The following is a 57240-nucleotide window of genomic DNA, read 5'->3' on the forward strand; positions in this document are numbered from 1 at the left end:
GCAGCGATGGTCTGTCGCGTTATTTCAATGACGATCACGACCTTCTGCCACTGCCGGACGGCAGTGTTGGCGAGAAGGCGGTAGCGTTGACACGACAAGCGCTCGCTAACGGCGGGCATGACAACATCAGTGTCGCGGTGGTGGAACTCGAATCCCCCGGTTCGGTCCAGGTCGACGAACGCGCGCGCGAGCGCGCTGACCAGGGCTCGCCGAACGGGGAGAACGGGGCCGCCCCGCTGCTCGGTGTCGTCAGCGAGGCCGAGTACACCCAAATGCTTGGAGGGGGACGACCTTGACCTACCAGCCGACCTACGGCGGTGCCCCACAGCCGGGCGGGTACCAGTGCGCGTGCGGGGCGTTCCCGCAGGCACAGTTCTGCGAGCAGTGCGGGACCCCGAACCCGGCGTGGCAGCAAGGCCAGCCTCCGCAGTCCCCTGCCGCGTTCGGGCAGGGCTACCCGTCGAACGACCCGTACGGTCAGCCCGACCCTTACGGACAGCAGCAGCCGGGGGGCTACGGGCAGGACCCCTACGGGCAGCCGCAGCAGCAGGACCCTTACGGCCAGCAGCCTGGCGGCTACGGCCAGGACCCCTACGGGCAGCCGTCGCAGCCGCAGGGCGGCGGGTACGGCCAGCAGGACCCGTACGGGCAGCAGCAGCCCGGCGGCTACGGGCAGGACCCGTACGGCCAGCCGCAGCAGCAGGACCCGTATGGGCAGCAGCCCGGCGGGTACGGGCAGGACCCCTACGGGCAGCCGCAGCAGCAGGACCCTTACGGCCAGCAGCCCGGCGGCTACGGCCAGGACCCGTACGGTCAGCCGTCGCAGCAGGACCCGTACGGCCAGCCCGCGCAGGACCCGTACGGGCAGCAGCCCGGCGGGTACGGGCAGGACCCGTACGCGCAGCAGTCGTACGCGCCGACCTCGGCGCCTCCCGGGCCGCCTCCGGGCGTCCCGGCCGCGCCGTTCGGCGCCCCGACCTCCGCGCCGCCCTCGACGGGCACCGGCGGGTTCTCGATGCCGGACGCGCAGCCCGCGGACCTCGCGTCGAACTACGCGCCCGCCGGCCAGGCGGCCACCCGCTGGGGCGTCGCCGTCACCGCGGACCAGGGGTACTTCAACAAGGTCGCGGCCTCCGACGGGGCCTCGCAGCTCCAGTACCCGTCGTTCGCGAAGCCGCGCCGCTTCCCGCTCGACAAGAACGAGCTGGGCATCGGCCGCTACAGCGCCAAGCGGGGCATCACCCCGGACATCGACCTGTCGGGCGACGTCGCGGACCCGGGCGTGAGCGCCCAGCACGCGCGGCTGTACGCCAAGCCCGACGGCTCGTGGACGATCATGGACGTCGGCTCCTCGAACGGCACGTTCCTCAACGGCTCCGACGAGCCGCTGGCGCCGAACGTGGAGTTCCCGGTCGGGGACGGCACCTACATCAACATCGGTGCGTGGACGCGCCTGACGATCCACTACGAAGGCTAAGCGAGACAGCAGGAAAGGCCGGGTCCGTTCGGACCCGGCCTTCTGCTTCCCCACCCCTGCTTCTTAGCTCTGCTGCTTCAAGAACTGCGTGACGGCGCTGCTGACGGCCGGGCTCACCAGGATCTTGCGGTGGCCCAGGCCCTCGGTGGCGAGGAGCTCGGCGTTCGGCCAGGCGGCGGCGACGGCCTCGCCGTGGCGGAACGGGTTGGGCCGGTCGCGGCGGTCGTGGACGACGAGCGCCGGTGACTGGACTTCAAGGCCGCGCAGGGAGAAGTCGTCGAGCTTCACCCCGGCCTTGGCCTCCCCGAGGGGCGCGAGGCGGTCCATGATGCGCGGGCCCACGGGCACGATCGCGCCGATCGTGTCGCGGAAGCCCTCCTTGCCGCCGATGAACGGCGCGAGCATCGCCAGGCGGACGGCCGCGAGGTCCTCCCCGTTCGCGAGCATCCCGTGGACGGCGCTGAGGCAGCCCATGGAGTGGCCCACGACCGCGTACGGCGTGCCGAACTTCTCGTGGACCGCGCTCATCGCGTCGACCAGGTGCATGCCGTTGGCGTGCCGGTCGCCCCACGGGCCCGCCCCGGAGTTGCCGTGGCTGGGCGCGTCGAAGGCGACCACGCGGAAGCCGGAGGCGACGAGGTTCGCGGCGATGAACTTGAAGTCGCCGGTCGAGCCGCCCCAGCCGTGCACGAGGTAGACGAGGGGGCCCTCGCCCCAGTCGTAGCCCCAGACGGTCGTGCCGAGGCATTCGAGCTCGAAGACCGAGGACCCCGCGGGGGCCTCGCCGCGCAGGCGCTTGTCGGGTCCCGCGGGGAGGCGGAACCACATCTCGCACAGGAACTTCGCGGCCGGACCCGGCGCGACGCGCTCGGCGGCGGTGAAGGCGGAGCGGAGGTACCAAGGAGCACGAACGGTCGTGCTTTTATTTGACGAGCCGGAGCTCTGGGTGGTGGACGCCATGGGTGCGTGGCCTTCCTGGTCAAGAACGGTGACTGTCGATCAGCCGGTGGAACGCCGCCCAAGCGCGGTCGGCGGCGTCGGGATAGGACAGGATGCGGCTCATCCAGTTGTAGGACAGCAGGATGCCGAAGACCTCCTGCGCGACCTGGAAGACGTCGGTGTCTTCGTCGAGCTCGCCTTCGGCGACCGCCGTCGAGGCGATCCGGGCGAGCGAGTCGAGCATCAGGCGCTGCTCGGCCACCATGCGGTCGTGCACGGGGCCGGGCAGGTCGTCGAACTCGGCGGCGGCGGCCAGGAACAGGCAGCCGCCCGGGCGCGCGTACCAGGCCATCCAGTGCTCGACCACGGCCTGGAGCCGGGTCGTCCCGCGCGGCTTCTTCAGCGCGGGGCGCACGACCTCCTCGCTGAACTGCTCGCTGTTGCGCTCCATGCAGGCGAGCTGAAGGGCCTCTTTGGACTTGAAGTGGGCGTACACGCCGGACTTGGACATGTCGGCGGCGGCCGCGAGCGACCCGATGGTCAGCCCGGACAGCCCCGAGTACCTGGCCATCCGGACCGCGACGTCGAGGATGGCCTGCCTGGTGAGTTCGCCTTTCCGCACGTCCTCAAAATAGCACGGTCGTGCTTGAAAAAGCTAGGCCGGCGCGTACACCGCCGCCGTGAACTCCACCTTCATCCAGGCCGAGGAGTCCTCCGGCACCACCGATGTGACGTCGGCGACCACGATCTGGAGCTTGTCGGTGTACATGCACAGGCTCATGCCCTCGGTCAGCGGCGCCGAGCCCGGGTCCCACGGGTCGATCGTCCAGTACAGCTCCGGGTACGACCCGTCGATCTCCGCCCAGCAGTCCTCCGGGGTCACCGAGGCGTCGAAGAACGTCCCGGAGATCCCCGTGGGCGTGTACAGGTAGCTGGTCAGGCCCGTGTTCGTCGAGTAGTCGATGTCGCACGGGTTCAGGACCAGGTCCGTGTAGGACGCCGCCGCGTCGTCGGTGAGGTACTCGACGTAGATCGAGCCGGTCGTGGTGATGTCGTCGAAGTCGACCATCGCGTACTCGCAGGTCGAGTTCTCGTCGAACGTCGTCGTCAGCGTGATCGGGTAGTCGGAGTAGACCTCCGTCCACCCGCCCGAGGCGGCCGTGGTCTCCTCGTCGGGCTCGGTCGTCTCGGGGTCGTCGGGGTCCGAGGTCTCCAGGTCGTCAGGGTCGTTCTGCGAGATCGCCCCGGTCGGGTCGTCGTCGCCCCCCGGGTCGCCCCCGTCGCCGTTGAGGAACCACACCAGGCCCCCGATGAGCGCGATCGCGAGGATCGCCGCGATCACCGTGACGCCCACGGCCGTCGCGTTCGACTTCTGCGGCTGCCCGAACGGCGGCGGCGCCCCGTACGCCGGCGGCTGGCCCGGGTACTGCGGCGGCCCGAACTGCCCCGCCTGCTGCGGAGCGGTGTACTGCGGGGCCGTCTGCTGCGGCGCCGTGTACTGCATCGTCGGCTGCCCGGCCGGGTACTGGCCAGGCGAGACCTGCCCGGGCGCATAGCCCGGCGCCGGGGACTGCGGGGGCGCCGAGTAGGACCCCGGCTGCGCGTACGGCACCGAGGTCACCGGCGAGGCGGGCGGCGCGGACATCGGGAACGCCGTGCTCGGCGCCGGGGGCTCGCCGCCGGGCACCGCGCCCGGGTACGGCGAGTCGAACACCGACGTCGGCGCGTTCGGCGTCGGCGGCGGGCCCGTCGGGGCGGCGCTGTCGACGAGCGTCGAGGGCACGCCCGAGTCCCCCAGGAGGCTCGACAGCTCCCAGCGCTGGCGCTCCGCGAGTGCGTTCACCGCGTCCGGCCACGGGCGCGTAGAGGGCGCCACAGGGCCGATGAGCGACATCAGCTCCGCGGGGGTGGGGCGCGCGCCGGGGAGGCGGATGAGGCACCGCTCGGCGATCGCGCGCACGCGCGGCGACAGCGCCGACAGGTCCGGCTGCGACCGGACCACGTTGTTCAGCGTCTCCAGCGTCGAGGCGCCCGTGAACGGGCTCGTGCCGGTCGCGGCGAGCACCAGGACCGAGCCGAGCGAGAACACGTCCGACGCGGCCGAGACCGTCCCGGACTCGGCCTGCTCGGGCGACATGAACCCGGGCGTGCCGATGACGCCACCGGTCTTCGTCAGGTTCGTGTCGGTGATCCCGTCGGCGGCGCGCGCGATCCCGAAGTCGATCACCCGCGGTCCGTCCGCGGCCAGGATCACGTTGGCGGGCTTCAGGTCCCGGTGGACCATCCCGGCCTTGTGGATCGCGGCCAGCGCCGACGCGAGCCCAGCCGCGAGGCGCAGCACGGCCGCCTCCGGCAGCGGCCCGGACGACTCCACGACGTCCTTCAGGTTGGGGCCCAGCAGGAACTCGGAGGCGAGCCACGGGACCTGGTCGTCGGGCCCGGCGTCGAGCACCGAGGCCGTGTACGCGCCCGCGACCTGCTTCGAGGCGTCCACTTCGCGGCGGAACCTGGCCCGGAACTCCTCATCCTGGATGAGCGCGGCCGCGATGAGCTTGACGGCCACGGGGCGGCCGTCGGGGGCACTGGCGAGGAACACGCGGCCCATGGCGCCGCGGCCGAGTTCGGCGATGGTCCGGTAGGGACCGATCCGTTCGGGATCGCCGGGAGCCAAGGGCTGCATTGATGCCTCCGGGAAGCGAGGGGCGGGCGGTAACCACCATTCTATTGCCGTTGTGCCAGCGTGCGCTGGACGCGAACGCCTGGGCCTATGGGACACAAGCGGATCAGACCACGCGAAAGGGGCCGCTCCGCGGGTGCGGAACGACCCCTCTCACGTCAATCGATGCTTAGCTGCAACCGCTGGTCGCGCCGCAGCCCTCGCAGGCGTAGCAGGAGCCCGCGGGGCGCATCTTCGTGCCGCAGTTCATGCACAGCGGCGCGTCGGCGCTGCGGGCCTGGGCCGAGGTGAGGATGTCCAGGCGCGAGGGCTTGGACTCGATCTGGACGCGTTCGGCCACCGCTTCCTCGATGGGGGCCGAGGCGCGGAGCGCGTCGAGGTCGACCTCCGGCTGCGAGACCTTGGCGGGGTCCTCGCCGTTGAGCTCGGCGGTGCGCTCGGCCGTGGTGAGGATGCCGATGGCGGCGCGCTCCTCGTACGGCAGGTAGTCCAGGGCCAGGCGGCGGAAGATGTAGTCGACCACCGACGAGGCCATGCGGATGTCCGGGTCGTCGGTCATGCCGGCGGGCTCGAAGCGCATGTTGGTGAACTTCTCGACGTACTTCTCCAGCGGCACGCCGTACTGGAGGGCGATCGAGATGGACACCGACAGGGCGTCCATGACGCCAGCGAGGGTCGAGCCCTGCTTGGACATCTTGAGGAAGACCTCGCCGAGGCCGTCGTCGGGGTAGGACGAGGAGGTCATGTAGCCCTCCGCGCCGCCGACCGAGAACGAGATGGTCTGGCTCGGGCGCTTCTTGGGGAGCTTGCGGCGGACCGGGCCGTGCACGGCGATGGTCTCGACGGCCTGCTCCACGGCCTCCTCGACGGCCTTGTCGATCTCCTTCTTCTTCGCGGAGAGCGGCTGGCCGACCTTGCAGTTGTCGCGGTAGATCGCGAGGGCCTTGAGGCCGAGCTTCCAGCCCTGGAAGTAGACCTCCTCGATGTCCTCGACGGTGGCCGACTCGGGCAGGTTCACGGTCTTGGAGATCGCGCCCGACAGGAACGGCTGGACCGCGGCCATCATGAGCACGTGGCCCATCGGCGCGATGGCGCGCTCGCCCATGGCGCAGTCGAACACCGGGTAGTGCTCCTCGCGCAGGGCCGGGGCGCCGACGACGTGGCCGTGCTCGGCGACGTAGTCGACGATGGCCTGGCGGTCGTCCGCGTTGTAGCCGAGGCGGGTGAGCGCGCGCGGGATGGACTGGTTGACGATCTCCATGGAGCCGCCGCCGACGAGCTTCTTGTGCTTGACGAGGGCGAGGTCCGGCTCGATGCCGGTGGTGTCGGAGTCCATCATGAACGAGATGGTGCCGGTCGGCGCGAGCACCGAGGCCTGGGCGTTGCGCCAGCCGTTGACGGCGCCGATCTCGTTGCCCTTGGCCCACTCGGCCTTCGCGGCTTCGAGGACGGTGGCGTCGACGTCGCCGAACGTCTCGACCGCGTCGGCGGCCGCGGCGTGCTTGGCCATGACGCGCTGGTGCGGCTCGGCGTTGCGCTCGTACCCGGCGTAGGGGCCGACGGCCCCGGCGATCTCGGCGGAGCGGCGGTAGGACACGCCGGTCATGAGCGCGGTGATGGCGGCGGCCAGGGCGCGGCCCTCGTCGGAGTCGTACGCGTAGCCCGAGGTCATGAGCAGGGCGCCCAGGTTCGAGTAGCCGATGCCGAGCTGGCGGTAGTCGCGGGTGGTCTCGCCGATCTTCTCGGTCGGGAAGTCCGCGAAGGAGATCGAGATCTCCATGGCGGTGATGACGAACTCGACGGCCTTGGTGAAGCGGTCGACGTCGAACGAGCCGTCATCGCCGAGGAACTTCATGAGGTTGAGGCTGGCGAGGTTGCACGAGGAGTCGTCGAGGCTCATGTACTCCGAGCACGGGTTGGACGCGTAGATGCGGTCCGTGTTCGGGTTGGTGTGCCAGTCGTTGATGATGTCGTCGTACTGGATGCCCGGGTCGGCGCACTCCCACGCGGCCTGGGCCATGCGGCGGAACACGGCGCGGGCGTCGCGGCGCTCGATCTCGGCGCCGGTCTGGCGGGCGGTGAGGGCGTAGTCGGTGCCCTCCTCGACGGCCTTCATGAACACGTCGGAGACGCGCACGGAGTTGTTGGCGTTCTGGTACTGGACCGAGAACATGTCCTCGCCGCCGAGGTCGACGTCGAAGCCGGCGTCGCGCAGGGCCCGGATCTTGTCCTCTTCGCGGGCCTTGGTGTCGATGAACGCCTCGATGTCGGGGTGGTCGACGTCGAGGACGACCATCTTCGCGGCGCGGCGGGTGGCGCCGCCGGACTTGATGGTGCCCGCGGAGGCGTCGGCGCCGCGCATGAAGCTGATCGGGCCGGAGGCGTTGCCGCCGGAGGAGAGCAGCTCGGCGGAGGCGCGGATCTTGGAGAGGTTGACCCCGGCGCCGGAGCCGCCCTTGAAGATCATGCCCTCTTCCTTGTACCAGTCGAGGATCGACTCCATGGTGTCGTCCACGCTGAGGATGAAGCACGCGGAGACCTGCTGGGGCGCGGCGGTGCCGACGTTGAACCAGACCGGGGAGTTGAAGCTGAAGTACTGGTGGAGCAGGAGCCAGGTGAGCTCGTCGGCGAAGACCTGCGCGTCCTCCGCGGTCGCGAAGTAGCCGTGCTTCTCGCCCGCCACGTGGTAGGCGTGGACGACGCGGTCGATGACCTGCTTGAGGCCGGTCTCGCGCTGCGGGGTGCCGAGGGCGCCGCGGAAGTACTTCGAGGTGACGATCTGGGTGGCGTTCTGGCTCCAGAACTCCGGGAACTCGACGCCGCGCTGCTCGAAGTTGATCGAGCCGTCGCGCCAGTTCGTCATGACGACGTCGCGCTGCTCCCATTCGACCTCGTCGTACGGGTGGACGCCGGCGGTCGTGAAGACGCGCTCGACCGTGAGGCCCTTCTCCGCGGGCCCGGTGGTCTTCTTGGCGGTCCTGGTGGTCGTCGCTGCGGCCTTGGTGGTCTTCGGCATGTTCCTCGCCCCTGTCTGCTCATGCCTGGTCATGGGAATCGGATGTTCTGAGGGTGGTGCGCTAGCCGCCGTTGCGGGCGGCGTGCTCCTCGCGGAGCTGGGCTATGGCGGCCTCGAAGTCCTCCAGGGACTCGAAGTCCTGGTAGACGCTGGCGAAGCGCAGGTAGGCGACCTCGTCGAGCTGGCGGAGCGGCTTGAGGATCGCGAGGCCCACCTCGTGGGCGGGGACCTCGGCGGCGCCGGTCGAGCGGATCTCGTCCTCGACGGCCTGGGCCAGCTTCGCGACGTCGTCGGCGTCCACGGGACGGCCCTGGCAGGCCTTGAGGACGCCGCTGGCGACCTTCCCGCGGCTGAACGGCTCGGTGGCCCCTGAGCGCTTGACGACGGCGAGGATGGACTCCTCGACGGTGGTGAAGCGCTTCTCGCACTCCTGGCAGACCCGGCGGCGGCGGATGATCTTGCCGTCCTCCGCCTCGCGCGAATCGACCACGCGACTGTCGGGATGGCGACAGTAAGGGCATCGCATATCGCTAGTCTCCTTCTCACAACCATCGTCTCGCGGACCACCGACACCGTCGGGCGGCCCGGCCGTCGCGCCGGGAGGGACAGTCTGCCCCCTCGCCATCCCGGCGGGTGCGGGAACCCCAACACCTAGTGAGAGACGATACAACACACCACAAGATCTAGTGCCAAGAATAGCGCAGAACGGCGACTCGCGAGCACCGGAGACCGGACACCCCGGGACATGCAGTCAACCAGGCTGCCGCGTATTATCGTTCACCCGTTCGGGTGAATACGCCCCGAAACACATTCCTACCAGCGCGGCGACACGCCGACGTCGCACGAATGTTTGACTAGAACCTGCACGTGAGTTACATTGTCGGAATCAGACATACCGTCCCATTTGTCTTACAGGAGCCTCCTGTGGCTAGCGAGACCACGACATCCCGGCCGAAAACGCGCAAGTTGACGCGTCGGCAGCAGCAAGTCCTCGAATACATCGAGGAGTTCATCAACAACAAGGGCTACCCCCCGAGCGTCCGCGAGATCGGTGCGGAGGTCGGACTCGCCTCGGCGTCGTCCGTCGCGTACCAGATGAAGCAGCTCGAACGGAAGGGCTACCTCAACCGCCTGGCCGGACGGCCGCGCGCGGTGGGGGTGCGCCAGTCCACGCCGGGCGGCGTCCAGACCTGCTCCCAGCACCCGCGGCCCCGGTACGTCCCGATGGTCGGCGAGATCGCCGCGGGGCAGCCGATCCTGGCCGAGGAGCGCGACTACGACGTCATGCCCCTGCCCGCGGAGTTCGTGGGCGAGGGCGTCCACTTCCTCCTGCGCGTCAAGGGCGACTCGATGACCGAGGCCGCGATCACCGACGGCGACTGGGTCGTGGTGCGCCAGCAGCCCGACGCGCTCAACGGCGAGATCGTGGCCGCGATGATCGACGGCGAGGCCACCGTGAAGACCTGGAAGCGCAAGAACGGCAAGCCGTGGCTGCTCCCGGCGAACGCCCTGTACGACCCCATCGACGCCTCGGAGGCCGAGATCCTCGGCCGCGTGGTCGCGGTGCTCCGCAAGATCTAGCGCGACGGCGGAATCAGTACTCGAACGCCAACTACATTGTGCGCCTAGCGGTTTCGACCGTAAGTCGTGCCGCTTTCAGGCGGGCCCCAGTAGCCGTCATCGGCGTCAGGGGTCCGTTCGGCGTTTCCGGCGCCGTAGACCCCGCCCTGCGGGCGCTGCTGCTGTTGCCGGCCGCCTCCGGCGCCGTACATGTTGCCGGTGGGCTCGCGCCGCGGCGGCTGCTGGCCCCCGCCGCCTCCGGCACCGTAGACGTTCCCGGAGGGCTCCGGGCGGGCGGCGAAGGACTGGCCGGGCCCGGCGTTGTCGTAGACGCTGCCGTGGCCGCCGCCTTCGAACGCCCCGTACTGGGGCTCCTGGCGGCCGCCTTGCGGGGGGCGGCCCTGCGGCGGCTGGCCGCCTCCGCCGCCGTAGACGTTCCCGGACGGCTCCTGGCGCGCGCCGCCGCCGTAGACGCCGCCCTGCGGCTCGGGGCGGGCCTGCTGGCCGCCGCCACCGTAGACGTTGCCGCTCGGCTCCTGGCGGGCGCCGCCGTACACGTTGCCGCGGGCGACCTCCCCCAGGTCCGGGTCGGGCTGGCCGGAGTCGATCCCCAGGTCGACAGGGTCGTCGTCGGCGAGGAAGGACGACTCCCTGCGCCCGCGCGGGGGCTCCTCGGCGGCGAAGCCGAGCTCGTCGTCCTCGTCCTTGCCGTCGCCGTTCGCCTTGCGGTGCTTGCGGATCACCACGATGCCCAGGACCATGACGAGCATGCCGAGGATCGCGATGGCCGCGAGGATCTTCACGATCGTGCCGAAGCCCAGGTCCAGGATCCGGTCGACGAGGCTCTTGCCGTCGTCGCCGGAGGCGGGCGCGGCCTCGTCGTCGCCGCCGGAGGTCTCCTCCTCGGCGACCGGTGCGGCGGGCGCGTACTGGGTGACGGTGCCGAACGAGCCGTCGTTGTCCTCCGAGGCGAGAGTGATGAAGTTGCCGTCGGCGTCGTAGGTGAGGCCCTCGGCCTGGCCGGAGTCGGCGACCGGCGTCGCCACTGGCTCCCCGCCCAGGGCCGCGAGCACGTCGCCGCCCTCGACGGTCCACTCGTAGACGTTGCCCTCGGTGCGCAGCGCGACCTTCGAGCCGTCGGCGTTCAGGGCGCCGCCGGAGACCGTGCCGCCGTCGGGGAGGGCGACCGTGCCGACCTCGTCGAGCGGGGTGTTCTCCTCCTGGTTGTCGCCGGGAGGCGAGTACAGGGTGGCCTCGCCCGCGTCCGCGGTCACGAACAGCGGCTTCTTGCCCGGCAGGAGCAGGAACGTGCCGACGTCCTGGGGCCCGTCGGGGAAGACGTAGCGCCAGACCGCGCTGTTGGGGAGGTCGTTCAGGTCGAGCTGGTTCAGCGTCAGCCACTCGCGGTTGGCGCCGTCGCCGATGTCGCCGACCCACAGGTACTCGCCGTTCTCGTTGTCGAGGACCAGCGCCTGCGGGTCGCGGGGCTGGTGGTCGATCCACGCCTCGTCCGCGGGGCGCACGTTGCAGTCCGCGCCGGTCCGGTCCACCGACAGGGTCGCGTCCTGCTCGGTGCCGCCGGACACGATCCACCAGCCGTCGCCGTCAGCGGCGGCGGCGATGCCCGCGGGGGCCTGAGTGCCGTGGAGATTGCACAGCACCTCGCCGCCGGACTCTTCATCCTGGGCGAAGACGGGGGACGCGGCCGTGGCCAGGACCAGCACTCCGGCCGTCCCGGCGACGAGCCGCGCAGGCAGGGGCCGACGGCCCACACGGCGCTCTCGCATCACGCAAGTGTTCCAGAACACGCCATGTCAGCGCGGGGACCCCCATGAGACATGTTCAGGACCACTGCGATTCAGTCCTTTTCCAGGACGAACGCTCGCAATTCACCGGCCAGCCGGTCGTCCACACGGGCCGTGATGACCGTGCCGTCACCTCGGTGTTCAGTGGTGAGCACCTCGCCGCGCGACCGCAGTCGCGACACGAGATCGCCTCTGACGTAAGGGATGCAGACCGTCAGCTCCGTGTCCGGCTGCGGCAGCGCCTGCTCGATCGCGTCACGGAGCTTGTCGATCCCCTCACCCGAATGCGCCGACACGAACACCGCGTCGGGCCAGTCCGAGCGCAGCTGGAGCATCGTGTCCGGGTCGACCAGGTCGAGCTTGTTGACCACGACCAGCTCCGGGATCTCCTCGGCGCCGACCTCGGCGAGCACCTCGCGGACCGCCTCGGCCTGGCCGAGCGGGTCCGGGTGCGAGCCGTCGATCACGTGGACCACCAGGTCCGACTCGGCGACCTCTTCGAGGGTCGAGCGGAACGCCTCCACGAGCTGGTGCGGCAGGTGCCGCACGAAGCCGACCGTGTCGGTCACCGTGTACTCCCGGCCCTCGGCCGTGCGCGAGCGCCGCGTCGACGTGTCGAGGGTCGCGAACAGCGCGTCCTGCACGAGGATGCCCGCGCCCGTGAGCGCATTGAGCAGGCTCGACTTCCCGGCGTTCGTGTACCCGGCGATCGCGACACCCGGCACCCGGTTGCGGGTGCGCGAGTCGCGCTTCGTCTCGCGGGTGACCGTGAGCTTCGCGAGCTCCCGGCGCAGCTTCGCGACCTTCGCGCGGATGCGCCGCCGGTCGGTCTCCAGCTTCGTCTCACCGGGGCCGCGCAGGCCCACGCCGCCGTTCGAGCCGCCCTGGCGGCTCATCGCGTCGCCCCAGCCGCGCAGGCGCGGCAGCAGGTACTGGAGCTGCGCCAGCTCGACCTGGGCCTTGCCCTCGGCGCTCTTCGCGTGCTGCGCGAAGATGTCGAGGATCAGCGCCGTGCGGTCGATGACCTTCACGTTCACGGCCTTCTCAAGGGCGATCAGCTGGCCCGGCGACAGCTCGCCGTCGGCGATCACGGTGTCGGCGCCCAGCGCCTCCACCGCGTCCTTCAGCTCCTTGACCTTGCCGGAGCCGATGAACGTGCCCGCGTCGGGCTTGGAGCGGCGCTGGATCAGGCCGTCGACGACCTCGGAGCCCGCGGTCTCCGCGAGCTGCGCGAGCTCGTCGAGGGAGTTCTCGGCGTCCTCGATGGTGCCCTCGGTCCAGACGCCGACCAGGACGACGCGCTCCAGGCGCAGCCGCCGGTACTCGGCGTCGGTGACGTCTTCGAGCTCCGTGGAGGCGACACCGGCGACGCGCCGCAGCGCCTGGCGCGCCTCCAGGTCCAGTTCGCCCGTCGAGGGGGCGTCGGAGGAGAAGTCTTCTCGGGTGTTCTCAAAAGGTTCGTGCATCACCACAAGCTTGACACGCGCCGCCCCCGGAGGCGAGCCGATATCGCGCACAGCGAACGGCGTCGATCCCTGCCGCTCCGGGGCGCTGTGGCGGGGCCCGGCCCAGCGCAGGGCCCAGGCGGCGGCGTCCCGAACAGTGGCATCATTCAAGCATCCGGCAACTGGTCCACAACGAAGTGCACATCAAAGGAGCGGCATGAGCACTGCCCGTCTTCCCAGCGCAGGGTTCTCGATCACCGTCCGGCTGGCCCTCTCGGCCGACCCGGGCGCCGCGGGACGCCTCGCCACCGTCGTAGGCCAGGCCGGGGCCATCGTCACCGCACTCGACGTCGTCGGCTCCGACAACAAGCGGATGACCGTCGACCTCACCTGCGACACCTCCGACGCCTCGCACGCCGAGCAGGTCACGCACATCCTCGAATCCATGCCGGACTTCGACGTCAAGAAGGTCTCCGACCGGACCTTCCTCATGCACCTCGGCGGCAAGATCGAGGTCGCCCCCAAGGTGCCCCTGCGCAACCGCGACGACCTGTCCATGGCGTACACCCCCGGCGTCGCCCGCGTCTGCATGGCCATCGCCGAGAACCCCGACGACGCCCGCCGCCTCACCATCAAGCGCAACACCGTCGCCGTCGTCACCGACGGCTCCGCCGTCCTCGGCCTCGGCAACATCGGCCCTGCCGCCGCGATGCCCGTCATGGAGGGCAAGGCGGCCCTGTTCAAGAAGTTCGGCGACGTCGACGCCTGGCCGGTGTGCCTCGACACCCAGGACACCGACGAGATCGTCAACATCGTCGCCGCCCTCGCCCCCACCTACGGCGGCATCAACCTGGAGGACATCGCCGCCCCCCGCTGCTTCGAGATCGAGGCCCGCCTGCGCGAGCGCCTCGACATCCCCGTCTTCCACGACGACCAGCACGGCACCGCGATCGTCGTCCTCGCCGCCCTCACCAACGCCCTCCGCGTCGTCGGCAAGGAGTTCAAGGACGTGCGCGCCACCGTCGTCGGCTGCGGCGCCGCCGGGACCGCGATCATGCGGCTGCTGGAGAAGGCCGGCATCGGCGACATCATCCCCGTCGACCGCGACGGCGCCCTGCACTCCGGCATGGAGTGCGAGAACGAGACGTGGAAGTGGCTCGGCGAGCACTTCAACAAGGGCGACTACTCCGGGGACCTCTCCGGCGCGGTCGAGGGCTCCGACATCTTCATCGGCGTGAGCGCCCCGAACATCCTCAAGGGCTCCGACGTCGCGAAGATGGCGAAGGACCCGATCGTGTTCGCGCTCGCGAACCCGGACCCGGAGATCTCCCCCACCGAGGCGGCCCGGTACGCGGCGATCGTGGCGACCGGCCGGTCGGACCAGCCGAACCAGATCAACAACGTGCTCGCCTTCCCCGGCGTGTTCCGCGGGCTCCTCGACGCGCAGGCCCGCGACTGGAACGACGACGCCGCGCTCGCGGCGGCCACGGCCATCGCCGACTGCGTCGGCGAGGACAAGGTCAACGCGACCTACATCGTCCCGAGCGTCTTCGACCCGAACGTGGCCCCGGCGGTCGCGGCGGCGGTCAAGCGCGTGATGCGGTAGCAGCACCAAGAAGCCCTGGGATCCTTCGGCTCCCAGGGCTTCTGTCGTTCTAGAGGCGGAAGGCGCCCTCGGCCACGATCACGGCCGGGCCCGTCATGAACAGGGTGTCCGCGGTAACCTCGATCGTGAGGGTCCCGCCGGGGACGTCCACTCTGCACACGCCCGTGTCGAGCCCGGCGCGGCGCAGGGCGACCGCGCCGACCGCGCACGCGCCCGTGCCGCACGAGGCGGTCTCGCCGACGCCGCGCTCGTGGACGCGCATGCGCACGTGCGGGGCGGTGCCGGTCACGAACTCGACGTTCACGCCGTCGGGGAACAGCGCCGCGTCGTAGCGCGGCTGGTGGAACAGCTCCAGGGCCTCCAGCTCGGCCTCGTCCCCGAGGTGGCACACCAGGTGCGGGTTCCCCATCGAGACGGCCTGGCCGGGCCACGTGAAGCCCTCCACCGACGCCTGCGAGACCGCGCCGAACTCGGCCGCGCCCATGTCGACGCGCAGCTCATCCCCCGCCACCGTCACGGTCTTGATCCCGGCGCGGGTCGCCACGGCGACCTCCGGGCCCTCCGCGAGGCCCTTGTCGAGGAGGTAGCGCACGAAGACGCGCACGCCGTTGCCGCACATCTCCGCGATCGAGCCGTCGGCGTTCCGGTAGTCCATGAACCACTCGGCGGCCGGGTCCTCGGAGGGGACCACGCGCAGCAGGCCGTCGCCGCCGATGCCGAAGCGGCGGTCGCACATCAGCGCGACCTGGGCGTCCTTCAGCGGCAAGGCGTCCTCGGGGTCGGGCACGATCACGAAGTCGTTGCCGGTGCCGTGCCCTTTGGCGAACTCGATGGTGGTCACTTGGCAATTGTGCCCCACCGCCCCCGCGCTAGCCTTGTGCCGTGACACAGACGACCGACGCCGGGCCCCTCGCCGAGCTGAAAGCGAAGTTCCCCAACGGGGTGTGGACGACCCGCGCGAACGCGCGGCTCCAGGACGCGCTCATCGAAGGGTCGGGCCTCGGCCGCCTCCAGGCCGCGGTCGGCTGGGCCGCCCGCATGCAGGCCACCGACGCCCCCGAGCCGTTCACGGCACCGCGGATGCTCCTGTTCGCGGGCGAGTACCCCGAGAACTGGGACGCCGGGGACTACGCGCCCGTCGACGAGCAGGCCGCGGCCCTCGAACGCGGCGAGGGCCCCCTCGCCGAGCAGGCCGCCCGCTCCGGGCTGCCGCTCACGGTGGTCCGCACCGGCGCCAGCGAGGGCCGCGAGGGCCCGCTCCTCGACGACACCGAGCTGGACGAGGCGCTGCGCCTGGGCCGCGAGACCGCCGACCGCGCGATCGACGAGGGCGCCGACGTGCTCCTCATCTCCGGGCTCGGCGCGGGCGCGGTGACCGCGTCCGTCGCGGTCTGCTCGTTCATCGCGAAGGACGAGATCACCAACTTCCAGCCGCAGCTCCACGCCCCCGGCGGCTCGGTCTTCGACGCCGCATGGATGGGCCGCGTCTCGGCCCTGCGCGACCACCTCGCGTTCAACCGCGGCTTCAAGCGCAGCCCGCAGGAGCTCATCGCGCGCCTCGGCGGCGCCCAGCTCGGCGCGATGGCCGCCGCGATCTTCACCGCGGCCACCCGTTCGACGGCGATGCTCGTCGACGGCCCGGCCGCGGTCGCCGCGGTCATGCTCGCCCGCGACTTCGGCCTGGCGGCCCCCAAGTGGTGCTACGCCCCGAACCGCTCCGCGCACCCGGTCGTCGTCAAGCTCGCCAAGCAGGCCGGCCTCGCCGACGACCTCGCGCTGGACCTCGACCTGCCCGACGGCACCGCGCTCCCGCTCGGCTGGGACCTGGTCCAGACGAGCCTGCGGATCTCCCGGTCGCTCCCCATGCCCGTCAAGGAGGAGCCGGAGCCCGAGCCGAACGAGCCGGTCGTCGGCGGCATCGGCCCGGTCCCGACGCCGGAGGCGAGCGAAGCGGCCCTTGAGGAAGGCGCCGAGAACTCCTAAGAGACGCATGCGAAACGGCCCCGCCCGGGACTGGGCGGGGCCGTTTCCTTGCGCTCAGGACGCGGCGTCCTCGGGCACCGGCTCCGCATCGCGGGCCGGGCGGCGGGACCAGTACCCGGCCAGGAGCGAGCCGGAGATGTTGTGCCACACCGAGAACACCGCCGCGGGCAGGGCCGCCACGGGGTTGAAGTGCGCGGTCGCCAGCGCCGCGGCGAGCCCGGAGTTCTGCATGCCGACCTCGATGGAGACGGCGCGGCGGCCGGTGACCGGCAGGCGGCCGAGCTTCGCGAGGGCGTAGCCGAGACCGAGGCCGAACCCGTTGTGGAGGACGACGGCGAGCAGCACGAGCGCGCCGACTTCGAGGAGGGCGTCGGCGCTGCCCGCCACGACGGCCATCACGACGAGGGTGATGCCGACGACCGACACGAGCGGCAGGGCGTCGATGACCTTCTCGACGAAGCGGGTCGCGAAGCGGCGCAGGAGGAGTCCGACCACGACCGGGACGAGCACGATCTGGAGGATCGAGACGAGGAGGGCCCCGGCGTCGACGGGCAGGAACTCCCCGGCGAGCCACAGGACCAGGACCGGGGTGAGGAGCGGCGCGAGGAGGGTGGAGACGGAGGTCATCGCCACCGACAGCGCAGTATCCCCTTTGGACAGGTAGACCATGACGTTGGAGGCGGTGCCGCCGGGCGCGGCACCGACGAGGATCATGCCGACGGCGAGCATCGGCTCCATGTCGAAGGCGCGGGCGAGGCCGTAGCCGACCAGGGGCATGACGAGGTACTGGGCGATGACGCCGAGGATCACGGGCCAGGGGCGGCGGCCGATGATCGTGAAGTCGGCGGGGCGGAGGGTCATCCCCATGCCCAGCATGATGATCATGAGCAGGTAGGTGACGATGCCGCCGAGCGGCGCGAAGGTGCTCGGCGTCGCGAAGGCGAGCGCGGCGGCGGCGAGGACGATGGCGGGCAGCCAGGTGCCGGTGAAGGCGCTGATGCGTTGGATCATCGGGGACCGTTTCTGTTGTGCGGGGCGGCGCACGGTCCTCCGGTGGGGCGGGAGGGGCGGTCGGGCCGGGCCGGTCGCAGACACTCTACTCGAATGCCGCGTATCGGCCCGTTTTCGATCTCAGCATGCGGATGCGCGGGCGGCCAGGGCCGCCCGCGCAGCAGAAACGGTCAGTCGTTGATCGCGCGCAGCACGGGCTTCGACGTGAGGGCGGCCGTGAGTGCCGCTGATGCCGCGATGGCCTCGCTGGTCACGGTGAACACGGCCTCCTCGCCGGGGATGAGCGTGAGGAGCGCCTTGTCGACCGTCGCAGCCGGGTCGAGACGGTCGGGGAAGAGACACAGGTCGCGCAGGACGGTCTCGGCGGTGACCTTCACTTCGACGCCGCCGGGGACGGGCCTGGTCTCGGCCGTGAACTCGGCGGTCGGCCAGTCCATGTCCTTGTCCTCCTTGGTGAACCAGGTCGCACGCGGGAAGTCCTCGCGGCCGGTCACCAGGAACTCGCCGGGCTTGGGGGCGACCTCGCCGGTGAGGACGAGTTCGGCGGTGTCGCGCGCCGCGACGCCGATCGTCAGGAGCGCGCGGCCGTTGATGCGGCCCTGCGGCGTGCACTTCCAGAAGCCCACGACCGAGCCCCACGGCTTGTCGGAGTCGTTGACGAGCACCAGTTTCACGCCGTCGCCTTCGGGCTGGAACGTGGCGATCCGGTCGGCGTAGGCGTCCTTGAGGGCGTACCAGAGCGGCTTGAGGCGCTCCTCGCCGTCGATCGCGGCCCACGAGGTCACCGGCCAGCAGTCGTTGAGCTGCCACACGACCGATCCGGTGCAGTACGGCTGGAGCGAGCGGAAGTGCTCGATGCCGAGGCGCACGGCCCTGGCCTGGTTCACCTGCGTGAAGTACAGCCAGTCGTCGAAGTCGCGCACGGGCGGCAGGTGCGCGTCGAGGCCGCGCTGGAGCTTCGCCTGGCCGTCGGCGGCCTTCTGGTGCCACAGCATGTTCGGGGTCTCGGCCCGGAGCGGCTCGTCGGTCGTCATGCGCCGCACCGTGGCCCACGTCGGCGGCGCCTGGTAGCCGAACTCGGCGACGAACCGCGGCCTCCAGTCCCGGTAGTGCGCGTAGTCCTCCCGGTTCCACACGTCCCAGATGTGGACCGACCCGTGTGCCTGCTCGTTCGGGTGCAGTTCGCGCGCACCGGAGTAGGGGCTGCCGGGCCAGTACGGGCGGGTGCCGTCCACTTCGGAGACGAGCTTCGGGAGCAGGTCGTGGTAGTACCCGGCGCCCCAGGTCAGATCGCCGAGCGGCTCCTGCCAGTCCCAGTCGTGCCAGCCCCAGATGTTCTCGTTGTTGCCCGTCCACGTCACCAGGCTCGGGTGCGGGGCGAGGCGGGCGAGGTTGTCGCGGGCCTCGGCCTCGGCCTCGGACCAGAACGGCTCCTCCTCCGGGTAAGCGGCGCAGGCGAACAGGAAGTCCTGGCCGACCATGAGGCCGAGTTCGTCGCAGAGGCGGTAGAAGTCCTCGGACTCGTAGACCCCGCCGCCCCACACGCGGAGGTAGTCGATCCCGGCCGCGACGGCCTGGCGCAGCCGCCGCTCGATCCGCGCCGGGTCGATGCGGCCGAACAGGGCCTCGTCGGGGATCCAGTTGACGCCCTTGACCCACACGGGGCGGCCGTTGATCTTCAGCTGGTAGGGGCGGCCGTCCTCGTCGGGCTCGGTGTCGAGTTCGACCTTGCGGAAGCCGATCCGGTGCGACCAGGAGTCGAGTTCCTCGCCGCCCGAGCGCAGCGACACGGCGGCGTCGTAGAGGAACTGGGCGCCGCGGTTGTGCGGCCACCACGCGCGCGGGTTCGGGACCTCGACGCGGGCCCGCGCGGCCCCCGTGCCCGCCGGGACGCGCACGGTCGTGGTCTGATCGCCTGCGGTGCAGACGAGTTCGAGGTCCGCGTCCCCGGCGCGCTGGAGGTCCACCGCGAACTCGACGACGCCCTTGACGGCGCCGTCGGCCACCTCGATCGACACGTGCGGCACGACCTCGGCGAGCCGCGCGGTCCGCCACGTCTCCAGCCGCACCGGCCGCCAGATCCCGACGCCCGCGAGGTTCGGGCCCCAGTCCCAGCCGAAGTTGCACGCGGCCTTGCGGATGAAGTTCCCCGGCTCCGGGTACGCGTTCGGCCGGTCCCCCAGGCGCTCGCGCTGCGCCTCCGCGTACGTGTACGGCGCGGTGAACGCCACTTCGAGTTCGTTGGCGCCCTCGCGGATCGCGGTGCGGGCGTCGAAGCGGTAGCGGCGGTGCATGTTCGCGGTCTCGCCTACGACGGCGCCGTTGAGCGAGACGCGCGCGACCGTGTCGAGCCCGTCGAACGCCAGGTCCACCCCGTCCCAGTCCCCGCCCTCGAAATCGAAGCTGGTCCGGTAGGTCCAGTCGTGCCGGCCGACCCAGGCGAGCTCCTGCTCCGCCCGGTCGGTGTACGGGTCGCCGACGAGGCCCGCGGCTAGGAGGTCCGAGACCACCTCCCCGGGCACCGCCGCCGGGATCGCGGTGACGGCGAGCGGCGCCCCGGGGTCCCCGGTGACGGTCCAGCCTTCGTGCAGGGTTCGCTTGGCGCTCAATGAAGCTCCTAGTCCTATGCCTTGATTCCGGAGAGGGCGTTGCCGTTGGCGGCGCGCTCGTGAACGAGAAGAGCACGACAGTCGGCAGCGTAGCTCGCGCCTGCTCCGGCTGAACCGCGTAAGCGCCCCGGACCGGCGCGCCCGCACGGACCCGGTCGGTCCGTTGACGCCGCCGCGGCCGGTTTGAAATGATGCATGTCGATACATTGAAGAACTCGGCTGAACCGGTTCACCGCCGCCGGGCGCTCCAGCCCCCCGGCAGCCGCCCCGATCACCCCCGAGAGGACCGCCGATGACCAGGCGCGTGACCATCGCCGACATCGCCGCCGCGGCGGGCGTGTCGAAGGGCGCGGTGTCCTACGCGCTCAACGGCAGGCCCGGGGTCTCCGCGGCCACCCGCGCGAAGATCCTGGCGATCGCCGCCGAAATGGGCTTCGTGCCCAACCGGGCCGCCCGGTCGCTGTCGGTGTCCTCGGCGCAGGCGGTCGGCATCGCGCTGCGCCGCTCGGCCCGCACGCTCGGCATCGAGCCGTACTTCATGGAGCTCATCAGCGGCATCGAGGCGACGCTCTCGGCCGGGTCGTTCGGCCTGACGCTCCAGATCGTCGACACCGTCGAGGAGGAGCTGGAGGTCTACCGGCGCTGGTGGGCCGAGCGCCGCGTCGACGGGGTCCTCATGTGCGACGTCGGCACCGAGGACCGGCGGCTCGACTTCGTGGCCGACCTGGGGCTGCCCGCGGTGGCCGTGGGCGGGCCGATCGAGGGCGCGCGACTCCCGGCGGTCTGGCACGACGACGCCGAGCCGTGCCGCGAGATCCTGGGGTACCTGCACGCCTTGGGCCACAGGCGGATCGCGCGGGTCGCCGGGTTCGCGCACCTGCTGCACACCGGGATCCGCGACAACGCCTACGCCGAGACCGCGGCCGGGCTGGGCCTGGAGTCGATGGAGACGTTCCACAGCGACTACACCGGCGAGCAGGGCGCGCGCATCACCAGGCGGCTGCTGTCCTCGGCCGGGCGCCCCACCGCGGTCATCTACGACAACGACGTCATGGCCGTGGCCGGACTCGGCGTCGCGCACGAACTCGGCATCGACGTCCCCGGGCGCCTGTCCATCGTGGCGTGGGACGACTCGCCGCTGTGCCGCCTCACCCACCCCGCGCTCACGTCCCTGACCCGCGACATCAGCGCCTACGGCTCGCAGTGCGCCGAGGCGCTCCTGTCGGTCATCGGCGCCGAACCGGACGCCGACCGCACTTTCTCGGTTCAGTGCCTGCCCGCACAGCTCTCCCCGCGCGCCTCCACCGGACCGGCGCGGGCCTGACGCCGCATCCGGCATCGCCGCTGCAAGGGGAAATCCGAAGCACGTCTTGAACCCCATCAATATTTATGGTTCTCTATGTGAAGGTCGGTCTGAACCGATTCACCTCTCACCCGAACCTACAGATGGGATCACCATGGAACACGGCACGACCGACGCCGCCCCGGCACGGCGTCGGATGCGCAGATGGCTCATGGCCGTACTGGCCGCGACAGCGCTCGCCTTCGGCGGGCTGTGGCAGCTCGTCCCGGCGGGCGCCCAGCAGGGCGGCTTCTCGATCGACGGCACGCAGCTCATCGACGCGAACGGCAACCCGTTCATCATGCGCGGCACCTCCCACCCCGACGTCTGGTACGAAGGCGAGTTCGCCAGCTACGGCGAGATCTCCGACCTCGGCGCGAACACCGTCCGCGTCGTCCTCGGCTCCGGCCAGCGCAACTGGGGCGTCTCCACCGCAGCGCGGGTCCAGCAGATCGTCGACGAGTGCAAGGCGCAGCGCTTGATCTGCATGCTCGAAGTCCACGACACCACCGGCTACGGCGAGGAGTCGGGCGCGGCCACCCTGGATCAGGCCGTGACCTTCTGGCAGGGCCTGTTCAGCGTGCTCGACGGCGAGGAGGCGTACGTCCTCATCAACATCGGCAACGAGCCGGTCGGCAACACCAACCCGCAGCAGTGGACGCAGCAGACCGTGGACGCGATCGAGCGGATGCGATCCATCGGCTTCGAGCACACGCTCGTCGTCGACGCCCCGAACTGGGGCCAGGACTGGCAGAACGTCATGCGCGACAACGCGGAGACCGTCGCGGCCGCGGACGAGGACGGCAACACGCTGTTCTCGATCCACATGTACGCGGTCTACTCGAACCCGCAGACGGTCATCGACTACTTCGACGCGTTCGAGGAGATGAACCTCCCGCTCATCGTCGGCGAGTACGGCGACACCTTCCAGGGCCAGACGGTCGCGTGGGAGACGATCCAGTCGGAGGCGCAGGCCCGCGGCATCGGGTGGCTGGCGTGGTCCTACTCGGGCAACACCGGCGGCGACCTCGACCAGACCACCAGCTTCAACCCGTCGGCGCTGACGACGTGGGGCCAGCGAGTCTTCACCTCCGCGAACGGCATCCAGAACACGGCCGAGCGGGCCACGGTCTTCGGCGACGACCCGGACCCGACCGACCCGACCACCTCGCCTTCGGAGAACCCGACCACCGGCGGGCCCTCGGACGGCGACTGCACGGCCGTGATCGGCGTGGTCAGCGACTGGGGCTCGGGCTGGCAGGGCAAGGTCACGGTGACCGCCACCGGCGCGGCCCTGGACGGCTGGCGGCTCACCTGGACGTGGGCCGGCTCGACCCGGATCACGTCCTCGTGGAACGCCGCGATCACCAGCTCCGGCGCGGGCGTCACCGCCTCCGACGTGGGCTGGAACGGCACGGTCGCCTCGGGGCAGAGCCGCGAGGTGTTCGGCTTCATCGGGTCCGCCCCGGCGGCGACGCCGACGGTGACCTGCGAGGCGATCTAGGTCATTTCCCAGTTCCGGCATCACCTAGTGCAATGAACGGCGGAGGCCGCCGGACCCTGCGGTCCGGCGGCCTCTGCTTCGCTTCTGAATGAACTCAGCCGTTCTTGGTCGGGAGCTGGAACTTGCCCACCCCGCCCTTCGGCATCTGCGAGCGGACCTTCGACTTCTTGTCGCCGATCGACTGGTGCCCGGCCTTGCCGGCCTTCTTGCCGCGGGCCAGCGCCCGGCGCTCCTCGCGGTTGAGCGGCGCGTCGTCGGCGGCGTCCTGCTGCGGTTCGGGAGTTTCAGTCATGCGGATCCCCTTCTCGGGTCGAGCTTGAAGAGACGTGAGCGCGAAACGGAGCGTTGCTCGACGTCTCATGGCCTGGCTTCCAGCGGAAGCCGCACTCATCGTGGTCGGCCGGTCGGCGCTCGCGCCCACAGCGGCCGTATCTCTTCTAAAGGATCATGCCGCTCACTCTAGCGCCCTCCCGCCGCGGACACAACGCCCTTTCCGCCCGCGCCCGCGGTGACTACGCTCTTGGCCTCGTCTTCCTTGCGAAAGATTGTCCTTCATCACTGAAGGGCGTTTCCTGTTTCATGGACGGTCGCCTCGGCGCTAGGAGCGCTTCGGTCTGACACCGCCTCCGCAGGCTGCAACCGCCAGCCCGGCGGCCAGAATGTTCATTGCGGCATTGACATCCCGGTCCTCGACGTTTCCGCACGCCTTGTCGGTGCAGCGGAAGACCCGGACTCCGAGCGGCATGGAGGCCCTGGTGGAGCCGCATGCAGCGCAGGTCCGGGAAGACGGGAGGAACCGGTCGACCGCGACGAGCTCGCGCCCGTACCACTCGCATTTGTACTCCAGCAGCCGACGGAACGTCGCCCACGAAGCATCGGCGATCGCCCTGGCCAGCTTGCGGTTGCCCAGCATGCCACGCACGTTCAGGTCTTCGACGCAGATCACTTGGTTTTCGCGAACCAGTCGAGTGGTGAGCTTGTGCATGGCATCGAGGCGCCGGTCCGCGATCCGCGCATGCGCACGGGCGAGTTTCAGCCGTGCCTTCTGATAGTTCTTGCTGCCCTTCTGTTTGCGCGTCAGGTCCCGCTGACGGGACTTGACGCGCTGCCGATCAGTGCGCTCATGGCGCGGGTTGGATATCTTCTCACCGGTGGAGAACGTGAGCAGGCTCGTCAAACCTGCGTCGACGCCGATCGCCTCGCTGCGCCCGGGAAGCGCAGGGATGACCTCTTCGATCCGGATAGACACGAACCATCGGCCTGCACTGTCGCGGGAGACGGTCACCATGGAGGGCACCGCTCCCTCAGGCAAAGGCCGAGACCATCGGATGGACAGCGGGGTCGCGTGTTGAATTTCAGGCCGGGTTGACTGGGTACAGCAGGATACGGAATCCTCGGGGCATGGCTTCCGCTACGAACTCGTCCAAGCTCGCGCGCGTCCGCACCGTCGCGCAGGACGCGATGCGCGGCGCGCGGTGGTGGACGCTCCTCGACCTGGAGAAGACGCTGCGCGCGGACGCGGAGTTCTGGCGGGACCTCTGGGCGCCCTCGCTCGCGATCGCGGCCCACAAGGTGGGGCTCAAGGGCGCGCGGGCGACGCTCGACGAGGCGATCGACGCCGGGTTCCACCAGACGGACCTGTTCGAGCCGGAGCTGTCGGCGGCGTTCGGGAAGGACCCGGACTGGGCGCGGGTCCTGGAGCGCGCCAAGGCGAACGTCCCGGCGCCGCCGCTGCGGATCACCGCGTGGCCCGAGCCGGGGGCGGGCTCGCCGCTGCGCCTGGACCGCATCGAGGCGCACCGGGAGGGCCAGCTCGCGTCCCGGCTCCCGCGGCCGCGGGAGGGCGCGTGGCAGACCGCGCGGGACCTGCTGGCGTGGACGTCGGCGCTGTGGCGGCACGCGAACGCGCGGATCAACGCGGGCGACGCGGTCGACGTGCTGGAGCAGGTCGCGCTCGGCGCGCGGTACTCGTGCGTGGAGTACTCGATCGTGCTCGCGCAGGGCCTGAACGCGCTGCGCATCCCGGCGCGGCGGGTGTGGCTGCGGCGCGGGGACTACCACGACGGGGTCGGGCAGGGGCACGCCGTCGCGGAGGCGTGGATCGACGACCTGGACCGGTGGGTGCTCCTGGACGGGCAGCACGGCGCGTACTGGGCCGACGAGGACGGGCGGCCGCTGAGCCTCCCCGAGCTCCAGGCCCGCGAGCGGCCCGCGCGGCCCGTGCACGTGGGGCCGCGGCAGGCGATCCAGGATCCGGCGCTGTGGTGGGCGTACTTCGCGCACGCGTCGGTGACGGGCGCGGCGTGGGCGCCCGAGGGGTTCGTGCCGGTGTTCCAGGAGGGCGGGGTGCTGCCGACCGAGCGGCTGCTGCGCGAGTCCGCAGGGGCGTACCCGCGGCTGTCGGACGTCGCGGTCGGCGTGGTCGCCCAGGACGGCGCGCCCGCGGTGCGGATCAGGCCCGAGCACCCGTACGCGGTCGGCAGCGTGTGGAACGGCGAGCCGATCACCGCGCCTCCGAAGGACGTCGAGCGGCGGTTCACGCGGGCCCTGGACCGCGAGCCCGGCGAGTACAAGGCGGACTTGGCGGCGCTGACGCCTTACGGGCCCTTGGCGAGTCGCGAGATCAGGTGGACCGCGGCCTGACGGCCGCGACGCACGTCACGACCCGATCGGGGGACGGCGCGGGCCCGGAATGTCGGTCCGGGTCGGGAGGGTGGGAGGTAGAACTACCCACCCAGCGGGTGGGCAGGGCCCGCCCCGCCGTCGCACGCGCCGTCGCGGCCGATCTCCTCGCCCGCCTGGTCCGCCCCCGGCCCCGTTGCCGGACGGTTTCGCGAGCGGAACGATCCGAAGTATTCTCTAGTATTCCGATGGGATTACTGCTATCTTCGAGTCATGAAGCCCGCCGACGCACTCGCACAGCGGCGCGAAGTCGACCAGATGCGCGTCGCCAGCGCCCTCTGTCGCTGAGACCTCCGCCGGTCCGCGCCAGGCCGTTCCTCCCCTGCGACGCCTCCCGGACCGGCGGGCCACTCCCTTTCTTTCGGCGCCGATCCAGCCGCTGCGGATCGTCCGCGCCCCGAATCACCGTTCCCCGCCTTCAATCCCACCGCACCGCAAGGAGACCCATGTCCTCCACCCGCACCTCCATATCCCGCCGCGCCGTCCTCGCCGCCGCGCCCATCGCCGCCACCGGGGCCGCGGTCGGCATCGCCGCGCCCGCAGCCGCCCACGGCCACGGCGCGGCCGTCCTCGACTGGTTCGACGCCACCGACGCCGCCGTCACCGCGGCGCCCGCCGCCACCCAGGTCACCAACAGCCGCACCTGGGCCATCGCGTGGCTCGCCGCGGCCCGCGCCGTGCGCCGCGTCCCCCACGGCGTCAACGCGGGCCACTACCGCGAGGCCGCGCTCGCGGCCGCGGTCCACCGGGCGCTGTACGCGCTCGCGCCGACCCAGCAGGCGGCCCTGGACGAGGCGCTGGAGGCCGCGCTCGCCCGCGTCCCCGACGGGCGGGCCAAGCGCAAGGGCGTCGCCGCGGGCGTCGAGCGCGCCGACGACCTGCTCGAAGAACGCGCCGGCGACGGCCTCGATCCGGCCTCGGTGAACGCCCCGTTCACGCCGCCGGCCGCCGCGCCGGGCGTGTGGCAGCCGACGCCGCCCGCGTTCGGGCCCGCGGCCCAGGCGGGCACCCGCTTCGCCGTGCCGTTCGCGCTCGACAGCGCCGACCAGTTCCGCCTCGACGCGCCCCCGGCGCTCGGCACGCCGCAGTACCGCGCCGACCTCGACGAGGTGTACGCGTACGGCGGGCTGAACAGCACCGCGCGCACGCAGGCGCAGACCGACACCGCGCAGTTCTGGCTCGGCTCCTCGTTCACGCTGTACAACCCGGTGCTGCGGGCGGCCCTGGAGCACCACTCGGGGTCGCTGCGCGAGCAGGTGGAGCTGGTGGCGCTGTTCCACGTCGCGTCGGTCGACACGCAGATCGCCACGTCGGACTCGAAGTACGCGCACCTGTGGTGGCGCCCGGTGACCGCGATCGCGGGGGCCGTCGAGGACGGGGACCCCGCCACCGTGCAGGACCCGTCCTGGACGCCCCTCCACACCACGCCCTCGCACCCGGACTACCCGAGCGGGCACAACACCTACTCCGGATCGGCCGAGGAGGTGCTCACGCAGCTCGTCGGCGACGGGCCGGGCGCGGCGTTCACGATCCCGAGCCCGACCGCGCCGGGCGTGACCCGCACGTACACCACGTGGCACCCGCTCACCGCGGAGAACGTCGACGCACGCGTGTGGTCGGGCATCCACTCGCGCTCGGCGGACCTCGCGGGCGTCGAGCTGAGCCGGAACGTCGCGGCCTTCGTCCTCACCCGCGCCGGGGACCTCCTGGCCTAGCAGAACTTCGCTCCTGAGGAGTCGGGCGCTCCGGCCGAGTGCAGACGGCCGGGGCGCCCGTCTTGCTGCGCCCCTTGGGAACTCGCGTCCCGGGCATACCCTCCCGGGGCACTTAATATTGACGTTCGACAATGTATTGACAGGCAAACGCTCACACGGTAGGTTTGCTCCAATTCCCTCAAATCCATCCCCGCGCCACAGTCCCGGCGCTCCCCCGAACGAACCGCCAGATCCATCCGACGGGCAGGCGATTCACGATTGGGAGCGCTCCCCTGGGCGAAGACCCCCGGCTCCCGGCTCGTCGGCGGGTCTTCGCCCTTCGCCTACCGAAGGGCTTCGTCGAGGATGTACCGCTCGGCGTCGAGCAGCCGCAGGTCCCGCGCCGGACGGCGCAGGTGCCCCTTCTGGACGATCCGCTCGAACGCGGGGTCGCCCGCCTGGGCCATGCGGCGGATGCCCTCGATGTGGTCCACGATCCGCTTGCGGATGACCTTGATGAACCGCTGGCGGTCCCGGTCGGAGAGCCCGTACGCGTCGGCGAACATCCGCAGCCGCCGCGCCCGGTCGGGCTTCTTCCAGCCCAAGGTGATCGAGTCGCGGTCGGTGAAGATCGGGACCCACGTCCACGCCGCGTACGCGACGTCGTAGATCCGCGCCCCCGGGCTCGCCAGGTCGAAGTCGATGAGCGACAGCGTCCCGTCGGGCCGCCACACCACGTTGTGCGGCGCGGCGTCGTGGTGGCAGATCACCTCGGTGTCGGGCGGCGGCGGTCCGAAGGACCGCCAGGTCGCGCCCGGCGGCGGCCGGAAGCCGTACTGCGCGTCGTGGTACATGCGCAGCATCTTCGCGACCGCGCTCATGGTCTCGTCGGTGGTCCAGTGCGGCGCGAGCGGGTACTTGCCCGGCTCGCCCTCCACGAAGGACAGCACCTCGCGGGCGTGCTCGTCGACGCCCAGCACCCGCGGCGCGCCCGTGAACCCGGCGCCCTCCAGGTGCCGGAGCAGCGCATGGACCGCGGGGGTCCAGGGTCCGGTGTTCCGGCGGACCGTGTCGCCCAGCCGGATGACCGTGCTCGTGTTGCCGCCAATAAGCGGAATCTCGTCTTGGCTCACCGGTCCCCGCTGTGCCCTTGCGCCTGCGTGCTGTGTCAGCTCTCGGCGCCGTCGACGAGTGCGTCGACGAACGCTCCGACCTCGAAGGGGGCCAGGTCGTCCGGGCCTTCTCCGAGTCCGACCAGCTTAACCGGTACCCCCAACTGCCGCTGAACCGCGATCACGATCCCGCCCTTCGCGGACCCGTCGAGCTTGGTCAGGACGATGCCGGTCACCTGCACGACCTCGCCGAAGACCTTCGCCTGCTGGAGGCCGTTCTGCCCGGTGGTCGCGTCGAGCACCAGGAGCGTCTCCGCCACCGGGCCCTGCTTCTCGATGACCCGCTTGACCTTCCCGAGCTCGTCCATGAGCCCGGCCTTGTTCTGGAGGCGGCCCGCGGTGTCGACGAGCACCACGTCGGCGCCGTCGTCGGCCCCGGTCTTCACCGCGTCGAACGCCACCGAGGCGGGGTCGGCGCCCTCGCCGCGGCGCACCACCTTCGCGCCCACGCGGGCGCCCCAGGTCTCCAGCTGCTCGGCGGCGGCGGCGCGGAACGTGTCCGCCGCGCCCATCACGACGGACTTGCCCTCGGCGATGAGCACCCTGGCGACGCGGCCGCAGGTCGTGGTCTTCCCCGAGCCGTTGACGCCGACCATGAGGATCACCGCGGGGCCCTCCCCGGAGGGCGCGGCGGTGGCGATGGACCGGTCGAGGTCCGGTTCGAGGACCGCGGTCAGTTCGGCCTTGAGCAGGCGCCGCAGCTCCTCGGGGTCGCGGGTGCCGAGGACCTTGACCTGCTCGCGCAGGCGCTCCACGACCGCGGTCGTGTCGTCCAGGCCGACGTCGGCGGTCAGGAGGGTCTCCTCGACCTCGTCCCAGACGTCGTCGTCGAGCTTGTCGCTCGCCAGGAGCGCCAGGAGGCCCTTGCCGAGCGCGTTGTTCGAGCGGGCCAGGCGCGAGCGCAGCCGCACCAGGCGGCCCGCGACGGGCTCGGGCGTCTCGACCGCCGGAGCGGCCGGCTTCGGCGTCTCAGCCGGAGTCTCGGCCTTCGGCGCCGCTTCGACCTGCGGTTCCTCGGCGGGAGCCTCGACGGCGGACTTCGAACGGCCGCGCACGGCGACCACGACGCCGACGATGACGGCGACCGCGACGACGGCGGCGACCACCCAGATCCACAGGTTGTCCACAGGTAAGCCCTCCACGAGTTGACGATCGTCAACCACTGTACTGGGCTGCCCTTACTCCTCTTCGCGGGAGAACTTCTGGCTGATGACCTGCGTGACACCCGCGCGCATCGTGACGCCGTACAGCGCGTCGCCGATCTCCATCGTCCGCTTCTGGTGCGTGATGATGAGCAGCTGCGAGTTCTCCTGGAGCTGGCGCAGCAGGTCGAGCAGGCGCCCCAGGTTCACGTCGTCGAGCGCCGCCTCCACCTCGTCCATGAGGTAGAACGGGCTGGGGCGGGCGCGGAAGATGGCCACGAGCAGCGCCAGCGCGGTCAGCGACCGCTCCCCGCCGGACAGCAGCGAGAGCCGCTTGACCTTCTTGCCGGGCGGGCGGGCCTCGACCTCGACGCCGGTGCGCAGCAGGTCGTCCGGCTCGGTGAGCAGGATGCGCCCCTCGCCGCCGGGGAAGACGGTCTGGAAGACGTGCTCGAACTCGCGGGCGGTGTCGGCGAACGCCTCGGCGAACACCTGCTGGATGCGGTCGTCCACTTCCTTGACGACCGTGGTGAGGTCGGCGCGGGTCTTCTTGACGTCTTCGAGCTGCTCGCTGAGGAACTTGTACCGCTCTTCGAGGGCCGCGAACTCCTCCAGCGCAAGGGGGTTCACTTTGCCGAGGAGTTTCAGCTCGCGTTCGCCGCGGGCGGCGCGCTTCTCCATGAGCGGGCGGTCGAAGTCGGCCGGGAGCGGCTCGGGCTTCCCCTTCTCGGCCGCGGCGGCGATCTCGTCGGCGCTGGGCGGCACGGGCTGGTCGGGCCCGTACTCGGCGATGAGCGTCTCGATGTCGACGCCGAACTCGGCGCCGGCCTTCTCTTCGAGGGCCTCGATGCGCAGGCGCTGCTCGGCGCGGGCGACCTCGTCGCGGTGGGCCGCGGAGGTGATGCGTTCGAGTTCGGCGGCCGTGGCGGCGGCGCGGGTGCGCAGCTCGGTGAGGGCGGCTTCGCGGCGGGCCTGCTCGGCCGCGACGGTGTCGCGTTCGATGGCGGCGGCTTCGAGGGAGTCGGTGAGGCGCACGCCGGTCTCTTCGGCGGCCTCGGCGACGAGCGCGGCGACGGCCGCGCCGCGGGCGCGGGCGGCCCGGCGGGCCTGGGCGCGGGCGCGGGAGGCGCGCTCGGACTGGGCCTGGCGGGCGAGGGCGTCGGCGCGTCCGGCGAGCGCGGAGGCGCGCTCCTCGGCGGTGCGGACCGCGAGGCGGGTCTCCATCTCGTTCTGGCGGGCGGCGTCGAGCTGACGGGAGAGGACGTCGCGCTCGTCGGTCGAGGGCTCCTCGATCTCGGGGAGCGATTCGAGTTCCTCAAGCTGCGCTTCGAGGTCGCCGAGCCCGGCGGTGTCGGCTTCGCGGGCGGTCTGGGCGCGGTCCTTGGCCTGGGCGAGGCGGGCGACCTCGGCTTCGGCGCTGCGGGCGGCGGCGCCGAGTTCGGCGAGGCGGCGGGCGACGACGCTGTGCGCGGCCTGGGCCTGCCGCTGGGCGCCGCGGACCTGCTCGGCGGCTGCCTCTGCTTCGGCGTGGGCCTCGCGGGCGGCGTCGAGCTGCTCGCCGAGCTGCGCGGCGAGGGACTCGGCGGCGATCTTCTTGTCCCGGGCCTCGTCGACGGCGGCCTGGATCTCGATGTAGGACTGGGCCTTCGCGGAGCCGCCGTGGGCGGTCGCGGCGCCGAGGACGTCGCCTGCTCGGGTGACGGCCGTGAGGTCGGGGTGGGCTTCGACGATGGCGCGGGCGGCGTCGAGGTCGTCGGCGACGACCATCCCGGCGAGCACGGCGCGCACGGTGGAGGAGAGTTCGGCGGGCGCGGAGACGGTGTCGGCGACCGGGAGGAGTCCACTAGGGACGTCCACGTGGGTCTGGGCTCCGGCGATCAAGAAGCCGGCTTGCCCGCCGTCCTCGTCGCGCAGGAGGCGGATGGCCTCGGCGGCGGTGGCGGGGCCGGTGACGGCGATGGCGTCGGCGAGGCGCCCGAGCGCGGCGGCGAGGACCGGCTCGTAGCCGGGCCTGACGGTGAGGAGCGCGGCGACGGATCCGAGGACGCCGGGGACGGCGTCGTCGCGGGAGAGCAGGGCGGCGGCGCCGTCCTTGCGGCGCAGCCCGACGGCGAGGGCCTCTTCGCGGGCGGCCCACTGGGAGGCCTCGCGGTCGGCGTCGCGCTCGGCGGCCTGGAGGCGGTCGAGCTCGGCCTTCGCGGCGGCGGTGCGGGCCTTCGCTTCGGCGAGGGCCTCGTCGAACTCGGAGTCGGTCTCGACCGCTTCGCTCTCGGCCTCGGCTTCGGCGTGCGCCTCGGCGGCGGCCTCGGCGCGCTCCTTCGCCTCGGCGAGCGCGATGGAGGCGCGTTCGAGCTCTTCGGCGGCGGCCGCTGTGCGGGACTTGAGGGAGTCGACGCGTCCGCGCAGCGTCGCGAGGGCCTCGCGGCGCTCGGCGGCGGCCTTGACGGCGCCGACGATGCGCTGCTCGGCGTCGCTGAGCGCGGTCTCGGTCTCCTCGCGGGCCTCGACGGCGGCGGCGAGCCGCTCGGAGTCCTCGGCGATCCCCTCGCGCAGCTCGATCTCCTGCTCGCGGATGCGCTGGGCCTCGGTCTCCAGGACCTCGGGGTCGCGTCCGGCGCGGTCGTCCTGCTCCTCGGCGAGGTAGCGGCGGCGCTCGGCGGCGAGCTGCGCGGTGGACCGGAGCCGCTCGGCGACCGCCTGGAGGCGGTACCAGGTCTCCTGGAGGCGCGCGAGGCGCGGCTTGTCGGCGGCGTGCGCGGTCTCGACCTCGCCGACCTGCGCGGCGAGGCGCTCGTGCTCGTCGGCGAGGACGGCGCGGCGCTCCTTGATCGCCTCCTCGTCGGCGAGGTCCTTCGCGATGTTCTGGCGCAGGGACGCGAGGTCGTCGGCGAGGAGCCGCAGGCGGGCCTCGCGCAGGTCCATCTGGATGGTCTGGGCGCGGCGCGCGAGTTCGGCCTGGCGGCCGAGGGGCTTGAGCTGGCGGCGCAGCTCGCCGGTGAGGTCGGAGAGCCGGTCGAGGTTGCCCTGCATGCCTTCGAGCTTGCGGAGGGCCTTCTCCTTGCGCTTGCGGTGCTTGAGGACGCCCGCGGCCTCCTCGATGAACGCGCGGCGGTCCTCGGGGCGGGCGTGGAGGTAGGAGTCGAGCTTGCCCTGGCCGACCAGGACGTGCATCTCGCGGCCGATGCCGGCGTCGGAGAGGAGGTCCTGCACGTCGAGGAGGCGGCAGCGATCGCCGTTGATCTCGTACTCGCCCTCGCCGGAGCGGAACATGCGGCGGGTGATCGAGACTTCGGAGTAGTCGATGGGGATCGCGCCGTCGGAGTTGTCGATCGTGAGGGTGACCTCGGCGCGGCCGAGCGCGGGGCGGCCGGTGGTGCCCGCGAAGATGACGTCCTCCATCTTGCCGCCGCGCAGGGACTTCGCGCCCTGCTCGCCGAGGACCCAGGCGATGGCGTCGACGACATTGGACTTGCCGGAGCCGTTCGGGCCGACGACGCAGGTGATCCCCGGTTCGAAGCGCAGGGTGGTGGCCGAGGCGAAGGACTTGAATCCCTTCAGCGTGAGGCTCTTCAGGTGCAACGGTCGCTCCGGCTGTCGGCGTCGTCGGGGTACGGGACCGTCCCAGCCTACAAGGCGGGTGTGACCGGAACGGGGAGATCAAAGCTCTCAAAGAGGACGAACCCGGACCGGGTTCCCGGGGTTCCGCGGGGTGAACGTCCTCCGAACACGACAATGCGCGCCCGCTGCTGGCAGCTGGCGCGCCTATCTTCCGTTGTGCGAGTGACGGTCTAGGTCAACGCGGGCTCGTGCAGCCGCATCAGCTCCTCGACCTGGTCCTGCTCGATCTCGTCCTCGCGGGACCGCAGCTCGGCAAGCTCGGTCTCGAGGTTCCGTACTCGCGCGCGTAGCTGGACCACTTCTTCGAGCAGGCGCTTGTTGGGAGCCTGGCCGATGTGGCCGTAGAGGGCTTTCGCCATAGTTTCTCCTTGCGATCACGTCGTCTGGTGGCGTTGGCGTACGCACCGGAAAAGACGTCGCATTTGCTGAGTGATTTTTTTAGCCGCCGGGGCCGATTGCCCCTTGCCGGACCAGTGGAGCACGGCTCGTGAACACTGGCCGTCACCCACTATCTTCCGCCTTTCCGGCGGTCTTCGTCAAGCTTTGCACATGCTTCTGCCCCCGGATTCGACGGGGGTCACACCTGCGGGGGTACCCCCGTAGGCGCCCGGTCACACCGCGCTCAGTGCGCGCCCGGTCCGAACCTGGTAGGGTCCCCGTGAAACGCGAAAAACCCCCGTGTATTTCCCCCCGCGACGGAGCCGTACCCCCATGCGAAGACTCCAGGGCGGACGCCACCGCGACCCCGCCGAGAGCACGCGCCGGATGTTCATCGCCATCCTGGCCTCGTTCGGCCTGGCGGCGGGGGCCACCTCACTGTGGGCGGTCGGGTCGCCACTGGACGGCACGGAAGCGGCGTCCCAGGACCCCGCGACCAGCGCGTCATCGTCGGCAGCGGCCGAGGAGAGCCCCACGGTCTCCCCGCTCGCGGACCTCCAGGAGGCCGAGATCCTCCCGCAGGAGGCCGAGGAGGAGCCCACCACCGAGGCGGCCGAGACCACCACGGCCGCAGAGGAAGAGGACGACGGCGGCGGCTCCGGCGGCGGGGACGACGGGGGCGGCGACGACGCCCCGTACGCCGACGCCGAGTCGGAGATCCTCGGCATCGTCAACGACCGCCGCGCCGAGAACGGCTGCGGCGACCTCGCCCGCGACTCCCGCCTCGACACCGCCGCGCGCCTCCACGCCGAGGACATGGCGGAGAACGACTACTTCGACCACACCTCCCAGGACGGCCGCACCCCCACCGACCGGGCCAACGCCCAGGGCTACGAGGGCGGCGTCGGCGAGAACATCGCCATGGGCTACCCCGACGCCGAATCGGTCATGGAGGGGTGGATGAACTCCGAGGGGCACCGGGCCAACATCCTCAACTGCGGCTACGACGTCATCGGCATCGGCGCGTACGACCGCGACGGCACCATCTACTGGGTGCAGATGTTCGGCTAGCCCTTCAGGGGCCGCATTATCGCAGGTGAACGGCGCCGCGACCTCGTACTGTCGTCCATCCGACTCAATGCTGGACTGGGCGATTACCAACAGTCATGCTGGGGTGGCCGCCTGAACGGGCGTGCATCTGGGGAGGCGACCGAAGCACACCCGAAGGATGAGGTGCCACCGTGCGTGTCATGCTGTACGACCCGAACCAGGTCTTCTCCGCCAGCATTCGACCCCTGCTCCACCGACGCGGCGACCACCCCGTCGAGGCCCGCAGCGCCAAAGCGCTCGCCGCCGCGGACGCGCAGGTCGACTGCTGCCTCGTCGCTCTCGAAGCGGTCTCCCGGAACCGGGTCCTGACCGACTGCAAGCGGCCGGTCTTCCTCATCACCGACCGCGAGGACGGATCGGTGCTCCGCAAGGCCGTCTCGGTCTCGGCCGCCGGCATCGCGAACACCCACATCCTCCCGAGCGAACTGCTCCGCGCCATCGACGCCGGCCTCGCGAGCCCGCCGTACTACGACCCGCAGCTGCTGCGCGCCGCACTCCAGCCCGCGCCGCTCCTCGGCGACCAGGACGCCCTCGAACTCGCGCACCACCTGACGCCCCGCGAGGACGACGTGCTCCGCCGCATCGTCCGCGGCGAGCCGACCAGCCACATGGCCGACCAGATGGGGGTGTCGGTCTCGACGGTCCGGTCGCACGTGCAGAACGTGCTCGGCAAGCTCGGCGTCAACTCGCGCCTCGCCGCGATCGCCTTCGCCATCAACTACGGCATCGACACCGTCAGGGAGAAGCACCCGCAACTGAGCTAGTCGGAGCCCCTGGGCATACTTGAAACGTGCCAGAACTCCCCGAAGTCGAGACGGTCCGCCGCGGGGTCGACGCGGCCTTCCGCGGCGGACGCATCAGCACCGCCGAGGTCTACAACCCGCGGACCGTCCGCCGCCACGCCCCCGGCGTCGCCGACTTCCAGGCGAACCTCAAGGGCCTGGAGATCACCGGCACCGGCCGCCGCGGCAAGTTCATGTGGCTCTCTCTCGACGACGGCCGGGCGCTCATCTGCCACCTCGGCATGAGCGGCCAGCTCCACGTCGTCACCGACGGCCGCGAGGCCCACAAGCACCTGCGCGGTCGCCTCACGTTCACCGACGCGCGCGAGCTGTGGTTCATCGACCAGCGGACCTTCGGGTACTGGGAGCTGTCCGAGATGGGCGACGACGTGCCGAAGACCATGGGCCACATCGCCCCCGACGTCTTCGAAGCGGTCTTCGACGCCTCTGCGAGCGCCGACCGGCTCCTCAAGCGGACCATCGAGGTCAAGAAGGCGCTCCTGGACCAGGGCTGGATCAGCGGCGTCGGCAACATCTACGCCGACGAGGCCCTGTGGCGCGCGCGCCTGCGCGGCCGCCGCTCGGGCGACTCCCTGAGCCGCCGCAAGGCCCTCGAACTCCTCGGCCACGTCAAGGACGTCCTCACCGAGTCCCTCGCCGTCGGCGGCACCTCCTTCGACGAGCTCTACGTGGACGCCCGCGGCGAAGCCGGCTACTTCGCCCGCGAACTCGCCGTCTACGGCCGCGCCGGCCAGCCCTGCAAACGCTGCGCCACCCCGATCGTCCGCGAAGTCATCGGCGACCGCTCGGCCCACTACTGCCCGAAGTGTCAGCGGTAGCGGATACCGTTCGAGGTGCCGCCCAGGCCCGGATTCACCACTCGTCCGGGTGACACGGCCGCCCCGGACCCGGCATTTTGTCGGACCCTCCGGGAAGGATCGCAGCCATGCTTCCCCGGGTGGGTGGGGGTTAGGGATGGACGTACCCGCCCGCCCACCCATACGTTCACGTGAGACAACGCCGAGGGGCGGGAACCGGATCTCCGGTTCCCGCCCCTCGCGTGAGTCTTACCGCTGCTTGACGCCCATGCGGTCCGAGAGGACCTGCCAGGCGAGCTTGGCGGCGATCTGCTCGGCGTCCTTCTTCGAGCCGCCGGTGCCCTCGCCGAACTCCTCGCCCGCGACCACGGCCCAGGCCGTGAACTGCTTGGCGTGGTCGGGGCCCGACTCGGTGATCCGGTACTCGGGCACGCCGAGACCGGAGTCGGCCGTCAGCTCCTGGAGGCTGGTCTTCCAGTCCAGGGCCGCGCCCTGGCCGGCCGCGGCCTCCATGAGCGGATCGAAGAAGTGGTGCACCACCCGCTTCGCGGTCTCGACCCCGTACTGGAGGTAGACCGCACCGAGCAGCGCCTCCACCGCGTCCGCCAGGATCGAGTTCTTGCCGCGGCCGCCGGAGGTCTCCTCGCCCTTGCCGAGCAGGAGGTGCGGGCCGATGCCGCCCGCGCCCATGCGGCGCGCGACCCCCGCCAGCGCCTTCATGTTCACCACCGACGCGCGCAGGCGCGCGAGCTGCCCTTCGGGCAGGTCGGGGTGGTTCAGGTACAGCGCCGTGGTCACCACGAGGCTGAGCACGGAGTCCCCGAGGAACTCCAGCCGCTCGTTCGTGGGCAGCCCGCCGTGCTCGTACGCGTACGAGCGGTGGGTCAGGGCGAGACGCAGCAGTTCGGGGTCGATCTCGCTGACCCCGAACACCGCTTCGAAATGTTGTACTGCCTTGTCGCCCATGAGCGGGAGGACTTAGGCCTCGAGAACCTGGCGGCCCTTGTACGTGCCGCACACCTCGCAGACCTGGTGGCCGCGCTTCTTGGCGTGGCACTGCGGGCACTCGACCAGCTGGATCGGCGTCGCCTTCCACTGCGACCGACGGTGCCGGGTGTTGCTGCGCGACATACGACGCTTCGGAACAGCCACTTCAGAACTCCATACTTATTCGCTGTGCTATTTCGATTCGCCGTCGGTGTCGGCGAGCCGAAGCTTCTCCAAACCCGCCCAACGGGGGTCCACGGTCTCGTGAACGTGGTCGTCGGGCAGTTCGTCCCAGGGGACGCCGCAATCGGCGCACAGCCCCGGGCAGTCAGGTCGGCACAGCGGGGTGACCGGCATCGCCAGCACCAGCGCGTCCCGAACCGCGGGCTCCAGATCGAGCAGGTCCCCACTGAGCCGCAGAATCTCGTCGGCTTCGGTGGTCGCGTCGGTGACGGAGCCTTCGTAAGCGTACAGCTCCTGCACCTGGACGTTGAGGGCGTCCTCCACGGGTGCGAGGCACCTCGCACACTCGCCTTCGGCGACCGCCGCGACCGTGCCGTCGGCGAGGACGCCCTCGCTGACCGCGGTCAGGTGGAAGTCCAGGTCGAGCGGGGCCGACTCCGGGACCTCGTAGCCCGCGAGACCCAGCCCGGCGGGTGCCGGGACCTCAAGCGCGACGTGCATCGTCGTGCCCGAGCTGCGCCCGAGCTCCGCGGTGTCGAACACCAGCGGCGCGGCGGGATCAGGAGCGGTCGTCATGGGCGTGCTGCGGTCCTTCGGTTCAGGGAGGTGCGCCTCGATCGAGGCCGACCGGTAATGCTACATCAGCCCCGGTGCCCGGCCCAACCCAGGCCGGAGCCGAGCGGTGACGTGATGTCGGCGATACCCGCCCCGTCCGCGGGCCCGGATCGTCGGACCCGCGGGCAAGACTGGCGCCTTACCCTCCCACCCGGGAGCGCCCTGCCCGCGCCGCCTCCGGCCTCGCGGCCGAGCCGCAACCGGCGGCGGTCCGGCCGAAGCCGACCGCGGCTGCGCCACAGGTCCTGCGACCGGGGCGCCGTACCCGTGGCCTCACGACCGGGGAGGCTGCGCCGCCCGACCCGCGGCGTCGCACCGGAGCCGACCGGGGAGCATCCGCCGCTCCCCCGCTAGATCTGCGGGAGCGGCTTCTCGTCCTCGAACTGCTCCTGCTGCGCGGGCGCGAAGGAGCCGATCTCGCGGAGGGTGTGCATCTTGTCGCGGCCGCGCTCGACGCCCGAGAGGGCGCGGTGCAGGAACTGCTCGAAGTTCGCGAGCGTCGTGTCGACGTACTCGTCGACCTCGTCGCGCAGGCGCTGGGCCTCGCCGCGGGCCTCCGCGATGATGCGGTTGCCCTCGTGCTCGGCCGAGACGGTGATCTCGTGGCGCGAGACGAGCCGCGCGTGCTCCGACTCGCCCTCCGCGATGATCCGCTCGGCCTCGCGCTCGCCGGCGTTGATGATGTTGTCGCGCTCCTGGAGCATGGCCTCGGCCCGGCGCAGGTCCCCGGGGAGTTCGTTCTGGAGCTCTTCGAGCATGGCGATCATCTCGGCCCGGTCGACTTTGCAGGCGCGGGACATGGGCACGGCTTTCGCCTGCTCCACGTAAGCGATGATCTCTTCGATCCGGTCGAGCGCACCCACCGATTTGCTCCCGTCGATGTCTGTCATGGGGACATTGTCCCGTATGAGGGTGGAAAGTGCTGCTATTCCTGCCGCAAGCGCTCGATCAGTCGCGATTGGACGATTTCGGGCACGTGCGACGAGACGTCGCCGCCCCATTTCGTGACGTCCTTGACCATCGAGGACGACAGAAACGAGTAGAGGGGGTTGGTCGGGATGAACACCGTCTCGATACCCGCCAACCCGTAGTTCATCTGGGCCATCTGTAGTTCGTAGTCGAAGTCGGAGGCCGCGCGCACGCCTCTGACGAGCACTCCGGCGCCGTGCTTCTGGCAGAAGTCGACCACCAGTCCCTGGAAGGACGCGACTCGTACATTGGGCATGTCCGCGGTGGTCTCTTTGAGGAGCTCCACCCGCTCCTCGACGCTGAACAGCGCGTTCTTGGAGGCGTTGTGGAAGACCGCGACCCAGACTTCATCGTACAACTGGGCGGCGCGTCCGAAGATGTCGAGATGACCGTACGTCACCGGATCGAATGACCCGGAGCAGGCGGCGATTCGGGCTTCAGGTTTCACAGGGCGTGACCGTAGCAAAGTGCCGTGGTGCCGTAGCGGCGGACGCGGTCTTCTGCGATCTTCGCGGGCCACGGGACCGCGGCGTCCTTGCCGCCGCGCTCCACGACCACGTCGGCGTCCGGCGCGAGCCAGCCGTGCTCGACCAGCGCTTCGAGGACGCCCGCGACCGCCGCGTCGGTGACGGCGTACGGCGGGTCGGCGAAGACGATGTCGTACGGCTCGGCCGGGCCGTTCTGGACGGCCTTCTCGACAGGGGCGCAGATCACCTCGCCGCCCGAGACGCCGAGGTCGGCGAGGTTCTTGCGGAGGAGCTTCGCGGTGAGCGGGTGCGACTCGACGAACAGGGCCGCGGTCGCGCCGCGCGAGAGCGCCTCGATGCCGACCGCGCCGGAACCGGCGTACAGGTCGGCGAAGCGGAGCCCGTCGAGGTCGCCGCCGGGCGCGAGCGAGTTGAACAGCGCTTCGCGGACCCGGTCCGAGGTGGGCCGGGTGCGGTCCCCCGGGGGCGTGGCGAGGCGGCGGCCCTTCAGGCTGCCGGCGATGATTCTGGTCATTTGGATCCGAGTCTAGTCCGCCTCCGCGCCGTCAGCCCTTCTCCAGGAACTCGCCCCTGTCGGCGGCGAGATCGTCGACGAGCGCGGCGAACTCGGGGAAGCGCTTGAGCTCCGGGTCGGCGTCGATGAGCGCTGCGGCCTCGGTGCGCGACGCGGCGATGATGTCGGCGTCCTTGAGCAGCGACAGGAGCTTCACGTGGGACTTCATGCCGGACTGGGCCGCGCCGAGCACGTCGCCTTCGCGGCGCTGCTCCAGGTCGAGTTCGGCCAGCGCGAAGCCGTCGGTCGTGGACGCGACTGCGTCGAGGCGCTCGCGCGAGGGCGTCCCTTCCATGGCCTCGGAGACGAGGAGGCACAGCCCCGGGTGGCTGCCGCGGCCGACGCGACCGCGGAGCTGGTGGAGCTGGGAAATGCCGAAGCGCTCGGCGTCGAGGACGACCATGGCGGTGGCGTTGGGGACGTTGACGCCGACTTCGATGACGGTGGTGGCGACGAGGACGTCGAGGTCTCCAGCGGCGTAGGCGCGCATGACGCGGTCCTTCTCGTCGGCGTCGAGGCGGCCGTGGAGGAGGCCCAGGCGCAGGCCGTGGAGCTGATTGCCGCGCAGCTCCTCGATGACGTCGGTGACGGCGAGCGGCGGACGCTTGTCGCCGATGTTCGGATCGTCGGTGTCGTCGCCGCCGACGCGGGGGCAGACGACGTAGGCCTGGCGTCCGGCGGCGACCTCTTCGCGGATGCGCGTCCAGGTGCGCTGCATCCAGCGGCCGTCGCCGTACGGCACGACGTGCGTGGCGATGGGGCTGCGGCCCGCGGGGAGCTCGGTGAGGCGGCTGGTCTCCAGGTCGCCGTAGACGGTCATGGCGACGGTGCGCGGGATCGGCGTGGCGGTCATGACGAGCGTGTGCGGAGGCTTGTTCGCCTTGGCGCGCAAGGCGTCGCGCTGCTCGACGCCGAAGCGGTGCTGCTCGTCGACGACGACGAGGCCGAGGTTCGCGAACTCGACGCCCTCGTAGAGGAGCGCGTGGGTGCCGATGACGATCCCGGCGGCGCCGGTCTTGACGGCGTCGAGGACGGGGCGGCGCTGGGCGGCCGTGGCCGAGCCGGTGAGGAGCACGACCTGGGTGGCCTCGGGGGGCGCGCCGAGCTGGCCGCCGTTGGCGAGGTCGCCGAGCATCTCGGCGATGGACCGGTGATGCTGGGCCGCCAGGACTTCGGTGGGGGCGAGGAGCGCGGCCTGGCCGCCGTGGGCGACGACCTGGAGCATCGCGCGCAGCGCGACGAGGGTCTTGCCGGAGCCGACGTCGCCTTGGAGGAGCCGGTGCATGGGGTGCTCGCGGGCGAGTTCGGCGGCGATCTCGGCGCCGACCTGGCGCTGCCCGGCGGTGAGGTCGAACGGGAGGCGCGCGTCGAAGGCGTCGAGGATCGCGCCGCCTTCGGGGTAAGGGTCGGCGGCCTCGCCCGCGGACTCGGCTTTGCGGCGCACGAGGACGGTCTGCATGACCAGGGCCTCTTGCCATTTGAGGCGCTTCTTGGCGGCGCCGAGGTACTCGTGGGACTCGGGGCGGTGGATCTGGTGGAGCGCGGTGCCGTAGTCGAGGAGCCCGAGGCGGTCGCGCAGGGGCGCGGGGAGCGGGTCGGGCGGGCTGGGGACGAGGCCGAGGACGGTGTGGACGGCCTTGGCGATGTTCCAGGTCGGCAGTTCGGCGGTGGCCGGGTAGACGGGGATGAGCGTCCCGGCGAACTCCTCGATGGCGCTCGCGGGGTCGTCGGCGTCCTCGGCGAGGAGCTGGTACTGCGGGGAGTTGAGCTGGAGGCGGCCGCGGAACTGGGCCACCTTGCCCGCGAAGAGGCCCCAGCGTCCGGCGACGAGTTCCTTCGCGCGCCAGCCCTGGTTGAAGAACGTGAGGGTCAGGGAGCGCCCCGCTTCGTCGGCGACGATCACTTCGAGGAGCTCTCCGCGCCCGCCCCTGCCGCGGCCCTTGCCGGAGCGGGGCGTGAAGGTCTTCTTGACGGCGGCGCGGACCTGCGCGGCGACGGTGACGTCGTCGCCGATGCCGAGCGAGGCGAGGTCGGTGCGCTCGCCGCGCTGCGCGTAGCGGAACGGGTAGTGGCCGAGGAGGTCCCCGGCGGTCTCCAGCCCCAGTCCGTCGGCGAGGGCGTCGGCGGTCTTCTTGCCCAGGACCTCGCGCAGCCGGGTCTCCAGCCCTACGGTCATTCGGCTCCGATCAGCAGCAGCGGTTCGTCTTCTGCGGCGGGCAACTGCTGGATCTCCACGGTCGGCCACGCCTCGCGCACATGATGACTCAAGGCTGTGACAGTTTCCGGGTCCGACCCGGCGCCGGGCAGGACCGTGAGGAGTTCGGCCCCTTCGGCGCACAGCCGGTCGGCGAGGTCGCGGGCCGCTTCGGCGGCCCCTGAGAAGACCGCCGCGGCCGTGCCGTGGACGACGGCGGCGAACCCGTCGGGGACCGTGCGGACCTCGCCGGTGCGGCACGCCTTGATCGCCTCGCCCATGGCCGTGACGTCGTCGTCGAACGGCCGCTCGGGGTCGTGGATGGCGACGGCGGCGACGGCCTGCACGCGGGTGACGGCGAACAGCGCGGCGACCCGGCGTCCGCCGTCGCCTCTGGCGGCCTCGACGGCGCGGTGCGCGGTCCGCGCGGCCGCATCGGTGTCGGTGATCACGACCACGCTGTCGGCGCCGTCGGCGAGGGCGGCGGCGAGCTCGGCGCCCGCGCGGGCTTCGGTGGCGGTGCGGCAGCCTTCGGCCGCAAGGAAACCGCGCAGGCCCGCGGACTCGGTGACGACGAGGAGGGCCCGCGTGGGCGCCTCGGGTTCGGGGTCCGGGCGGCGCGCGGGCGCGGCGTGCATGCGGGCGTTCGCGTGGACCGCGGCGGCGCCTTCGACGACGGTGTCGTCGAAGCGGGTCACGGAGATGCGGTGGACGCGGCCGCGCTCGATCCCGGCCTCGATGGCCGCGCCGATGTCGTTGACGTGCACGTGGACGTTGAACGTGGTGACGTCCCGGGCCGCCCGGGAGCCGATGATGACGACGGAGTCGCCGAGGTCGGTGAGCCGGTGGCGCAGCTCGGCGGCGGCGCCCGCATCCGCTTCGAGGAGGTACTGGACCTCGTAGCCGTAGACCTCCGAGCCGGTCTCGCGCGGGACCTGCTCGGTCTCCTCGACCGCGCGCACGCGGTGGCGCTCCAGGAGGTCCAGGGCCCCGGTCGGGCGGGAGCCGGTGAGGGTCTCCACGAGCGCTTCGAGGAGCAGGGCGAGCGCGAGGCCCCCGGCGTCGACGACCCCGGCGCGGGCCAGCGCGGGGAGCTGCCCGGGGGTGGCGGCGACCGCTGCGGCGGCGGCCTCGGCGGCGGCGCGGGACGCGGAGACGAGTCCGAACGGCGCGGCCTTCGCGGCGGCGGTCGCGGCGGACTCGGCGACGGTGAGGATCGTCCCGGCCTGCGGCACGGCGACGGCCCCGGTGGCGGCGTCGGTCGCGGCCCTGAGTCCGGCGGCGAAGCCCTTCGCGTCGATCGCGTCGGCGTTCCACGCGTCGGCGAGGCCGCGGAGCATCTGCGCGAGGATCACCCCGGAGTTCCCGCGCGCGGAGAGCAGGGCCCGCCCGGCGGCCTCGTCGAGGAGCGCTTCGAGCCCGAGCCCGGGGGTGCCGCCCTGGAAGGCGGCCTGGAGGGTCGCGACCATGTTCGTCGCCGTGTCCGAGTCGGCGACCGGGTACACGTTCAGCTCGTCGACCCCGCGCCGGTGGCGGGTGAGCGTGTCGATGCCGCGCGCGGCCCACTCGCGCATGAGGTCCGCGTCGAGGGCCTGGCGTCCGGTTTCAGGGATTTCCACCACGGGCCATGAGGATACGCCTCCGGGGGAGGCCGCGGTACCGGTCGGTGCCGCCGCCTCCCCCGGAGGGCGTTCGATCAGGGGCCGAAGCTGATGCTGGTGCGGGCCGCTTCCAGGGCCTCGACCTGCTCGGGCGTGGCCGAGCCGACGAAGCCGACGTAGGAGCTGCCGTTCTGGACGATCGCGGTCATGACGGTGTTGCCGCCGACGGTGAACGTGTTGAAGTACGCGGCGCGGGCGTCCACGCGGTACTGGCTGCCCTGCGCGCCCTCGGCGGCGCCGCCCGCCCAGGTGGCGGCGGCGGCCTGGAGGTTCGCGCCGAGCGTCTCCAGGTCCACGTCGTCGCCGACGCCGATCTTGGCGGGGTCGAACGTCCCGAAGTACACGGTCGGGCCGTCGGCGCCGAGCGTGGTGCCGGTGACGTCGGTGAACACGTCGGGCGGGCTGGTGGCCTCGGCGGCGCCCTCGGGGACGAGGATGCTCAGGCCGGAGCCGTCGTTCGCGAGGACCGTGGTCGCCGCGGGCGTCTCGGGCTCGGGGGCCGCCTCGGTGGTGGCCTCCTCGCTCGCGGTCGGCTCGCCGGACTCCGAGGCCTCGCCGGTCGGCTCCTCCTCCTGGGAGGAGATGGTGCCGGTCGCCTGGTCGTCGGGGTCGTCGCTCGGGTTGAACAGGAAGAAGCCGCCCACGCCCAGGGCCGCCGCGATGACCACGACGCCGACGAGCAGGAGCCACATGGGGCCCTTGCCGCCCTTCTTCTTGCGCTGGATCGTGTCGGGCGCGCCCCACGGCTGCGCCCCGCCGCCGGAGACCGGGACGAGCTGGCCGCCCTGGGGGCCGAACTGGCCGCCGCCGAACGGCGGCTGCTGCCCGTAAGGAGGCTGCTGGCCGTACTGGCCCGCGGGGCCCGACACCGGCATGCCCGAGGCCGGGATCGACGAGACCGGCGGCATCCCCGAGACCGGCATGCCGGAGACCGGCATCCCGCCGCCGCCTCCGAACGGGTCGGCCGCGGGCATCTGCTGCGGGGACATCTGCGGCGGCATCTGCTGGGGCGACTGCGCCGGCTGGTCGAACGGCGAGATGGGGACGCCAGGAGGCGGGCCGAACGGCGGCTGCGAGGGCTGGCCGGGGCCGCCGACGTACTTGACCGTGCCGTCGGACTCGACCGGGCCCGGCTGCTGCTGGCTCATCCCCGACATCCGCTGGCTCTCGGGCGACCACGGCGGCGGTTCCTCCGGCGGCTGCTCGTTGGGGCGGTACACCGGGGGCTGTTGCGGGGACTGCCATCCGTCGGCAGGCTGCTGCGGGGTGTTGCTCATGTTCGACTCACCAAAGAAGCTATGGGCATCGGCACATCATCTGTATGCGGCCAGCCTACGGGATTAACGCCCATCCTAGAGTCACCGACGGTAGCGGACGGCGGCAGCCGCCACAGTACAGAGCAGTGGAACGGCGTCCTGGAAGGACGTGCGGCCGCGGCTGTGGCGCAGGTCCCCTGACCTGGATGGCAGGGGCCTTCCAGGGTCCGTTAGAATTGCCGGGTTGCCCGCCGTCAGGCGGGTCGAATGAACGTCAAGCAGGAGTTATGGATTATGTCGAGCGTGTGTGAAGTCTGTGCCAAGCGCCCGGGCTTCGGCAACAACGTCCCGTGGTCCCACAAGAAGACCCGTCGTCGTTGGAACCCGAACCTGCAGACCATCCGCATCGCGACTGGCTCCGGCGACAACAAGCGCCGCGCCAAGGTCTGCACCTCGTGCATCAAGGCCGGCAAGGTCACCCGCTAAGGGCTGACGCCGAGAAGACTTTCGCCGCCGGGGCTCGGCCCCGGCGGCGCTTTGTCGTATCCGGGGATCACGTGATCCTCGCTACGCCCGGGTGGGAACCCGGGCGTTCTCGTCGCACCCCGGCGGGAGGCTGGGACCTCCCCACCCAAGGGCGGGTGAGCCCGCCCGCCCCGGACGCGGCGGCCGACCCGCGGCGCCAGCCGCTCCCGCGGCCTCCCGCTGCCGCGGCGGCCGTTCCGGCTACGAGGTCGCGAAGTGGTCCCAGCCCGTCGGGCCGGACCATTTGCGGCCGTCGACCGTGACGCCGCCGCCTTCGGCGACCGAGCCGATGCGACGCCATCCTTCGGGGAGCAGGACGTCGGCGGGGAAGGCCGCGGCGAGGGCGTGGTCCTCGCCGCCGGTGAGGAGCCAGCGGCGGGCGTCGGAGCCGAGGGCTTCGGCGGCGTTGCGCATCGGCTCGGGGATCGGCAGGGCCGCGGTGTCGACGTCGATCGCGACGCCCGAGGCCGACGCGATGTGGCCGAGGTCGGCGAGCAGGCCGTCGGAGATGTCGATCATGGCGTTGACGCCCATGAGGGCGGCATCGCGCGCGGCCGCGTACGGCGGCTGGGGCCGCCGGTAGGCGCCGACGAGCGCGCCCGGTGAGCGGAAGCCGCGGGAGAGGACGTTCAGGCCGCCCGCGGCCCAGCCGGTCTTCCCCGCCAGCGCGATCACGTCGCCGGGGCGGGCGCCCGCGCGCGTGACCGGGGCGCGGCCTTCGAGGTCGCCGAGGGCCGTGACGGTGATGGTGAGCTGGTCGCCCCTGGTCGTGTCGCCGCCGACGACGGCCGCGCCGACCGCGGCGGCCTCGTCGGCGAGGCCGGAGGCGAGTCCTTCGAGCCATTCGGCGGGCGTGTCCTGCGGCGCGCAGACCGCGGCGAGGAGCGCGGTGGGCCGGGCGCCCATGGCGGCGATGTCGGCGAGGTTCACGGCGGCGGCCTTGTGGCCGACGTCGGCCGCGGAGCACCAGTCGCGGCGGAAGTGGTTGCCCTCCACGAGCATGTCGGTGCAGGCGACGACGCGGGCGTCGGGCGCGGCGACCACGGCGGCGTCGTCGCCGGGGCCGAGGAGGACCGCGTCGGTGGTCCCGAAGTGGCGGGTGAAGCGCTCGATGAGGCGGAATTCGCCGACCTCGGCGACGGTCTCGCTCACGATCGCTCCATTCCTCGGTCGCTTGAAGGTCGGTGGATCACTCGGTAATCTTCGCTCAACGGCGAACGGGAAGCGGTCAGGCCCGCCCGTGTCGGGTCCAAGGCCACCGCGCTTCGCCAGTCACGGGGAGGTGCCTTCACGATGGCACAGGCGTACATGCTCATCCAGACCGAGGTCGGCATGGCCGAGGCGGTCACCAAGGCCGTGTCCGGGATCGACGGCGTCGTCCGTGTCGACACCGTGACCGGCCCGTACGACGTGGTCGTGCTCACCGAGGCGTCCACCGGCGATCCGCTCGGGCACGCGGTGGTGAGTAGAGTCCAGCGGGTGGCGGGCATAACCCGCACGCTGACCTGTTCGATCCTCAAGCTCTGAGGGGGCGCCCGGTGGGCGAGTCGAGGCTTCCCGCGGTCATCGCGACCGTGGTGGCGGTGCCGGTGGCGGCCGTGGCGGGGGTGCTCGTCTACAACGCGATGGCCCCTGTCGCCGAGGAGCACTCCGACCTGGTGCAGGCGGACCTGTCGCCGGTCACGGTCGCCGTGCCCGAGCTGACCGAGGACGACGCCGTGATCTGCCTGGCCCTGACGGCGACCGCGCCGGAGGCGGCCGGGGGCCTGGACGCGCGGCCCGTCGAGGGCGGTGCGGGCGCCGCGGAGTCGGTGCTCGCGTACGGCGACCCGGCGGTGGTGGCGACCTGCGGGGCCGCGCCCGTGGAGGTCGCGGACACCGACGCGGTCTACAAGCTCAACGGCGTCTGCTGGTACTCCGACGAGGCGGGCGTGGAGTGGACGACCCTGGACCGGCAGGTCCCGGTCGGCGTGAGCGTCCCCGCGGAGCACGAGCAGCCGGTAGATGTGCTGAACGACCTGTCGACGGTGATCGCCGAGAAGGTCCCGGCCGCCGAGGACGCGCCGACCGGGTGCGCGTGAGCCGCGCGCTCGACCGCGGCTTCTTCGCCCGGGACTCGGTGGTCGTGGCCCCGGAGCTGCTGGGCTGCATCGTGACCGCGAACGGCGTCTCGGTACGGCTGACGGAGGTCGAGGCGTACCGCGAGGACGACCCGGCCTCGCACTCCTTCCGCGGGCCGACGGCGCGGACGAAGGTGATGTTCGGGCCCGCGGGGTTCCTGTACGTGTACTTCACGTACGGCATGCACTTCTGCGCGAACCTGGTGTGCGGCGCCGACGGCGCCGGCGCGGCGGTCCTGCTGCGCGCCGGGGAGGTCGTCGACGGGGCGCCGGTCGCCCAGGGGCGGCGCGGCGAGAACGTCGCGGAGCGGGACCTCGCGCGCGGGCCCGCGCGGCTCGCGCAGGCGATGGGCTGGGGCCGCGACGACGACGGCCGCGACATGGTCGGCGCCGTCAGCCGCGGCGAGCCGGTCGCATCGCTCGCCGGGCCGCGCACCGGGATCACGAAGGCCGCGGACACCGCTTGGCGCTTCTGGATCCCGGGCGACCGCTACGTGTCCCCGTACAAGCGCCACCCGAAAGCCCCTGCGGCCGAAGAGGACTGAGGGCGCGCCGCGCAGGCGGCGGGCCGAGGGCGGCCCCTCCCAGGGTGGGAGGGAAAGCACCCGCCCGCCCTGGGTGCCGGTCCAAGGGTCGCCCCCGGGTCCGACGAAAACGCGTGCTCCGCCGCGCAAGAGCGGCGAATCTCACTCCAGGCGCACGTCGAAGTACGGCGAGCGCATCAGGTCGCGGAAGGCCTCCAGGGCGCCGTCGTCGAGGTGGATCTCGGAGTTCCTGCCGCCGTTGGAGTCCGCGGGCGTCTCGAAGTAGACGATCGCCTTCAGGCGCGGGTAGTGCGCCATCTGGTACCGCGCGGCCTGGAAGACCGCGGCCTGGTGGTCGGGGTAGTCCTCCTCGTGGAACACGCCCCATTCGGCGAGCATCATCGGCTTGGCCGGATGCTCCTTCGCGACCCAGTGGTAGAACCCGGGCCAGGCGGTGTCGCCCTTGGTCTGGTCGACGATCTCCCCGAAGTCGGAGCGCCCGTCGTCGTGGAGCGACTGGCCGTAGCCCGACAGGCCGATCCAGTCGACCACGTCGTCGCCCGGGTACAGCTGGTCGTGCCAGGGCTTCTCGACCCACTTGAGGTAGCCCATGTAGTTCATGACGGACACGAGGTTGTCGACGCCGTGCGCGCGCAGCCGCTCCACCACGTACCGGAACATCGCCGCGTAGTCGGAGGCCTCCATCCCCGAGCCCTCCCGCTGCACCACGTCGTTCTCGGGCTCGTGGTGGACGGTGAAGAAGAACGGCCTGTCGAAGTTCGCGGTGATGTGCTCGGCGAGCCGGTCCAGGTACGCGTCGGTCTCCGGGTCGCCCGCGGCGATCTCGGCCCAGTTCGCCATCTGCGGCTTCCAGTTGATGAACAGCGTCCGCGGGTTGGCCGGGTCCTCGGTGAGCGCGATCTGCGCGGGCGTCGGGAACACGCGGTCGTCGCCGCGCTCGTACGCGTGGTAGATCTGCTGCGTGTGCTGCACGCGCTCCTCGAAGGCGAGCAGCTCGTCCTCCTTGACGCGGCTGGTGTGCGCCGCGGGCGCGACGCCGACGAGCGCGCCGCATGTCGGCACCAGCTTGTCCCCCGTGGAGCAGACGCTCAGCTGGTCCTCCGACTGGCCCGACTCCGGCAGCGGCTCGGTCGGGTCGGCGGCGGGCATGCCCGGGACGCCCGTGGGATCGGTCGTCGGGGCCGGTGATCCGGCCGGGTCCATCGGCGCGGTGGGGACCGTGCCGTCTGTGGGCGCGGGCGATCCGCTCGGCGTCTCGCTCGGCAATCCGCTCGGTGATGCGGACGGCGACTGCGACGGCGCATCGGAAGGCAGGACCGGCGGGGCCGACGTGGCCGGGCCGGTCGGGGCCGGAGCGGTCGGCGGGAGCGGGCCGGTCGGCGTGTCCGGTTCGGAGACCGTGCGCAGCGCCGGGCCCGTGTTGTACTCGGCGCCTTCGAGTTCGAGGTAGGCCTTGCGGTCGGGGCTGGTGATCGCGAAGCCGTAGCGGCCGGGCGCGTTGATCGCGCCGGTGACGTCGAAGACGATCTCGGTGGTGGAGGAGTTCACCTCGACGGCGTCCCAGACCGTGCCGTACGGCGGCGCGGTGGCGGCCGTCAGCGAGCACAGGCAGCTCACCGGGTGGACGGAGGCGACCTCGACGGTCATGCCCTCAGAGTCCGGCGGCACAGCGATCGGCAGGCGCAGCTCCGCGGTGTGCGAGGGGCGGACCGTGGTCTCGTCCACGGCGAACTGGAGGTGGGCGACGGCGATGCCGAGGTCGTCGGAGTAGCCGACGGGCAGCACCGACGGCGCGTCGGGCGCGCGGCCCTCGACGCCCGTGGCGGTGAAGGACGCCGCGAGGGGCCGGTGGTCGACCGTGCCCTGCCCGCCCTCCCAGGCCTCGCGGATCGGCTCGCCGAAGCGGCCGTCCCCCGAGCCCACGCCGTAGCCGACGACGAAACCCGCCAGGACCAGCGGAAGGACCGCGAGGACGGTCACGATGCCGCGGCCGGTCGCGAGCGGAAGCCGCTGCCGGGACTCGGAGCCGCCCATGGTCCACCTTCTTCCGTCCAATGTGATCCGGACTCAATATTGCGAATCACCATATTAGCGAACAAATTGGTTTCTACTCGTCTCCTCTCGCAAACACAACCCCCGTCGCGCGCGCCGCGCGCCGCGCCCGTCACCTCGGGCACGCGTCGCTCGTTACTCATTCGAGATCCCTAGAACCAGAAAGGGCTTCGCGTTGAGGACCCCTGCCGCCCGCACACTCGCCGACTACGGCGTCATCGTCCGCCGCTCCTGGTGGCTCGTCGCCGGGACCGCCGCCGCGGCGCTCGCCGCCGGCGTCGCCTACACCGAGCTGAGCCCGGAGGTGTACGAGTCGACGGCCGCGGTCCTGGTCCTGCCGACCGCCAGTGACACCGCCGTCCAGGGGGCGCGCACCGCCGGACAGGTCAATCTGGACACCGAGGCGCAGCTCGTCAAGTCCACCGAGGTCGCCGACGCGGCCGCCGACGCGCTCGGCGCGGGCCCGGCCGACGACCTCGTCTCGCACGTGTCCGTGACCGTGCCGCCGAACACCGCGGTCCTGGAGATCAGCTTCCAGGCCGGGAGCCCGGAGGCCGCGCAGGAGGGCTCCGTCGCGTTCAGCGAGGCGTACCTCGCGCACCGGCTCGCCGGGGCCACCGCCTCGCTCGACCGCGAGACCGCCGCCGCGAACGTCGAGCTGGAGACCGTCAACGGCGAGATCGCCGCCGCGGAGGACCGGCTCGACGGCATGGACTCCGGCGACGGCGGGCGCTCCGGGCTCGAATCGGACCTGGAGGACCTCCAGAGCCGCGCCGCGGAGCTGGAGACCGAGATCGCCGGGCTCCAAGCGCAGACCGAGGCCGTGGCGCCCGGGCGCGTCATCAACGCCGCATCGCTGCCGCAGGCGCCGATCAGCCCGAACGCGATGTTCAACCTCGCCGCTGCTCTCGGGGCCGGCCTGCCGCTGGGCCTCATGCTCGCGTGGGCCCGGCACCGCCTGGCCCGCAAGGTGTCCTACCCGGCCGACCTCGTCGACCGGTGCGAACTCGACGTCGTCGCCTCCGTGCCTCCGGCCGTGAAGTTCCAGCGCCGCGAGGTCTTCGGGGCCTACAGCCCCGGCGGGCGCGTCTTCGCGCAGCTGCGCAACATCGTCGCCTCGCAGCTCACCCACGACCAGCGCGTCATCGTCGTCGCGGGGATCGCGCCCGGCCCGGCCGCGAGCGTCGTCGCCGCGAACCTCGCCACCGCGATGGCCCGCGCGGGCGACCGCGTCACGGCCGTGGCCGCGAACCCGAGCACCACCGTGGGCCTGCCCGAGCTGTTCGGCACCGACCCGGTCCCGGGCCTCGCCGACGCGTGGTCGGGCCGCATCGATCTGACCGAGGCCGTGCAGGCCGCGCCGCGGCAGCCGAGCCTGTCGGTCATCGGCCCCGGCGCCGCCGCCAGGGCCACCGGGCCCACGAGCGAGGCCGCCGCCGAGACGTTCGCGAAGCTCGCCGAGGCGGGCCGGTTCGTCGTCGTGGACGCGCCGCCGCTGTCGTGCTCCGCGGACGCGCAGCTCCTCGCCGGGCACGCCGACGCCGTGATCCTCGCCGTCCAGTCCCAGCGGGACGCCATCAGCGAGACCGCGGCCGCCGCGGTCGCCATGCGGCAGATCGACACGCCGCTGCTGGGCGCGGTCCTGCTCCCGGCCGTGCTCGGGCCGATGAACACCGTGCCGCTGCCGACCGCGCGCCGCGAACTCGGCGGGCGGCGCACGCCGACCGCCGACGAGACGCCGACCGACTCGCTCGAACCCGTCGAAGGGGACGCGTCGACCGAGGTGATCCCGGCCGTGCCGTCGGCGGCCCCGGCCGCCGAGCCCCGATGACGCTGCTCGCGGCCGTCCGCACGGCCGACCGCAGCGGAGCAGAGGAAGCACGGGGGCGCGAGGGCGCGTCGCTGACGTGGCTGCTCGCGGCCTACCCGCTGTGGTGGGCGCTGGGGCTCGGGGTCCTCGCGATCCCGTTCGTCGCGGCCGTCGCCGCCGTGAAGCTGGTGCGCCGCAGGTCGATCGCGGTGCCGCCCGCGTTCGGGTGGTGGCTGCTGTTCCTGCTCGCAGTGGTCCTCAGCCTCGCGAACCTCGGCGTGGACCCGCCCGGGGTCGTCCCCGAGACGTTCCTGTCGAGCCTGCCGGGCGCGACCTACCGGTTCGGGTTCTACTGCTGCTGCACGCTCATCGCCCTGTGGGCGTACAACCTCGTCGTCGAAGGGAAGCTCGGCCGCACGCACCTGATCCGGCTCCTCGCGTGGCTGTTCGCGGTCACCGTCGCGGGCGGGCTGCTCGGCACGTTCTTCGGCGGCTTCGAGTACACGTCCCCGGTGGAGGCGCTGCTGCCGCAGGCCGTCGCGAAGGACGGGTTCGTGCAGTCGCTGGTCCACCCGCAGGCCGCGCAGACCATGGACTTCCTCGGCTACGAGACGCCGCGCCCGGCCGCCCCGTGGGGCTACACGAACACGTGGGGCAACAACTTCGCGATCACCGCCGTCTGGTTCGTCGTCGCCGCGTTCTGCGCGCCAGTGAAGACGAAGTGGCGCGTCGCGGCCGTGGTGCTCCTGGCGGTCTCGCTGGTGCCCGCGGTCTACTCGATGAACCGCGGCCTGTGGCTGGGCCTCGCGGCGGTCGCGGTCTTCACCGCGCTGCGGCTCCTGGTGTCCGGCAGGCCCGGCGGGATGCTCGCGCTCGGCGGCGCCGGGTGCGCGGCCGTGCTCCTCGTCGTCCTCACTCCCTTGGGGACCGTGGTGCAGGCGCGCATGGACAACGGCCACTCCGACGAGGGCCGGGCGTTCTCCTCCGAGCGCGCCACCGAACTGGTCATGGCCCACTCGCCGGTCCTCGGGTTCGGGTCCACGCGCAAGACCCTCGGGTCCGGCGAGTCGATCGCCGTCGGCCCGACGCCCGAGTGCCCGCGCTGCGGCGGGCGGACCCTCGGCGGCAACGGCCAGCTGTGGCAGGTCATGTTCGCGCACGGCATCGCCGGCACGGTCGCGTACCTCGGGTTCGCGCTCGCGGTCCTGTGGCGCTTCAGATCCGACCACTCCCCGGTCGGCATCGCCGGAAGCGCCGTCGTCGCGTTCTCGCTGCTGACGATGTTCTACTACAACGCCCTCGTGACGCCGCTCCTGCTCACCCTGCTCAGCTACGTCCTCCTCGCCGCCAACAGAACCACCGCGCCCGCTGCCCAGGGCCCAGAGACGGAGAACCGATGAGTCGAGCACTGAAGACCGCCGACGACCTGCGACGGCGGGCGACGTACCTCGCCGAGGTCGTCGACCAGCTGTATCCCGGGGGCGCGGCCGCCGACGCGCCCGCAAGGCCGTACATCGTCGTGCCCGGACGGCGCAGGCCCCGCGTCCTCATCCCGGCCGCCGACCGGAAGGTCGCCGCCGCGGCCCTCGCCCGGTACGCGCGCCCGGCCGCGCGCGGCGCCCGACTCAAGCGCGACGCCGCGGTCCTGGCGCTGCGCCTGGGCCTGGACCGGATGCTCCTGCCGCACCGCGTGAAAGTCGGCGGCGCTGAGGGGATCGACGACCACCTCGCGGCGGTCCTCGGCCACGACGTGCACCTGAGCATCCACATCGGGCCGGCGCGGGCGAACCGCAAGCCGGTGCTCCAGATCCTCGACGGGGACGCGAACACCGTCGCGTTCGCGAAGCTCGGCGTCAACGCGCTCACCAGGGAGCTCGTGGACGCCGAGACCGCCGCGATCAAGCGCCTCAGCGAGTTCTGCGACCTGAAGCTGGTGCAGGTGCCGCGGCTCCTGCACGCCGGGAACTGGAACGGCCACAACCTGATGGTCACCTCCGCGCTCCCGGCGTGGGAGGCGCCCGCCGACCTCGGGCCCGCGCGCCGCAGCGCCGCCATGCGCGAGCTCGCCGACGCGTGCGGCACCAGCCGGTTCCCGCTCGGCGAGTCCGACTACGCCGCGCGGCTGCGCCTGCGGCTCAAGGCCCTCACCGACCGCGGCGAGCCCGACGCCGACACGCTCCAGACCGCCGGGGAGACGCTCCTGGACCGGTACGGGTCCACGACGATGACGTTCGGCGCCTGGCACGGCGACTGGGCCCCGTGGAACATGCGCGAGACCCCCGACCGGATCTGCCTGTGGGACCTGGAGCGGTTCGAGACCGGCGTCCCCTACGGCTTCGACGCGGCCCACTACCGGCTCCAGGACGACATCGTCACCAAGGCCGCGGACCCGACCACGGCCGTCCTCGGGCTCGTCGCCGACGCGCCGCAGATCCTGGCCCCCATGGGGGTCGCGCCCGGCGAGGCCGAGCCGACCGCGCTGCTGTACCTCGTGGACCTCGCCGCCCGCTACATGGGCGACCAGGCCGAGCGCGCGGGCGCCGCGCTCGGGGCGCTGGGCCGCTGGCTCCTGCCGACCCTGCTGCGCCACATCGCCCGCCAGCGGACCGCGCAGGCCGGCTCCACCGACGGAACCTGTTGAGCGGCAAGGAAGCACCATGAGCCAGCGGACACTGCGCGAGCGCATCCCGACCCAGTTGAAGGCCGTCGTCGGCCACTCGTCGCGCACATTCGGGCGCCTGACGGCCTCCTCGCGGATGCTGCCGGGCCTGCTCGTGTGCGGCGGCCAGCGCTGCGGCACCACGTCCCTGTACCGGGCCTTGGCCCAGCACCCGGCGATCCTGAAGCCGGTGCTCCACAAGGGCGTCCACTACTTCGACACGAACTACCGGCGCGGCCCGGCGTGGTACCGCGGGCACTTCCCGACGCAGGGCGCGGCGGCGCGGATCGCCGACCGGACCGGGCTCGCGCCGGTCGCGTTCGAATCGAGCCCGTACTACCTGTACCACCCGCTCGCGGCCGAGCGCTTCGCGCGGGACCTGCCCGGCGTCAAGGTGATCGTGCTCGTGCGCGACCCGGTCGAGCGGGCCTGGTCGCACCACGCGCACGAGGTGGCGCGCGGGTTCGAGCCGATCGCGGACTTCGCGGAGGCCGTGGAGGCCGAGTCCGCGCGCCTCGACGGCGTCGAGGAGCGGCTCCGGGCCGACCCGTCGCTGTACAGCTTCGACCACCAGCACCACGCGTACACCGCGCGCGGCCAGTACACGGACTTCCTGGAGCCGCTCGCGGAGCACGTGGGCCGGGACCGGGTGCTCGTGCTCGACTCGGGCGAGTTCTTCACGCGGCCCGACGACGCGTTCGAGCGGGTCCTGCGGTTCCTGGGCCTGCCGTGGATCGGGGACTTCCAGTTCGCGCGCCACAACGCGCGGGGGCGGCCCTCGCCGATGTCCCCGGAGCTGCGCGAGCTCCTGACGGAGCATTACGGGCCGTACGACGAGCGGCTCGCGGAATGGCTTGGGGGCGTGCCGAGTTGGCGGCGCTGACCGCGCAAGGCGCTGCGCAGGAGGCCGCCGGGCGCGAGGAGTTGCGCGGCACCGCGCGCGGGGGCCTCGCGAACCTCGTGGGGGCCGCGGTCTCCGGGCTCGGGGGCCTGGCCGTCACGTGGCTCGCGGCCGTGGCGCTGTCCCCCGCGGAGGCGGGCGCGTTCTTCGCGGCGACCTCGGTGTTCATGCTCGCGGGCGCGCTCGCGCGGCTGGGGACGCCGACCGGGCTCGTGTACTGGGTCGCGCGGCTGCACCGGAACGGGCGGGACGCGGCCGTCGGGTCGGTCCTGCGCCTGGGGCTGTGGCCCGCGGCGATCGCGTCGTTCGCGGCGGCCCTGGTGCTGCTCCTGACGGCCGAGCTGTTCGCGCGCCCGGACCTGGTGCGGCTGCTCGCGGTGTTCATCCCCGCGTCGGTGGCGATGGAGTCGCTGCTCGCGGCGACCCGCGGGTACCGGCTCATGGGGCCGTCGGTGGTCATCGACAAGCTCGGCCGCACGGTCGCGCAGCTCGCGGGGCTCGGAGCGATCGCGCTGGCGGGCACGGCGACCGCGCAGTGGATCACGTTCGCGTGGGTGCTGCCGTACCTGCCCGCGGCGCTGGCGGCGGGCTGGTACCTGCTGCGGCGCCACCGGGCGGCGGCGGTGGACCCGGCGTTCCCCGACCGGGTGTCGGGGCGGGCGTTCTGGGGGTTCACGGCCCCGCGGGCGGCGGCGAGCGTCGCGCAGCTGGGGTTGCAGCGCCTCGACATCATCATGGTCGCGGCGCTCGCGGGGCTCGGGGCGGCGGCGGTGTACACGGTGGCGACGCGGTTCGTGATCGTCGGGCAGATGGCCTCGGGCGCGGTGGGCCAGTCGGTGCAGCCGCGCGCGGCGGCGGCGATGGCCGCCGGGGAGCCCGCGTCGGCGCGGGCGCTGTACCAGGAGTCGACGGCGTGGATCGTGGCCCTGACCTGGCCGGTGTACCTGGCGGTGGGGCTGCTCGCCGACTGGTACCTGCGGCTGTTCGGCGGGGAGTACGCGACGGGCGAGGCGCGGCTGGTGGTGTGGATCCTGGTGCCCGGGATGATGATCGGGGCGGCCTGCGGGGTGGTCGACTCGATGCTGTCGATGGCGGGGAAGACCTCGTGGCAGCTGATCGACGTCTCGATTTCACTCGTCGTCAATGTCGGATTGAACCTCGCGTTGATTCCCGCGATGGGGGTCGTCGGCGCGGCGATCGCGTGGTCGGCGGCCGTTCTGGTCAATAATTTGGTTCCACTCGCGCAGCTGTGGCGCGCTTTCGGGCTGCATCCGTTCGGGGCCCTGACGAGGCGGGCCCTGCTCGCGGCGGGCCTGCTGTTCGGGGCCCTGCCGCTGGCGGCGGCGCCGTTC

Annotated in this window: 47 protein-coding genes and 1 pseudogene (2 of these 48 running past the window's edge); 21 read left to right on the forward strand and 27 right to left on the reverse strand. The window is 72.0% G+C overall.

Features of this window, described 5'->3' with window-relative positions; genetic code table 11:
* Window positions 1-296 carry the end of a PP2C family protein-serine/threonine phosphatase gene (locus B0I28_RS16210; RefSeq protein WP_106364891.1) on the forward strand. The gene continues 772 nt to the left of window position 1, outside the view, so the window shows 296 of its 1068 coding nt (coding positions 773-1068); its start codon lies beyond the left edge, outside the window; it ends in the stop codon at window positions 294-296.
* Entirely contained in the window at window positions 293-1477 is a 1185-nt protein-coding gene (locus tag B0I28_RS16215) for an FHA domain-containing protein (protein ID WP_106364892.1), read from the forward strand. The genes B0I28_RS16210 and B0I28_RS16215 overlap by 4 nt, the downstream gene beginning before the upstream one ends.
* Window positions 1478-1540: 63 nt before the next feature.
* Here B0I28_RS16215 and B0I28_RS16220 read toward each other — a convergent pair whose 3' ends face one another.
* The 5 genes from B0I28_RS16220 to nrdR all read right to left on the reverse strand — a co-directional run bounded on the left by B0I28_RS16220 (window position 1541) and on the right by nrdR (window position 8635).
* Window positions 1541-2437 (reverse strand): alpha/beta fold hydrolase, encoded by an 897-nt coding sequence (locus B0I28_RS16220; RefSeq protein WP_106364893.1) that lies wholly within the window; start codon window positions 2435-2437, stop codon window positions 1541-1543.
* 19 nt (window positions 2438-2456) lie between these two features.
* Window positions 2457-3038, reverse strand: a complete 582-nt coding sequence (locus tag B0I28_RS16225) for a TetR/AcrR family transcriptional regulator (RefSeq protein ID WP_106364894.1) — start codon at window positions 3036-3038, stop codon at window positions 2457-2459.
* 33 nt (window positions 3039-3071) lie between these two features.
* Window positions 3072-5096, reverse strand: coding sequence for a serine/threonine protein kinase (locus B0I28_RS27650; protein ID WP_219926803.1), 2025 nt, complete (start codon window positions 5094-5096; stop codon window positions 3072-3074).
* Window positions 5097-5262: 166 nt separating this feature from the next.
* Window positions 5263-8109, reverse strand: coding sequence for a vitamin B12-dependent ribonucleotide reductase (locus B0I28_RS16235; protein WP_106364895.1), 2847 nt, complete (start codon window positions 8107-8109; stop codon window positions 5263-5265).
* A 61-nt stretch (window positions 8110-8170) separates the two neighbouring features.
* Window positions 8171-8635, reverse strand: a complete 465-nt coding sequence (gene nrdR / locus B0I28_RS16240; RefSeq protein WP_106364896.1) for a transcriptional regulator NrdR — start codon at window positions 8633-8635, stop codon at window positions 8171-8173.
* 398 nt (window positions 8636-9033) lie between these two features.
* On the opposite strand from nrdR, the gene lexA reads away from it, so the two are divergent.
* Window positions 9034-9690 (forward strand): transcriptional repressor LexA, encoded by a 657-nt coding sequence (lexA, locus tag B0I28_RS16245; RefSeq protein ID WP_197717131.1) that lies wholly within the window; start codon window positions 9034-9036, stop codon window positions 9688-9690.
* Window positions 9691-9734: 44 nt separating this feature from the next.
* On the opposite strand, the gene B0I28_RS16250 is transcribed toward lexA, so the two are convergent.
* Window positions 9735-11456 (reverse strand): hypothetical protein, encoded by a 1722-nt coding sequence (locus B0I28_RS16250; RefSeq protein ID WP_146148129.1) that lies wholly within the window; start codon window positions 11454-11456, stop codon window positions 9735-9737.
* Between the two features lie 71 nt (window positions 11457-11527).
* Window positions 11528-12940, reverse strand: coding sequence for a GTPase HflX (gene hflX / locus B0I28_RS16255; RefSeq protein WP_106364898.1), 1413 nt, complete (start codon window positions 12938-12940; stop codon window positions 11528-11530).
* A 196-nt stretch (window positions 12941-13136) separates the two neighbouring features.
* On the opposite strand from hflX, the gene B0I28_RS16260 reads away from it, so the two are divergent.
* Window positions 13137-14525, forward strand: coding sequence for an NAD-dependent malic enzyme (locus tag B0I28_RS16260; protein ID WP_106364899.1), 1389 nt, complete (start codon window positions 13137-13139; stop codon window positions 14523-14525).
* A 49-nt stretch (window positions 14526-14574) separates the two neighbouring features.
* Here the strand turns inward: B0I28_RS16260 and dapF are convergent, their stop codons facing one another.
* Window positions 14575-15357, reverse strand: coding sequence for a diaminopimelate epimerase (gene dapF, locus B0I28_RS16265; protein ID WP_106365148.1), 783 nt, complete (start codon window positions 15355-15357; stop codon window positions 14575-14577).
* 50 nt (window positions 15358-15407) lie between these two features.
* Here dapF and B0I28_RS16270 point away from each other — a divergent pair, with 50 nt between their 5' ends.
* Window positions 15408-16508, forward strand: coding sequence for a nicotinate-nucleotide--dimethylbenzimidazole phosphoribosyltransferase (locus tag B0I28_RS16270; protein WP_106364900.1), 1101 nt, complete (start codon window positions 15408-15410; stop codon window positions 16506-16508).
* A 54-nt stretch (window positions 16509-16562) separates the two neighbouring features.
* On the opposite strand, the gene B0I28_RS16275 is transcribed toward B0I28_RS16270, so the two are convergent.
* Both B0I28_RS16275 and B0I28_RS16280 read right to left on the reverse strand, forming a co-directional pair.
* Window positions 16563-17519: a bile acid:sodium symporter family protein gene (locus tag B0I28_RS16275; RefSeq protein WP_106364901.1), complete on the reverse strand. Its 957-nt coding sequence runs from the start codon at window positions 17517-17519 to the stop codon at window positions 16563-16565.
* Between the two features lie 170 nt (window positions 17520-17689).
* Window positions 17690-20128, reverse strand: coding sequence for a glycoside hydrolase family 2 protein (locus B0I28_RS16280; RefSeq protein WP_106364902.1), 2439 nt, complete (start codon window positions 20126-20128; stop codon window positions 17690-17692).
* 292 nt (window positions 20129-20420) lie between these two features.
* Between B0I28_RS16280 and B0I28_RS16285 the strand changes: the two genes are divergently transcribed.
* Together B0I28_RS16285 and B0I28_RS16290 are read left to right on the forward strand one after the other, a co-directional pair.
* On the forward strand, window positions 20421-21452 hold the full coding sequence (locus B0I28_RS16285; protein WP_106364903.1) for a LacI family DNA-binding transcriptional regulator: 1032 nt from the start codon (window positions 20421-20423) through the stop codon (window positions 21450-21452).
* 133 nt (window positions 21453-21585) lie between these two features.
* Window positions 21586-22974 (forward strand): cellulase family glycosylhydrolase, encoded by a 1389-nt coding sequence (locus B0I28_RS16290; protein ID WP_219926805.1) that lies wholly within the window; start codon window positions 21586-21588, stop codon window positions 22972-22974.
* Window positions 22975-23068: 94 nt separating this feature from the next.
* Here B0I28_RS16290 and B0I28_RS16295 read toward each other — a convergent pair whose 3' ends face one another.
* A complete protein-coding gene (locus tag B0I28_RS16295) occupies window positions 23069-23266 on the reverse strand; it encodes a hypothetical protein (protein ID WP_106364905.1) in 198 nt (65 codons plus the stop codon).
* Window positions 23267-23578: 312 nt separating this feature from the next.
* Window positions 23579-24319 (reverse strand): annotated as a pseudogene (locus B0I28_RS16300) (RNA-guided endonuclease InsQ/TnpB family protein); the annotation flags it as partial.
* Between the two features lie 56 nt (window positions 24320-24375).
* Here B0I28_RS16300 and B0I28_RS16305 point away from each other — a divergent pair.
* Together B0I28_RS16305 and B0I28_RS16310 are read left to right on the forward strand one after the other, a co-directional pair.
* Window positions 24376-25617 (forward strand): transglutaminase-like domain-containing protein, encoded by a 1242-nt coding sequence (locus tag B0I28_RS16305; RefSeq protein ID WP_106364907.1) that lies wholly within the window; start codon window positions 24376-24378, stop codon window positions 25615-25617.
* Window positions 25618-26102: 485 nt separating this feature from the next.
* Window positions 26103-27371 carry a vanadium-dependent haloperoxidase gene (locus tag B0I28_RS16310; protein WP_106364908.1) on the forward strand — a complete coding sequence of 423 codons (1269 nt, stop codon included), beginning with the start codon at window positions 26103-26105 and terminating at the stop codon, window positions 27369-27371.
* Between the two features lie 323 nt (window positions 27372-27694).
* Here B0I28_RS16310 and B0I28_RS16315 read toward each other — a convergent pair whose 3' ends face one another.
* The 4 genes from B0I28_RS16315 to B0I28_RS16330 all read right to left on the reverse strand — a co-directional run bounded on the left by B0I28_RS16315 (window position 27695) and on the right by B0I28_RS16330 (window position 33641).
* The gene (locus B0I28_RS16315) at window positions 27695-28483 is read right to left on the reverse strand and encodes a phosphotransferase enzyme family protein (RefSeq protein ID WP_106364909.1); all 789 of its coding nucleotides are present in this window, start codon (window positions 28481-28483) and stop codon (window positions 27695-27697) included.
* Between the two features lie 35 nt (window positions 28484-28518).
* On the reverse strand, window positions 28519-29649 hold the full coding sequence (ftsY, locus tag B0I28_RS16320) for a signal recognition particle-docking protein FtsY (protein ID WP_106364910.1): 1131 nt from the start codon (window positions 29647-29649) through the stop codon (window positions 28519-28521).
* A gap of 51 nt (window positions 29650-29700) precedes the next feature.
* A complete protein-coding gene (smc, locus tag B0I28_RS16325) occupies window positions 29701-33243 on the reverse strand; it encodes a chromosome segregation protein SMC (RefSeq protein WP_106364911.1) in 3543 nt (1180 codons plus the stop codon).
* A gap of 209 nt (window positions 33244-33452) precedes the next feature.
* A complete protein-coding gene (locus B0I28_RS16330) occupies window positions 33453-33641 on the reverse strand; it encodes a hypothetical protein (RefSeq protein ID WP_106364912.1) in 189 nt (62 codons plus the stop codon).
* 352 nt (window positions 33642-33993) lie between these two features.
* On the opposite strand from B0I28_RS16330, the gene B0I28_RS16335 reads away from it, so the two are divergent.
* From B0I28_RS16335 to mutM, 3 genes are all read left to right on the forward strand, one after another.
* Complete coding sequence (locus tag B0I28_RS16335; protein ID WP_106364913.1) at window positions 33994-34731, forward strand: CAP domain-containing protein; 738 nt, start codon at window positions 33994-33996, stop codon at window positions 34729-34731.
* Window positions 34732-34910: 179 nt separating this feature from the next.
* Window positions 34911-35534 carry a helix-turn-helix transcriptional regulator gene (locus tag B0I28_RS16340; protein ID WP_106364914.1) on the forward strand — a complete coding sequence of 208 codons (624 nt, stop codon included), beginning with the start codon at window positions 34911-34913 and terminating at the stop codon, window positions 35532-35534.
* 26 nt (window positions 35535-35560) lie between these two features.
* The gene (gene mutM, locus B0I28_RS16345) at window positions 35561-36391 is read left to right on the forward strand and encodes a bifunctional DNA-formamidopyrimidine glycosylase/DNA-(apurinic or apyrimidinic site) lyase (protein WP_106364915.1); all 831 of its coding nucleotides are present in this window, start codon (window positions 35561-35563) and stop codon (window positions 36389-36391) included.
* A 228-nt stretch (window positions 36392-36619) separates the two neighbouring features.
* Here mutM and rnc read toward each other — a convergent pair whose 3' ends face one another.
* From rnc to B0I28_RS16390, 9 genes are all read right to left on the reverse strand, one after another.
* Window positions 36620-37336: a ribonuclease III gene (gene rnc / locus B0I28_RS16350; protein WP_106364916.1), complete on the reverse strand. Its 717-nt coding sequence runs from the start codon at window positions 37334-37336 to the stop codon at window positions 36620-36622.
* Between the two features lie 12 nt (window positions 37337-37348).
* Window positions 37349-37522: a 50S ribosomal protein L32 gene (rpmF, locus tag B0I28_RS16355; RefSeq protein WP_091053207.1), complete on the reverse strand. Its 174-nt coding sequence runs from the start codon at window positions 37520-37522 to the stop codon at window positions 37349-37351.
* 27 nt (window positions 37523-37549) lie between these two features.
* Window positions 37550-38116 carry a YceD family protein gene (locus B0I28_RS16360; protein ID WP_106364917.1) on the reverse strand — a complete coding sequence of 189 codons (567 nt, stop codon included), beginning with the start codon at window positions 38114-38116 and terminating at the stop codon, window positions 37550-37552.
* Window positions 38117-38505: 389 nt separating this feature from the next.
* Complete coding sequence (locus B0I28_RS16365) at window positions 38506-39018, reverse strand: hypothetical protein (RefSeq protein WP_106364918.1); 513 nt, start codon at window positions 39016-39018, stop codon at window positions 38506-38508.
* 62 nt (window positions 39019-39080) lie between these two features.
* Window positions 39081-39572: a pantetheine-phosphate adenylyltransferase gene (coaD, locus tag B0I28_RS16370; protein WP_106364919.1), complete on the reverse strand. Its 492-nt coding sequence runs from the start codon at window positions 39570-39572 to the stop codon at window positions 39081-39083.
* Complete coding sequence (gene rsmD, locus B0I28_RS16375) at window positions 39569-40126, reverse strand: 16S rRNA (guanine(966)-N(2))-methyltransferase RsmD (protein WP_106364920.1); 558 nt, start codon at window positions 40124-40126, stop codon at window positions 39569-39571. Before rsmD ends, coaD begins: the two co-directional genes overlap by 4 nt.
* Window positions 40127-40157: 31 nt before the next feature.
* Complete coding sequence (gene recG / locus B0I28_RS16380) at window positions 40158-42341, reverse strand: ATP-dependent DNA helicase RecG (RefSeq protein ID WP_106364921.1); 2184 nt, start codon at window positions 42339-42341, stop codon at window positions 40158-40160.
* The gene (locus B0I28_RS16385) at window positions 42338-43978 is read right to left on the reverse strand and encodes a DAK2 domain-containing protein (protein ID WP_106364922.1); all 1641 of its coding nucleotides are present in this window, start codon (window positions 43976-43978) and stop codon (window positions 42338-42340) included. The genes recG and B0I28_RS16385 overlap by 4 nt, the downstream gene beginning before the upstream one ends.
* Before the next feature lie 77 nt (window positions 43979-44055).
* Complete coding sequence (locus tag B0I28_RS16390) at window positions 44056-45297, reverse strand: flagellar basal body-associated FliL family protein (RefSeq protein ID WP_146148131.1); 1242 nt, start codon at window positions 45295-45297, stop codon at window positions 44056-44058.
* Between the two features lie 273 nt (window positions 45298-45570).
* Here B0I28_RS16390 and rpmB point away from each other — a divergent pair, with 273 nt between their 5' ends.
* Window positions 45571-45762 (forward strand): 50S ribosomal protein L28, encoded by a 192-nt coding sequence (rpmB, locus tag B0I28_RS16395; RefSeq protein ID WP_030157716.1) that lies wholly within the window; start codon window positions 45571-45573, stop codon window positions 45760-45762.
* Window positions 45763-46002: 240 nt separating this feature from the next.
* On the opposite strand, the gene B0I28_RS16400 is transcribed toward rpmB, so the two are convergent.
* The gene (locus B0I28_RS16400) at window positions 46003-46953 is read right to left on the reverse strand and encodes a thiamine-phosphate kinase (RefSeq protein ID WP_245889006.1); all 951 of its coding nucleotides are present in this window, start codon (window positions 46951-46953) and stop codon (window positions 46003-46005) included.
* Window positions 46954-47094: 141 nt separating this feature from the next.
* Between B0I28_RS16400 and B0I28_RS16405 the strand changes: the two genes are divergently transcribed.
* Genes B0I28_RS16405 through B0I28_RS16415 form a run of 3 tightly spaced genes read left to right on the forward strand, consistent with a single transcriptional unit; the run spans window position 47095 to window position 48466 of the window.
* Window positions 47095-47328 (forward strand): Lrp/AsnC ligand binding domain-containing protein, encoded by a 234-nt coding sequence (locus tag B0I28_RS16405; RefSeq protein WP_106364925.1) that lies wholly within the window; start codon window positions 47095-47097, stop codon window positions 47326-47328.
* An 11-nt stretch (window positions 47329-47339) separates the two neighbouring features.
* Window positions 47340-47882, forward strand: a complete 543-nt coding sequence (locus tag B0I28_RS16410) for a DUF3515 family protein (RefSeq protein ID WP_181245818.1) — start codon at window positions 47340-47342, stop codon at window positions 47880-47882.
* The gene (locus tag B0I28_RS16415) at window positions 47879-48466 is read left to right on the forward strand and encodes a DNA-3-methyladenine glycosylase (protein WP_106365149.1); all 588 of its coding nucleotides are present in this window, start codon (window positions 47879-47881) and stop codon (window positions 48464-48466) included. The genes B0I28_RS16410 and B0I28_RS16415 overlap by 4 nt, the downstream gene beginning before the upstream one ends.
* Before the next feature lie 141 nt (window positions 48467-48607).
* On the opposite strand, the gene B0I28_RS16420 is transcribed toward B0I28_RS16415, so the two are convergent.
* Entirely contained in the window at window positions 48608-50500 is a 1893-nt protein-coding gene (locus B0I28_RS16420) for a glycosyl hydrolase (protein ID WP_106364927.1), read from the reverse strand.
* A gap of 193 nt (window positions 50501-50693) precedes the next feature.
* On the opposite strand from B0I28_RS16420, the gene B0I28_RS16425 reads away from it, so the two are divergent.
* The 5 genes in view from B0I28_RS16425 to B0I28_RS16445 are tightly spaced (at most 16 nt apart) and all read left to right on the forward strand, a layout consistent with a single transcriptional unit that may run on beyond the window.
* Window positions 50694-52349 carry a Wzz/FepE/Etk N-terminal domain-containing protein gene (locus B0I28_RS16425; protein WP_146148132.1) on the forward strand — a complete coding sequence of 552 codons (1656 nt, stop codon included), beginning with the start codon at window positions 50694-50696 and terminating at the stop codon, window positions 52347-52349.
* A complete protein-coding gene (locus B0I28_RS16430) occupies window positions 52346-53728 on the forward strand; it encodes a hypothetical protein (RefSeq protein ID WP_106364929.1) in 1383 nt (460 codons plus the stop codon). Before B0I28_RS16425 ends, B0I28_RS16430 begins: the two co-directional genes overlap by 4 nt.
* Window positions 53725-54969 carry a hypothetical protein gene (locus B0I28_RS16435; protein ID WP_106364930.1) on the forward strand — a complete coding sequence of 415 codons (1245 nt, stop codon included), beginning with the start codon at window positions 53725-53727 and terminating at the stop codon, window positions 54967-54969. Before B0I28_RS16430 ends, B0I28_RS16435 begins: the two co-directional genes overlap by 4 nt.
* Window positions 54970-54985: 16 nt before the next feature.
* Window positions 54986-55870 (forward strand): sulfotransferase family protein, encoded by an 885-nt coding sequence (locus tag B0I28_RS16440; RefSeq protein WP_106364931.1) that lies wholly within the window; start codon window positions 54986-54988, stop codon window positions 55868-55870.
* On the forward strand, window positions 55837-57240 hold the 5' portion of the coding sequence (locus B0I28_RS16445; RefSeq protein ID WP_106364932.1) for an MATE family efflux transporter. The gene runs 84 nt beyond the window's last position; 1404 of the gene's 1488 nt are visible here — the first part of the coding sequence; its start codon is at window positions 55837-55839; its stop codon lies beyond the right edge, outside the window. The genes B0I28_RS16440 and B0I28_RS16445 overlap by 34 nt, the downstream gene beginning before the upstream one ends.

This window comes from Glycomyces artemisiae (assembly GCF_003002955.1).
Taxonomy (GTDB): domain Bacteria; phylum Actinomycetota; class Actinomycetes; order Mycobacteriales; family Micromonosporaceae; genus Glycomyces; species Glycomyces artemisiae.

Excerpts from the sequence above, each read along its gene's own strand:
- B0I28_RS16420 (WP_106364927.1), bottom strand. The coding sequence starts at position 50,500 with ATGGGCGGCTCCGAGTCCCGGCAGCGGCTTCCGCTCGCGACCGGCCGC.
- hflX (WP_106364898.1), bottom strand. The coding sequence starts at position 12,940 with ATGCACGAACCTTTTGAGAACACCCGAGAAGACTTCTCCTCCGACGCC.
- B0I28_RS16290 (WP_219926805.1), top strand. The coding sequence starts at position 21,586 with ATGGAACACGGCACGACCGACGCCGCCCCGGCACGGCGTCGGATGCGC.
- B0I28_RS16235 (WP_106364895.1), bottom strand. The coding sequence starts at position 8,109 with ATGCCGAAGACCACCAAGGCCGCAGCGACGACCACCAGGACCGCCAAG.
- B0I28_RS16220 (WP_106364893.1), bottom strand. The coding sequence starts at position 2,437 with ATGGCGTCCACCACCCAGAGCTCCGGCTCGTCAAATAAAAGCACGACC.
- B0I28_RS27650 (WP_219926803.1), bottom strand. The coding sequence starts at position 5,096 with ATGCAGCCCTTGGCTCCCGGCGATCCCGAACGGATCGGTCCCTACCGG.
- B0I28_RS16310 (WP_106364908.1), top strand. The coding sequence starts at position 26,103 with ATGTCCTCCACCCGCACCTCCATATCCCGCCGCGCCGTCCTCGCCGCC.
- B0I28_RS16285 (WP_106364903.1), top strand. The coding sequence starts at position 20,421 with ATGACCAGGCGCGTGACCATCGCCGACATCGCCGCCGCGGCGGGCGTG.
- rnc (WP_106364916.1), bottom strand. The coding sequence starts at position 37,336 with ATGGGCGACAAGGCAGTACAACATTTCGAAGCGGTGTTCGGGGTCAGC.
- B0I28_RS16295 (WP_106364905.1), bottom strand. The coding sequence starts at position 23,266 with ATGACTGAAACTCCCGAACCGCAGCAGGACGCCGCCGACGACGCGCCG.
- B0I28_RS16360 (WP_106364917.1), bottom strand. The coding sequence starts at position 38,116 with ATGACGACCGCTCCTGATCCCGCCGCGCCGCTGGTGTTCGACACCGCG.
- B0I28_RS16305 (WP_106364907.1), top strand. The coding sequence starts at position 24,376 with ATGGCTTCCGCTACGAACTCGTCCAAGCTCGCGCGCGTCCGCACCGTC.
- nrdR (WP_106364896.1), bottom strand. The coding sequence starts at position 8,635 with ATGCGATGCCCTTACTGTCGCCATCCCGACAGTCGCGTGGTCGATTCG.
- B0I28_RS16435 (WP_106364930.1), top strand. The coding sequence starts at position 53,725 with ATGAGTCGAGCACTGAAGACCGCCGACGACCTGCGACGGCGGGCGACG.
- recG (WP_106364921.1), bottom strand. The coding sequence starts at position 42,341 with ATGACCGTAGGGCTGGAGACCCGGCTGCGCGAGGTCCTGGGCAAGAAG.
- B0I28_RS16430 (WP_106364929.1), top strand. The coding sequence starts at position 52,346 with ATGACGCTGCTCGCGGCCGTCCGCACGGCCGACCGCAGCGGAGCAGAG.
- B0I28_RS16250 (WP_146148129.1), bottom strand. The coding sequence starts at position 11,456 with ATGCGAGAGCGCCGTGTGGGCCGTCGGCCCCTGCCTGCGCGGCTCGTC.
- B0I28_RS16390 (WP_146148131.1), bottom strand. The coding sequence starts at position 45,297 with ATGAGCAACACCCCGCAGCAGCCTGCCGACGGATGGCAGTCCCCGCAA.
- B0I28_RS16405 (WP_106364925.1), top strand. The coding sequence starts at position 47,095 with ATGGCACAGGCGTACATGCTCATCCAGACCGAGGTCGGCATGGCCGAG.
- B0I28_RS16335 (WP_106364913.1), top strand. The coding sequence starts at position 33,994 with ATGCGAAGACTCCAGGGCGGACGCCACCGCGACCCCGCCGAGAGCACG.
- rpmB (WP_030157716.1), top strand. The coding sequence starts at position 45,571 with ATGTCGAGCGTGTGTGAAGTCTGTGCCAAGCGCCCGGGCTTCGGCAAC.
- B0I28_RS16440 (WP_106364931.1), top strand. The coding sequence starts at position 54,986 with ATGAGCCAGCGGACACTGCGCGAGCGCATCCCGACCCAGTTGAAGGCC.
- B0I28_RS16330 (WP_106364912.1), bottom strand. The coding sequence starts at position 33,641 with ATGGCGAAAGCCCTCTACGGCCACATCGGCCAGGCTCCCAACAAGCGC.
- B0I28_RS16260 (WP_106364899.1), top strand. The coding sequence starts at position 13,137 with ATGAGCACTGCCCGTCTTCCCAGCGCAGGGTTCTCGATCACCGTCCGG.
- rsmD (WP_106364920.1), bottom strand. The coding sequence starts at position 40,126 with ATGACCAGAATCATCGCCGGCAGCCTGAAGGGCCGCCGCCTCGCCACG.
- B0I28_RS16340 (WP_106364914.1), top strand. The coding sequence starts at position 34,911 with ATGCTGTACGACCCGAACCAGGTCTTCTCCGCCAGCATTCGACCCCTG.
- B0I28_RS16275 (WP_106364901.1), bottom strand. The coding sequence starts at position 17,519 with ATGATCCAACGCATCAGCGCCTTCACCGGCACCTGGCTGCCCGCCATC.